Annotated in this window: 61 protein-coding genes (2 of these 61 only partly in view); 15 read left to right on the top strand and 46 right to left on the bottom strand. The window is 75.5% G+C overall.

Going from position 1 to position 56,137, the window contains the following annotated elements; translation table 11 throughout:
* From BM158_RS07550 to rpsP, 9 genes are all read right to left on the bottom strand, one after another.
* A protein-coding gene (locus BM158_RS07550) for a ribonuclease HII (RefSeq protein ID WP_091555952.1) crosses the window boundary here: on the bottom strand, positions 1-267 show its 5' end (the start). Its footprint begins 453 nt before the window's first position; 267 of the gene's 720 nt are visible here — the first part of the coding sequence; its start codon is at positions 265-267; its stop codon lies beyond the left edge, outside the window.
* Positions 268-389: 122 nt separating this feature from the next.
* On the bottom strand, positions 390-1,124 hold the full coding sequence (locus tag BM158_RS07545; RefSeq protein WP_091555950.1) for a LuxR C-terminal-related transcriptional regulator: 735 nt from the start codon (positions 1,122-1,124) through the stop codon (positions 390-392).
* Between the two features lie 128 nt (positions 1,125-1,252).
* Positions 1,253-2,155 carry a signal peptidase I gene (lepB, locus tag BM158_RS07540; protein ID WP_091555948.1) on the bottom strand — a complete coding sequence of 301 codons (903 nt, stop codon included), beginning with the start codon at positions 2,153-2,155 and terminating at the stop codon, positions 1,253-1,255.
* A gap of 95 nt (positions 2,156-2,250) precedes the next feature.
* The gene (rplS, locus tag BM158_RS07535) at positions 2,251-2,616 is read right to left on the bottom strand and encodes a 50S ribosomal protein L19 (RefSeq protein WP_091555946.1); all 366 of its coding nucleotides are present in this window, start codon (positions 2,614-2,616) and stop codon (positions 2,251-2,253) included.
* 164 nt (positions 2,617-2,780) lie between these two features.
* Positions 2,781-3,281 carry an NUDIX hydrolase gene (locus tag BM158_RS07530; protein WP_091555944.1) on the bottom strand — a complete coding sequence of 167 codons (501 nt, stop codon included), beginning with the start codon at positions 3,279-3,281 and terminating at the stop codon, positions 2,781-2,783.
* Complete coding sequence (gene trmD, locus BM158_RS07525; protein ID WP_091555942.1) at positions 3,278-4,003, bottom strand: tRNA (guanosine(37)-N1)-methyltransferase TrmD; 726 nt, start codon at positions 4,001-4,003, stop codon at positions 3,278-3,280. Before trmD ends, BM158_RS07530 begins: the two co-directional genes overlap by 4 nt.
* A complete protein-coding gene (rimM, locus tag BM158_RS07520) occupies positions 4,000-4,494 on the bottom strand; it encodes a ribosome maturation factor RimM (protein ID WP_278247563.1) in 495 nt (164 codons plus the stop codon). Before rimM ends, trmD begins: the two co-directional genes overlap by 4 nt.
* Positions 4,495-4,535: 41 nt before the next feature.
* Positions 4,536-4,772: an RNA-binding protein gene (locus BM158_RS07515; protein ID WP_091066043.1), complete on the bottom strand. Its 237-nt coding sequence runs from the start codon at positions 4,770-4,772 to the stop codon at positions 4,536-4,538.
* A 3-nt stretch (positions 4,773-4,775) separates the two neighbouring features.
* Complete coding sequence (gene rpsP / locus BM158_RS07510) at positions 4,776-5,249, bottom strand: 30S ribosomal protein S16 (RefSeq protein WP_091555939.1); 474 nt, start codon at positions 5,247-5,249, stop codon at positions 4,776-4,778.
* Positions 5,250-5,413: 164 nt separating this feature from the next.
* Here rpsP and BM158_RS07505 point away from each other — a divergent pair, with 164 nt between their 5' ends.
* On the top strand, positions 5,414-5,803 hold the full coding sequence (locus tag BM158_RS07505; protein ID WP_191328624.1) for a VOC family protein: 390 nt from the start codon (positions 5,414-5,416) through the stop codon (positions 5,801-5,803).
* Here BM158_RS07505 and BM158_RS07500 read toward each other — a convergent pair.
* From BM158_RS07500 to BM158_RS07475, 6 genes are all read right to left on the bottom strand, one after another.
* Positions 5,793-7,529, bottom strand: coding sequence for a proline--tRNA ligase (locus BM158_RS07500; RefSeq protein ID WP_229827579.1), 1,737 nt, complete (start codon positions 7,527-7,529; stop codon positions 5,793-5,795). The genes BM158_RS07505 and BM158_RS07500 overlap by 11 nt on opposite strands.
* 235 nt (positions 7,530-7,764) lie before the next feature.
* The gene (locus BM158_RS07495; RefSeq protein WP_091555936.1) at positions 7,765-8,844 is read right to left on the bottom strand and encodes an amidohydrolase family protein; all 1,080 of its coding nucleotides are present in this window, start codon (positions 8,842-8,844) and stop codon (positions 7,765-7,767) included.
* A 3-nt stretch (positions 8,845-8,847) separates the two neighbouring features.
* Complete coding sequence (gene ffh, locus BM158_RS07490) at positions 8,848-10,368, bottom strand: signal recognition particle protein (RefSeq protein WP_091555934.1); 1,521 nt, start codon at positions 10,366-10,368, stop codon at positions 8,848-8,850.
* A gap of 50 nt (positions 10,369-10,418) precedes the next feature.
* Positions 10,419-12,755, bottom strand: coding sequence for a [protein-PII] uridylyltransferase (locus BM158_RS07485; protein ID WP_229827580.1), 2,337 nt, complete (start codon positions 12,753-12,755; stop codon positions 10,419-10,421).
* 106 nt (positions 12,756-12,861) lie between these two features.
* A complete protein-coding gene (locus BM158_RS07480) occupies positions 12,862-13,200 on the bottom strand; it encodes a P-II family nitrogen regulator (RefSeq protein ID WP_091066026.1) in 339 nt (112 codons plus the stop codon).
* The gene (locus BM158_RS07475) at positions 13,200-14,537 is read right to left on the bottom strand and encodes an ammonium transporter (RefSeq protein WP_091555932.1); all 1,338 of its coding nucleotides are present in this window, start codon (positions 14,535-14,537) and stop codon (positions 13,200-13,202) included. The genes BM158_RS07480 and BM158_RS07475 overlap by 1 nt, the downstream gene beginning before the upstream one ends.
* Before the next feature lie 223 nt (positions 14,538-14,760).
* Here BM158_RS07475 and nicT point away from each other — a divergent pair, with 223 nt between their 5' ends.
* On the top strand, positions 14,761-15,867 hold the full coding sequence (gene nicT / locus BM158_RS07470) for a Nickel transporter NicT (protein WP_229827581.1): 1,107 nt from the start codon (positions 14,761-14,763) through the stop codon (positions 15,865-15,867).
* 39 nt (positions 15,868-15,906) lie between these two features.
* Here nicT and ftsY read toward each other — a convergent pair whose 3' ends face one another.
* On the bottom strand, positions 15,907-17,091 hold the full coding sequence (ftsY, locus tag BM158_RS07465; RefSeq protein WP_091555930.1) for a signal recognition particle-docking protein FtsY: 1,185 nt from the start codon (positions 17,089-17,091) through the stop codon (positions 15,907-15,909).
* A gap of 60 nt (positions 17,092-17,151) precedes the next feature.
* Between ftsY and BM158_RS07460 the strand changes: the two genes are divergently transcribed.
* Positions 17,152-18,789 carry an alkaline phosphatase D family protein gene (locus BM158_RS07460; RefSeq protein WP_091555928.1) on the top strand — a complete coding sequence of 546 codons (1,638 nt, stop codon included), beginning with the start codon at positions 17,152-17,154 and terminating at the stop codon, positions 18,787-18,789.
* 6 nt (positions 18,790-18,795) lie between these two features.
* On the opposite strand, the gene BM158_RS07455 is transcribed toward BM158_RS07460, so the two are convergent.
* Complete coding sequence (locus BM158_RS07455; protein WP_091555927.1) at positions 18,796-19,680, bottom strand: NAD-dependent epimerase/dehydratase family protein; 885 nt, start codon at positions 19,678-19,680, stop codon at positions 18,796-18,798.
* 50 nt (positions 19,681-19,730) lie between these two features.
* On the opposite strand from BM158_RS07455, the gene BM158_RS07450 reads away from it, so the two are divergent.
* Together BM158_RS07450 and BM158_RS07445 are read left to right on the top strand one after the other, a co-directional pair.
* The gene (locus BM158_RS07450) at positions 19,731-20,489 is read left to right on the top strand and encodes an endonuclease/exonuclease/phosphatase family protein (RefSeq protein ID WP_091555925.1); all 759 of its coding nucleotides are present in this window, start codon (positions 19,731-19,733) and stop codon (positions 20,487-20,489) included.
* Positions 20,490-20,520: 31 nt separating this feature from the next.
* Positions 20,521-20,766 carry a hypothetical protein gene (locus BM158_RS07445; protein ID WP_091555923.1) on the top strand — a complete coding sequence of 82 codons (246 nt, stop codon included), beginning with the start codon at positions 20,521-20,523 and terminating at the stop codon, positions 20,764-20,766.
* A gap of 3 nt (positions 20,767-20,769) precedes the next feature.
* Here the strand turns inward: BM158_RS07445 and smc are convergent, their stop codons facing one another.
* From smc to BM158_RS07385, 12 genes are all read right to left on the bottom strand, one after another.
* Positions 20,770-24,366 (bottom strand): chromosome segregation protein SMC, encoded by a 3,597-nt coding sequence (smc, locus tag BM158_RS07440; RefSeq protein ID WP_091555921.1) that lies wholly within the window; start codon positions 24,364-24,366, stop codon positions 20,770-20,772.
* 40 nt (positions 24,367-24,406) lie between these two features.
* On the bottom strand, positions 24,407-24,601 hold the full coding sequence (locus tag BM158_RS07435) for a HalX domain-containing protein (protein WP_091555919.1): 195 nt from the start codon (positions 24,599-24,601) through the stop codon (positions 24,407-24,409).
* A 147-nt stretch (positions 24,602-24,748) separates the two neighbouring features.
* Positions 24,749-25,018 carry an acylphosphatase gene (locus BM158_RS07430; protein ID WP_229827582.1) on the bottom strand — a complete coding sequence of 90 codons (270 nt, stop codon included), beginning with the start codon at positions 25,016-25,018 and terminating at the stop codon, positions 24,749-24,751.
* The gene (mutM, locus tag BM158_RS07425) at positions 25,015-25,887 is read right to left on the bottom strand and encodes a bifunctional DNA-formamidopyrimidine glycosylase/DNA-(apurinic or apyrimidinic site) lyase (RefSeq protein WP_091555917.1); all 873 of its coding nucleotides are present in this window, start codon (positions 25,885-25,887) and stop codon (positions 25,015-25,017) included. The genes BM158_RS07430 and mutM overlap by 4 nt, the downstream gene beginning before the upstream one ends.
* A 4-nt stretch (positions 25,888-25,891) precedes the next feature.
* Entirely contained in the window at positions 25,892-26,623 is a 732-nt protein-coding gene (gene rnc / locus BM158_RS07420; protein WP_091555915.1) for a ribonuclease III, read from the bottom strand.
* 25 nt (positions 26,624-26,648) lie between these two features.
* Complete coding sequence (gene rpmF / locus BM158_RS07415; RefSeq protein ID WP_457920184.1) at positions 26,649-26,807, bottom strand: 50S ribosomal protein L32; 159 nt, start codon at positions 26,805-26,807, stop codon at positions 26,649-26,651.
* A 23-nt stretch (positions 26,808-26,830) separates the two neighbouring features.
* Entirely contained in the window at positions 26,831-27,427 is a 597-nt protein-coding gene (locus BM158_RS07410) for a YceD family protein (protein WP_091555912.1), read from the bottom strand.
* Positions 27,428-27,527: 100 nt separating this feature from the next.
* The gene (locus BM158_RS07405) at positions 27,528-28,217 is read right to left on the bottom strand and encodes a flotillin family protein (RefSeq protein WP_091555910.1); all 690 of its coding nucleotides are present in this window, start codon (positions 28,215-28,217) and stop codon (positions 27,528-27,530) included.
* Positions 28,214-28,702 (bottom strand): pantetheine-phosphate adenylyltransferase, encoded by a 489-nt coding sequence (gene coaD / locus BM158_RS07400; protein ID WP_091555908.1) that lies wholly within the window; start codon positions 28,700-28,702, stop codon positions 28,214-28,216. Before coaD ends, BM158_RS07405 begins: the two co-directional genes overlap by 4 nt.
* Positions 28,703-28,709: 7 nt before the next feature.
* On the bottom strand, positions 28,710-29,264 hold the full coding sequence (gene rsmD / locus BM158_RS07395; RefSeq protein WP_091555906.1) for a 16S rRNA (guanine(966)-N(2))-methyltransferase RsmD: 555 nt from the start codon (positions 29,262-29,264) through the stop codon (positions 28,710-28,712).
* The gene (gene recG, locus BM158_RS07390) at positions 29,261-31,465 is read right to left on the bottom strand and encodes an ATP-dependent DNA helicase RecG (protein ID WP_091555904.1); all 2,205 of its coding nucleotides are present in this window, start codon (positions 31,463-31,465) and stop codon (positions 29,261-29,263) included. The genes rsmD and recG overlap by 4 nt, the downstream gene beginning before the upstream one ends.
* A 1-nt stretch (position 31,466) precedes the next feature.
* Positions 31,467-33,110, bottom strand: coding sequence for a DAK2 domain-containing protein (locus tag BM158_RS07385; RefSeq protein ID WP_091556458.1), 1,644 nt, complete (start codon positions 33,108-33,110; stop codon positions 31,467-31,469).
* 141 nt (positions 33,111-33,251) lie between these two features.
* Here BM158_RS07385 and rpmB point away from each other — a divergent pair, with 141 nt between their 5' ends.
* Positions 33,252-33,443, top strand: a complete 192-nt coding sequence (rpmB, locus tag BM158_RS07380) for a 50S ribosomal protein L28 (RefSeq protein WP_091065972.1) — start codon at positions 33,252-33,254, stop codon at positions 33,441-33,443.
* Positions 33,444-33,534: 91 nt separating this feature from the next.
* Positions 33,535-34,152: a TetR/AcrR family transcriptional regulator gene (locus BM158_RS07375; RefSeq protein ID WP_091555902.1), complete on the top strand. Its 618-nt coding sequence runs from the start codon at positions 33,535-33,537 to the stop codon at positions 34,150-34,152.
* Here the strand turns inward: BM158_RS07375 and BM158_RS07370 are convergent.
* Genes BM158_RS07370 through BM158_RS07360 form a run of 3 tightly spaced genes read right to left on the bottom strand, consistent with a single transcriptional unit; the run spans position 34,124 to position 36,268 of the window.
* Positions 34,124-34,768 carry a cytidylate kinase-like family protein gene (locus tag BM158_RS07370; protein WP_091555900.1) on the bottom strand — a complete coding sequence of 215 codons (645 nt, stop codon included), beginning with the start codon at positions 34,766-34,768 and terminating at the stop codon, positions 34,124-34,126. The two genes, BM158_RS07375 and BM158_RS07370, sit on opposite strands and share 29 nt — an antisense overlap.
* Positions 34,768-35,268, bottom strand: a complete 501-nt coding sequence (locus BM158_RS07365; protein WP_091555899.1) for a GNAT family N-acetyltransferase — start codon at positions 35,266-35,268, stop codon at positions 34,768-34,770. Before BM158_RS07365 ends, BM158_RS07370 begins: the two co-directional genes overlap by 1 nt.
* Positions 35,255-36,268, bottom strand: a complete 1,014-nt coding sequence (locus BM158_RS07360; protein WP_229827583.1) for a thiamine-phosphate kinase — start codon at positions 36,266-36,268, stop codon at positions 35,255-35,257. Before BM158_RS07360 ends, BM158_RS07365 begins: the two co-directional genes overlap by 14 nt.
* An 83-nt stretch (positions 36,269-36,351) precedes the next feature.
* Between BM158_RS07360 and BM158_RS07355 the strand changes: the two genes are divergently transcribed.
* From BM158_RS07355 to BM158_RS07345, 3 genes are all read left to right on the top strand, one after another.
* A complete protein-coding gene (locus BM158_RS07355) occupies positions 36,352-36,585 on the top strand; it encodes an Lrp/AsnC ligand binding domain-containing protein (protein WP_091555897.1) in 234 nt (77 codons plus the stop codon).
* A gap of 73 nt (positions 36,586-36,658) precedes the next feature.
* A complete protein-coding gene (locus tag BM158_RS07350; protein WP_229827584.1) occupies positions 36,659-37,222 on the top strand; it encodes a DUF3515 family protein in 564 nt (187 codons plus the stop codon).
* A 56-nt stretch (positions 37,223-37,278) separates the two neighbouring features.
* Positions 37,279-37,602 carry a YchJ family protein gene (locus BM158_RS07345; RefSeq protein WP_229827585.1) on the top strand — a complete coding sequence of 108 codons (324 nt, stop codon included), beginning with the start codon at positions 37,279-37,281 and terminating at the stop codon, positions 37,600-37,602.
* A 4-nt stretch (positions 37,603-37,606) separates the two neighbouring features.
* On the opposite strand, the gene BM158_RS07340 is transcribed toward BM158_RS07345, so the two are convergent.
* The 6 genes from BM158_RS07340 to BM158_RS07315 are packed head-to-tail and all read right to left on the bottom strand — an operon-like array spanning position 37,607 to position 42,599.
* Entirely contained in the window at positions 37,607-38,248 is a 642-nt protein-coding gene (locus tag BM158_RS07340) for a DUF7373 family lipoprotein (RefSeq protein ID WP_091555892.1), read from the bottom strand.
* Positions 38,245-39,363 (bottom strand): D-alanine--D-alanine ligase family protein, encoded by a 1,119-nt coding sequence (locus BM158_RS07335; RefSeq protein WP_091555890.1) that lies wholly within the window; start codon positions 39,361-39,363, stop codon positions 38,245-38,247. The genes BM158_RS07340 and BM158_RS07335 overlap by 4 nt, the downstream gene beginning before the upstream one ends.
* Before the next feature lie 24 nt (positions 39,364-39,387).
* Complete coding sequence (locus BM158_RS07330) at positions 39,388-40,521, bottom strand: cystathionine gamma-lyase (protein WP_091555889.1); 1,134 nt, start codon at positions 40,519-40,521, stop codon at positions 39,388-39,390.
* Complete coding sequence (locus BM158_RS07325) at positions 40,514-41,521, bottom strand: NAD(P)H-dependent glycerol-3-phosphate dehydrogenase (protein ID WP_091555887.1); 1,008 nt, start codon at positions 41,519-41,521, stop codon at positions 40,514-40,516. Before BM158_RS07325 ends, BM158_RS07330 begins: the two co-directional genes overlap by 8 nt.
* A complete protein-coding gene (locus BM158_RS07320; RefSeq protein ID WP_229827586.1) occupies positions 41,518-42,324 on the bottom strand; it encodes a lysophospholipid acyltransferase family protein in 807 nt (268 codons plus the stop codon). The genes BM158_RS07325 and BM158_RS07320 overlap by 4 nt, the downstream gene beginning before the upstream one ends.
* Positions 42,325-42,371: 47 nt before the next feature.
* Complete coding sequence (locus tag BM158_RS07315) at positions 42,372-42,599, bottom strand: hypothetical protein (protein WP_091555883.1); 228 nt, start codon at positions 42,597-42,599, stop codon at positions 42,372-42,374.
* Between the two features lie 37 nt (positions 42,600-42,636).
* Here BM158_RS07315 and cofC point away from each other — a divergent pair, with 37 nt between their 5' ends.
* From cofC to BM158_RS07300, 3 genes are read left to right on the top strand one after another with little or no spacing between them, the layout of a single operon-like run.
* Positions 42,637-43,248, top strand: a complete 612-nt coding sequence (cofC, locus tag BM158_RS07310; protein WP_091555881.1) for a 2-phospho-L-lactate guanylyltransferase — start codon at positions 42,637-42,639, stop codon at positions 43,246-43,248.
* Between the two features lie 37 nt (positions 43,249-43,285).
* On the top strand, positions 43,286-45,358 hold the full coding sequence (locus BM158_RS07305; RefSeq protein ID WP_091555879.1) for an RNA degradosome polyphosphate kinase: 2,073 nt from the start codon (positions 43,286-43,288) through the stop codon (positions 45,356-45,358).
* Positions 45,342-46,265, top strand: a complete 924-nt coding sequence (locus BM158_RS07300; RefSeq protein WP_091555877.1) for an NUDIX hydrolase — start codon at positions 45,342-45,344, stop codon at positions 46,263-46,265. Before BM158_RS07305 ends, BM158_RS07300 begins: the two co-directional genes overlap by 17 nt.
* Here the strand turns inward: BM158_RS07300 and BM158_RS07295 are convergent.
* From BM158_RS07295 to leuC, 3 genes are all read right to left on the bottom strand, one after another.
* Positions 46,262-46,825 (bottom strand): copper resistance CopC family protein, encoded by a 564-nt coding sequence (locus BM158_RS07295; RefSeq protein WP_091555875.1) that lies wholly within the window; start codon positions 46,823-46,825, stop codon positions 46,262-46,264. The genes BM158_RS07300 and BM158_RS07295 overlap by 4 nt on opposite strands.
* Positions 46,826-46,924: 99 nt before the next feature.
* A complete protein-coding gene (gene leuD / locus BM158_RS07290) occupies positions 46,925-47,521 on the bottom strand; it encodes a 3-isopropylmalate dehydratase small subunit (protein ID WP_091555873.1) in 597 nt (198 codons plus the stop codon).
* The gene (gene leuC, locus BM158_RS07285) at positions 47,521-48,933 is read right to left on the bottom strand and encodes a 3-isopropylmalate dehydratase large subunit (RefSeq protein ID WP_091555871.1); all 1,413 of its coding nucleotides are present in this window, start codon (positions 48,931-48,933) and stop codon (positions 47,521-47,523) included. The genes leuD and leuC overlap by 1 nt, the downstream gene beginning before the upstream one ends.
* 81 nt (positions 48,934-49,014) lie before the next feature.
* On the opposite strand from leuC, the gene BM158_RS07280 reads away from it, so the two are divergent.
* Positions 49,015-49,704, top strand: coding sequence for an IclR family transcriptional regulator (locus BM158_RS07280; RefSeq protein ID WP_242657455.1), 690 nt, complete (start codon positions 49,015-49,017; stop codon positions 49,702-49,704).
* 294 nt (positions 49,705-49,998) lie between these two features.
* The gene (locus tag BM158_RS07275) at positions 49,999-51,315 is read left to right on the top strand and encodes an HNH endonuclease signature motif containing protein (RefSeq protein WP_131801989.1); all 1,317 of its coding nucleotides are present in this window, start codon (positions 49,999-50,001) and stop codon (positions 51,313-51,315) included.
* A gap of 33 nt (positions 51,316-51,348) precedes the next feature.
* On the opposite strand, the gene BM158_RS07270 is transcribed toward BM158_RS07275, so the two are convergent.
* The 5 genes in view from BM158_RS07270 to galT are tightly spaced (at most 45 nt apart) and all read right to left on the bottom strand, a layout consistent with a single transcriptional unit that may run on beyond the window.
* Positions 51,349-51,981, bottom strand: a complete 633-nt coding sequence (locus BM158_RS07270; protein WP_229827587.1) for a class I SAM-dependent methyltransferase — start codon at positions 51,979-51,981, stop codon at positions 51,349-51,351.
* Positions 51,978-52,244 carry a hypothetical protein gene (locus BM158_RS07265; RefSeq protein WP_091555867.1) on the bottom strand — a complete coding sequence of 89 codons (267 nt, stop codon included), beginning with the start codon at positions 52,242-52,244 and terminating at the stop codon, positions 51,978-51,980. Before BM158_RS07265 ends, BM158_RS07270 begins: the two co-directional genes overlap by 4 nt.
* 10 nt (positions 52,245-52,254) lie before the next feature.
* Positions 52,255-53,934 carry a sodium:solute symporter family protein gene (locus BM158_RS07260; RefSeq protein ID WP_229827588.1) on the bottom strand — a complete coding sequence of 560 codons (1,680 nt, stop codon included), beginning with the start codon at positions 53,932-53,934 and terminating at the stop codon, positions 52,255-52,257.
* Between the two features lie 45 nt (positions 53,935-53,979).
* Positions 53,980-55,077: a galactokinase gene (gene galK / locus BM158_RS07255; protein ID WP_091555866.1), complete on the bottom strand. Its 1,098-nt coding sequence runs from the start codon at positions 55,075-55,077 to the stop codon at positions 53,980-53,982.
* Positions 55,074-56,137, bottom strand: the 3' portion of a protein-coding gene (galT, locus tag BM158_RS07250) for a galactose-1-phosphate uridylyltransferase (protein WP_091555865.1). The gene runs 10 nt beyond the window's last position; only the last 1,064 of its 1,074 coding nucleotides appear in the window; the start codon falls outside the window, past its right edge; it ends in the stop codon at positions 55,074-55,076. Before galT ends, galK begins: the two co-directional genes overlap by 4 nt.

Below are 56,137 nucleotides of genomic sequence, written 5' to 3'. Positions count from 1 at the left end.
GACCACCACCACCGACCAGGACACCGCGCGGGCGACCACCTCGGCGTAGACGCGCTCGCGGGCGGCGGCGGTGAGCAGCTTGGAGTCGGCCAGGCCCGGCACCCGGCCCCGCCGTCCGGCCGGGAGGATGCACGCGGCCGCGACCAGCGGACCGGCGCAGGCGCCCCGGCCGGCCTCATCGGCCCCGGCCACGGCGGTGAAGCCGCGTCGGCGCAGCGAGCCCTCCATGGACCAGAGGGCGTCGGGGGCACGGGGTGGGGCAGCCATCGCCCCCCGACCCTACGACGAGCACGACACGAGCCGGCCCCCGGACGACGGGGACCGGCTCGGGGCCGTGGGGTGTGCGGCCGGGGCGCCGAGGAGGCGGACGCCCCGACCGCACGGGTCGGTCAGACGGTGGCTGCCTCGTCGGTCTCGGCGACCGCGGCGGAGGCGGCGTGGCCGTGGCCGCAGGTGCAGCTGCCGCCGTTGCGGGCGGAGAGCACCAGGGAGACGGCGTGGGCCCGGTCGCGGGCACCCAGCTTGCGCAGGATGGCCTTGACGTGGCTCTTGACGGTGTCCTCGGAGATGAACAGGTTGCGGCCGATGGCGCGGTTGCTCTGGCCCTGGATCAGCTCGTCGAGGACGTCGGACTCGCGGCGGGTCAGCGGGACCGAGGGGGTGAGCTCCTTGGTGACCGGGACCTCGCTGGGCTCGACGCGGCGGATCTGCGGGTCGACGACGGTGCGGCCGGCGCGGGCGGCCAGGACCGACCAGCCGAGCAGGGTCGGCGAGGTGTTCATGAGCAGGTAGCCGCGGATGCCGGCGGCGAGGGCCTCGTTGACCACGGCGGGGTCCTCGGAGGTGGCGAGCGCGACGATGGCGACGCGGGGGTAGCGGCGGCGCAGGTCGCGGCAGACGTTCAGGGTGGCCGCGCGGCCGGCGCCGAGCTCGACGACGACGGCGTCGGGGCGGGCGGACTCGACCAGGGTCAGGGCCCGGCGGACCTCGCCGGGGACCCCGACGGCCTGCATGCCGGCGGTCTCGTTGACCATGCTGACCAGGCCGCGGCGCAGGACCGGGGCGTCAGCGAGGAGCAGAACGCGGGTGACGCCGCGGGTCGAGCCGGCCGTGGTGCTGGACATTGCATTTCTCCGATCGAGTGCGATGACTGACAGACCGTTCATCGACTCACCCGAGCGGGTGCTTGAACACTTCTTGGTGATTTTTTTCCTCACCACCCGGAATGGCCTCGACCATTCCGGCGAATGGTTCAGCGGCGCCGTCGCCGCCAGGCCGCGACCGGGACCGCGCCGCCGAGCCCGAGCAGCACCGGCGCGACGAGGGCGACGTCGCCCTGCAGCGCCATCCCCTCGGCCTGCTGCGGCTGGATGGCCGGGCTGTCCACGAGGGAGAACCGGCTGAAGGGCCACACGATGACCGAGGCCTTGCCGATGACGTCGTCCACCGCGATCGTGCCGGCGTACTGGTCGCCCACGTGGGAGCGGGAGTCAGCCGAGGCCGACCGGTGGTCACCCATCACCCACAACCGGCCCTCGGGCACGGTGACCGGGCCGAAGGGGCGGGTCTCCAGCGGGGTGTTCTCGTAGATGTAGGGCTCGTCGAGCGGCTGCCCGTCGACGGTGACCCGGCCCTGCTCGTCGCAGCACTGCACGGTCTGCCCGCCGGTGGCGATGACCCGCTTGACGTAGTCGTCCTCGCTGGGCGGGGCGACACCGATGGCCCGGCCGAGGAACAGCGCGGCGGAGGAGAACCAGTTGTCCGGCTCCGACACCTGCACCTCGGGCGTCCAGGTGTCGGGGCCCTGGAAGACGACGACGTCGCCGGGCTGCGGGTCGGAGAACCAGTACGGCGGCTTGGTCACCAGCACCCGGTCACCGGTGCAGCCGGTGCAGCCGTGCAGCGTCTGCTCCATCGAGCCCGACGGGATGAAGAACGCCTGCACCAGGAAGGTCTTCACCAGCAGCGCGAGGACGAAGGCGACGACCAGCAGGATCGGCAGCTCCTTGAGCAGCGAGCCCTTCTTCTGCTCCTCGCGGTCCCGGCGGCGGGCGCGGCGGGAGAACCGGCCGACACCGACCTCGCCGTCGCCCCGGCCGGCGCGGTGGCCCCCGGCCTCGTCGTCGGCGGGGTCGGGGGTCCGGTCGGTGCTCATCGTCGGTCAGCGTACGTTCCGGTGCCGCGCAACCGGCCCAGGACGCACGACGGCCCGGCTGCCGTGGGCAGCCGGGCCGTGCGGGACGTGCGGGGTCAGCGGGCGACGGCCTCGCGGACCTCGCGCTTCTCCTTGATCTTGGCGGCCTTGCCGCGCAGGTCGCGGAGGTAGTACAGCTTGGCCCGGCGGACGTCACCGCGGGTCAGCACCTCGATCTTCTCCACGACGGGGGTGTGCACCGGGAAGGTGCGCTCCACGCCGACGCCGAAGCTGACCTTGCGGACGGTGAAGGTCTCGCGGATGCCCCCGCCCTGGCGGCGCAGGATGACGCCCTGGAAGACCTGGATGCGCGAGCGGTTGCCCTCGATGACCCGCACGTGCACCTTCACGGTGTCCCCGGGGCGGAAGTCGGGGATGTCGTCGCGCAGCGACTCGGCGTCGAGGGCGTCCAGGGTGTTCATCGCAGCAGTCCTCAGTCCTAGCGGTGTCTGTTCTCGGGCTGCCCGCCGGGCGCGCAGCGGCCCTCGGCAGGTGATCCCGGGGAACCGCGCTCGATGCAGAGCGGCAGCAGCAGTGCTCCATCGTGCCACACCGGCGGGCCGGTGGACGCGGCGGCCCTGTGATCTCAGCCGTCGACGACCTGTGGTGGGCCGGTCCACGGCCCGGCGAGCAGCCCGGGCAGCAGGTCGGCGAGCCCGCGCGGGGCGAACCGCTCCCCCGACGCGGCCACCTCGGCCAGGCTCCACCAGCGGTGCGGCTCGTCGGCCAGCACCTCCAGCTCGGTGCGGCCGGCGGTGTCGACGACGTGCTCGACGTCGCGGAGCACGAAGAAGGTCTCCCGGCTGTCGACGACCCGGCCGCCGAACTCCCCGACGTGCCGCCGCAGCCAGACCGGTCCCTCCAGGGCGGCCGGGTGGACGACCAGCCCGGTCTCCTCGGCGAGCTCGCGGACGGCGGCCGCCCGCAGCGACTCGCCGTCCTCGACGCCGCCGCCGGGGGTGTACCACCACTGCACGTCGCCGGGGACGGCGTCCGGGGCGGTCAGCCGGCCGCCGAACAGCAGCACCCGGCCGGCGGGGTCGAGCACCAGGACGCGGGCCGTCGGCCGCACCCACGGCGCCGTCACGCGTCGGCGTCCAGGGCGGCGCGGTCGGCGGCGGTGAGCTCGACACCGGCCAGCAGGTCGGGACGGCGGTCGGCGGTGCGCCGGATGGACTCCGCGCGCCGCCAGCGGGCGATCGCGGCGTGGTCGCCGGACAGCAGCACCGGCGGGACGTCGTGGCCGCGCCAGGACGCCGGCCGGGTGTAGGAGGGCCCCTCGAGGAGGCCGTCGGCGTGCGAGTCGAACTCCACGGACTCGGCGTTGCCGACCACGCCCGGGATGAGCCGGGTGACCGCCTCGACCATCACCAGGACGGCGGACTCCCCGCCGGCCAGCACGTAGTCGCCGATGCTCACCTCCGACACCGGGCCGTGCGCCGCGGCGTCGTCGGCGACCCGCTGGTCGATGCCCTCGTACCGCCCGCAGGCGAAGACCAGGCCCGGCTCGGTCGCCCACTGCGCGGCCACGGCCTGGGTGAAGGGCCGCCCGGCCGGGGTGGGGACGACGAGGCGGGTGCCCGGCGGGCGCACGTCGGCCAGCGCCCGGCCCCACGGCTCGGGGCGCATGACCATGCCGGGCCCGCCGCCGTAGGGGCTGTCGTCGACCGTGCGGTGCACGTCGTCGGTCCAGGCGCGCAGGTCGTGCACGCCCACCTCGACCAGCCCCCTGGCGGCCGCCTTGCCCAGCAGCGCCTGGCCCAGCGGGGCCAGGTACTCCGGGAAGATCGTCAGGACGTCGATCCTCACAGCTCCAGCAGCCCCTCGGGCGGGGTGATGACCAGGTGCCCGGCGGCGACGTCCACGGTCGGGACGATGGCGCGCACGAACGGCACCAGCAGGTCGTGGGTGCCCGGTCGCCGCACGACCAGCAGCTCGGCGGCGTCGTGCCGGACGGCCGAGACGGTGCCGACGACGGTCCCGTCGGTGAGCCGCACCTCCAGCCCGACGAGCTGGTGGTCGTAGAAGGAGTCGTCCTCGAGCTCGGGGAGGTCGGCGACCTCGACCACGAGGACCGTGTTCCGCAGCTCGTCGGCGGCCTGGCGGTCGGCGACGCCCTCGATGCGCAGCAGCAGGGTGCCCGAGTGCCACTTCACCGACTCGACGGTCAGCGGGCCGCGGTCGGCGGGCTCGGTGGCCAGCACGGCGCCGGGGCGGAACCGGCGGTCGGGGTCGTCGGTGCGCACCTCGACGGTCACCTCACCACGAACACCGTGGGGTCGGCCGATGCGGCCGACCACCACGGTGTCGGAGGGGGTGCCCTGCGGGCGCGGGGTGGTGCTCAGCGCCCGTCGGTGTCGACGACGTCGACCCGCAGGCCGCGTCCGCCGACACCGGTCATGACCTGGCGCAGCGCCTTGGCGGTGCGCCCGCCGCGGCCGATGACCTTGCCGAGGTCGTCGGGGTGCACCCGGACCTCGAGGGTCTTGCCGCGGCGACCGTTGATCAGGTCGACGGCGACGTCGTCGGGGTTGTCGACGATGCCCTTGACCAGGTGCTCGAGCGCCTCTTCGAGCACGTCTTACTCGGCAGCGGTCTTGCCGGCGGACCCGTCGGCCGGGGCGTCCTCGGCCAGCTTGGCCTCGGCCTCGGGGGTGGCGTCGGCCTTGACCGCAGCCTTCTTCTTCGGGGTGGTGGCCCCGGCGGCCGGCTCGTCGGCGGCGGCGCGGGCGGCCTCCTCGTAGGCGGCCTTCTTGTCGGGCTTGGGGGCCGCGACCTTCATCGGCTCGGGGGCCGGCTCGCCCTTGAACTTCTGCCAGTCACCGGTGACCCGCAGGATGGCGGCGACGGCCTCGGTCGGCTGCGCGCCGACGCCCAGCCAGTAGGCGGCACGCTCGGCGTCGACCTCGATGAAGGAGGGGTCCTCCTTGGGGTGGTACTTGCCGATCGTCTCGATCGAGCGGCCGTCCCGCTTGGTGCGGGAGTCGGCGACGACGATGCGGTAGTACGGCGCGCGCATCTTGCCCAGACGCATGAGCTTGATCTTGGTGGCCACGGTGGGTGGTGTACTCCTCGTACGGGTTCTCGGGTGCTCGCGCCTGCGGGCGCGTGGGGGTACGCCGGGGGCGGAGCGGGTGGACACGCGGCCGCGACGGTGAGAGGGCCGCCGGCAGCACGTGCTCGACCGCCCATCATGCCAGACGACGGGAGGACGCCGGGATGCTGCTCCACCACGTCGAGCTGTGGGTGCCCGACCTCACCCGCGCCGTCCGCTCCTGGGGGTGGCTGCTGACCGAGCTGGGCGCCGAGCCGTTCCAGGCCTGGTCCGGTGGCCGGTCGTGGCGTTCCGGGGACGTCTACCTCGTCCTGGAGCAGTCGCCGGACCTGGTGGGGACGGCGCACGACCGGCGCCGTCCGGGGCTGAACCACCTGGCCTTCCACGTCCCCGCCGGCCGGCTCGACGGCCTGGTGGACGAGGCCGCGGCGCACGGGTGGCGGCTGCTGTTCGGCGACCGCCACCCGTTCGCCGGTGGCCCCGGGCACCGGGCGGCGTACCTGGAGGACGCCGACGGCTTCGAGGTGGAGCTGGTCGAGCGGGTCAGCCCCTGACGGCGGCCAGCACCGCGGCGGCGGCGCCGTCCACGGGGATGTCCTGCCGCTCGCCGGTGGCCCGGTCGCGCAGCTCCAGGACGCCCTCGGCCAGCCCGCGGCCGACGGTGACGATGGTCGGCATCCCGAGCAGCTCGGCGTCCTTGAACTTCACGCCGGGGCTGACCTTGGGCCGGTCGTCGTAGAGCACGGTGAGCCCGGCGGCGACCAGCTCGCCGGCCAGGGCCTCCGCGGCGGTGAACACCGCGGCGTCCTTGCCGGTGGCGACCAGGTGCACGTCGGCCGGGGCGACCTCGCGCGGCCAGACCAGGCCGAGCTCGTCGTGCGTGGACTCGGCGATGGCGGCCACGGCGCGGGAGACCCCGATGCCGTAGGACCCCATGGTGACGGTGACGAGCTTGCCGTTCTCGTCGAGCACCTTGAGGTCCAGGGCGTCGGCGTACTTGCGGCCGAGGGCGAACACGTGGCCCATCTCCACGCCCCGGGCGAGCTCCAGCGGGCCGGAGCCGTCGGGGGCGGGGTCGCCGGCGCGCACCTCGGCGGCCTCGATGGTGCCGTCCCAGGTGAAGTCCCGGCCGGCCACGAGGTCGAAGACGTGCTTGCCGGCCTCGTTGGCCCCGGTGATCCAGCGGCTGCCGGTGACCACGCGGGGGTCGATGAGGTAGCGGATGCCCGAGTCGCTGTCGGCGCCGAGCACCTGCGGGCCGATGTAGCCCTTGACCAGCACCGGGTGCGCGGCGAAGTCGGTGAACGGCTCGACCTCGGCCGGGGAGACCTGGGCCTCCAGCCGCTTGGTGTCGACCTCGCGGTCGCCGGGGAGGCCGATGACCAGGGGCTCGGCGGTGCCGTCGGGGTGGCGCAGCTGCACGACGACGTTCTTCAGCGTCGAGGCCGCGGTGTAGCCGGCGTCAGGGAAGAGCTCGGTGGCGACGGCGACCAGGGTCTCGATGGTGGGGGTGTCGGGGGTGTCCTCGACGTGCGCGGCCGGCAGGCCGTCGACGGGGATCGCCGCGGGCGCGACGGTGGTGACGGCCTCGACGTTGGCCGCGTACCCCCCCGGCGAGCGCACGAAGGTGTCCTCGCCGATCGGGGTGGGGGTGAGGAACTCCTCCGACCGGGACCCGCCCATGGCGCCGGAGGTGGCCGAGACGATCACGTACTCCAGGCCCAGCCGGTCGAAGATGCGCATGTAGGCGTCGCGGTGCCGGGCGTAGGAGGCGTCCTGGCCGGCGTCGTCGACGTCGAAGGAGTAGCTGTCCTTCATCACGAACTCGCGCCCGCGGAACAGCCCGGCCCGGGGCCGGGCCTCGTCCCGGTACTTGGTCTGGATCTGGTAGATCGACAGCGGCAGGTCCTTGTAGGAACCGTAGAGGTCCTTCACCAGGAGGGTGAACATCTCCTCGTGGGTGGGGCCCAGCAGGAAGTCGGCGCCCTTGCGGTCCTTCAGGCGGAAGACGTTGTCGCCGTACTCGGTCCAGCGGCCGGTGGCCTCGTAGGGCTCGCGGGGCAGCAGCGCCGGGAAGTGCACCTCCTGCGCACCCATCGCGTCCATCTCCTCGCGGACGACGCGCTCGACGTTGCGGTACACCCGCCAGCCCAGCGGCAGCCAGGTGAACCCGCCGGGCGCGGCCCGGCGGATGTAGCCGCCCCGCACGAGCAGGCGGTGGCTGGGGACCTCGGCGTCGGCCGGGTCGTCGCGCAGGGTGCGCAGGAACAGGGTGGACATCCGCAACAGCACGCAGGGAGTCTCCCAGCCCCCGCCCAACGGTTTCCCTACAGGTGGCCCGCCAGCACGGCGGCCGCCGTGCGCAGCTGGTCCGCGGCGGCACCGGCCCCGGCGGCGTCCAGCTGGTCGGCCGCGGCCAGCCGCTCGTCCCGCTCGGCCCGCACGACGGCGCGGACGTCGTCCTCGGCGAGCTCCCGCCGGCATCCGCGCCACGAGGTCCGTCAGCGGCAGGGCCTCAGCGGGAGGGGGTGACCACGCGGCCGCGGAGCAGGGTGAGCTGCGGGCGGGCCAGGGCGTCGAGGTCGGCGCGGGGGTCGGCGTCGTAGACGACCAGGTCGGCCGGGGCGCCCTCGACCAGGCCGGGCAGGCCCAGCCACTCCCGCGCGGCCCACGACGCCGCGGCCAGTGCCGCCTCGCGCGGCAGCCCGGCGGCGTGCAGCGCCCGGACCTCCTCGCCGATGGTCCCGTGGTCGATGCCGCCGCCGGCGTCGGTGCCGGCGAACACCGGCACCCCGGCCTCGTACGCCGCCCGCACCACCGCACCCGACGAGGCGTACAGCCGGCGCATCGTCGAGGCGTAGGCGGGGAACTTCGCCTCGCCCGCCGCGGCGAACCCGGGGAAGTTCTCCACGTTCACCAGCGTGGGGACGACGGCGGTGCCGCGCGCGGCCATCTCGGAGATGAGGTCCTCGGTCAGGCCGGTGCCGTGCTCCACGCAGTCGATTCCTGCCCGGATGAGCCCGGGCAGCGCGTCGCTGCCGAAGGTGTGCGCGGTGACCCGGGCGCCCTCGGCGTGCGCGGCGGCGATCGCGTCGGCCAGCGCGTCGTCGGGCCACAGCGGGCCCAGGTCGCCGGCCCCGCGGTCGATCCAGTCACCGACCAGCTTCACCCAGCCGTCCCCGCGGCGGGCCTGCACCCGCACCTCGTCGGCCAGCGACGCGGGCTCCACCTCCACGGCCAGACCCGGGATGTAGCGCCGCTCGCGGGCCACGTGCCGGCCGGCGCGCAGGATCCGCGGCAGCTCGGGGTCGTCGTCCAGCGCCCGGGTGTCGACCGGCGACCCGCAGTCGCGCAGCAGCAGCACCCCGGCGTCCCGCTCCACGAGGGCCTGTTCGCGGGCCGCGGCCAGGTCCTCGACGTGGCCGCCGCCCCGGGCGATGCCGACGTGGCAGTGCGCGTCGACCAGCCCCGGCAGCACGAACCCGCCCCGGGAGACCGTCGGCGCGCCCGGCACCGGCTCGAAGGTGAGCCGCCCGTCGCGCACCCACAGGTCGCGGGTCTCGTCCCCGGGCAGCAGCACCCCCGACAGGTGCACGGCTCAGCGGTCCTTGAACTGGCTGAAGTCGAGCTTGGAGAGGTCCGGCATGGCCTGGCCCGGCGGCAGCCCCGGGATCCCGCCCGGCGGCATCGTGGGGCCGGCGCCGATCTGGCGCCGCGCCGGCTTCTTGCCCTTGCCCTTGCCGCCCTTGCGGGCCGGGGCCTGCTGCTGGCGGCCGCGGGCCTTCTTCGACATCGGGCCCATCCCCGGCATGCCCATCGAGCCGGCCATCTGGCCCATCATCTTCTGGGCCTGCGCGAAGCGCTCCAGCAGCGAGTTGACCTCGGTGACGGTGACGCCGGAGCCGTTGGCGATCCGGACCCGGCGCGAGGCGTTGATGATCTTGGGGGTGTTCCGCTCCCCCGGCGTCATCGACCGGATGATCGCCGCGGTGCGGTCGAGGTCCCGGTCGTCGATGTTCTTCAGCTGCTCCTTCATCTGCCCGGCACCGGGCAGCATGCCGAGCAGGTTGGCGATCGGCCCCATCTTCCGGATCGCCATCATCTGCTCGAGGAAGTCCTCGAGGGTGAAGCCGTCGCGGCTGGCCAGCTTGCCGGCCATCTTCTCGGCCTGCTCGGCGTCGAAGGCCTGCTCGGCCTGCTCGATGAGGGTGAGCACGTCGCCCATGCCGAGGATGCGCGAGGCCATCCGCTCGGGGTGGAAGACGTCGAAGTCGGCCAGCTTCTCGCCGGTCGAGGCGAACATGATCGGCTGGCCGGTGACCCCGCGGACCGACAGCGCGGCACCACCGCGGGCGTCGCCGTCGAGCTTGGTGAGCACGACGCCGGAGAACCCGACGCCCTCCTGGAACGCGATCGCGGTGGTGACGGCGTCCTGGCCGATCATCGCGTCGACGACGAACAGCGTCTCGTCGGGCTGCACGGCGTCGCGGATGCCGGCGGCCTGGGCCATCAGCTCGGCGTCGATGCCCAGCCGGCCGGCGGTGTCGACCACGACGACGTCGTGCATGGTGCGGCGGGCGTGCTCGATCGACTCGCGGGCGACCTCGATCGGGTCGCCGACGCCGTTGCCCGGCTGCGGGGCGTAGACGTCGACCCCGGCCTGGCCGGCGACGACGGAGAGCTGGTTGACCGCGTTGGGGCGCTGCAGGTCGCAGGCCACCAGCAGCGGGGTGTGCCCCTGCGCCTTGAGCCAGCGGCCCAGCTTGCCGGCCAGGGTCGTCTTCCCGGCGCCCTGCAGACCGGCCAGCATGATGACCGTCGGCGAGGTCTTGGCGTACCGGATCCGCCGGGTCTCCCCGCCGAGGATGCCGACGAGCTCCTCGTTGACGATCTTGATGATCTGCTGGGCGGGGTTCAGCGCCTGGCTGACCGCGGCACCGCGGGCCCGCTCCTTGACCGACCCGATGAACTCGCGCACGACCGGCAGCGCGACGTCGGCCTCGAGCAGCGCGATCCGGATCTCCCGGGCGGTGGCGTCGATGTCGGCGTCGGAGAGCCGGCCCTTGCCGCGCAGCCCGGTGAAGACCTTGTCGAGCCGGTCGGAGAGGGTCTCGAACACAACACGTCCTCAGCAGCGGTGGAACCAGGGGCTCCCCAGGGTATCCAGCCTCAGTGCACGGCCGGGTCGGGTGCGGTGCCGGCGGCCGCGGCCAGCAGCGAGGCGGCGACCCGCTCGCGCTGGCCCTCGTCGACCGGCGTGCCCGAGGGGTCGGCCAGGTAGAAGGCGTCGACGGCGTCGGCGCCCAGGGTCTCCACCGTCGCGCCGCGCACGTCCAGGCCCTCGGCGGCCAGGGCGGCGGTGAGCCGGTAGAGCAGGCCGGCCCGGTCGGTGGCCCGCACCTCGACCAGGGTGTTGGCCGCCCCGGTCGCCTCGGCGTCGAACCAGGCCACCCGCGGCGGCGCGCCGCGGCCGGCGTCCTGGCGGTAGTCGCGCTCCCGCTGGGCCAGCCGCTCCCCCAGCGGCAGGGTGCCCTCCATCGCCGCGCGCACGCCGTCGGCGAGGATCCCGGGCACCGGCACCCGCCCGAACCGCGGCCGGACGGCGAACACCGAGGTGGCGTACCCGGCCTCGACGGTCACCCGCGCGGCCCGGACGTCGAGCTGGTTGAGCGCCAGCACGCCGGCGCACAGCGCGAACAGGCCCGGGCGGTCGGGCGCACCGATGGTGACCTGCTGGCCGTCGGCGACGTCCTCCACCCCGACGGTCACCGGCCGGGTCGGGCCCGGGATCTCCGGCGCCGGGGTGCTGACCTGCGGGTCGCTGGGCTCCAGCACCGGCTCGGGGACGGCTGCCGACCCCAGCCGCGCAGCCACCCGGCCGACCAGCGCCGCGACCAGGTGCGCCTTCCAGGGCGACCAGGCCGAGGTGGAGGTCGCCGCGCCGTCGGCCTGGGCGAGGGCGTGCAGCAGCTGCAGCAGCGCCGGGTCGCCGCCGATGGCCTCCACGACGCGGTCGATGGTGGCCGGGTCGTCGAGGTCGCGGTGGGTGGCCACGTCCGGCAGCAGCAGGTGCCAGCGCACCATCGCCACGAGCATGTCCACGTCGGCCGGGGCGAACCCCATCCGGGTGGCCACCTCCCGCACGACGACCGCGCCGACCTCGGAGTGGTCGCCGGGGTGGCCCTTGCCGATGTCGTGCAGCAGCGCGCCGACCAGCAGCAGGTCGGGCCGGTCGACGTCGCGGGTCAGCTCCGCGCCCGCCGCCGCGGCCTCCACCAGGTGCCGGTCCACGGTGAACCGGTGCCACGGGTGCCGCTGGGGCAGCGACCGGACGTGGTCCCACTCGGGGAGCATCCGGACCAGCAGGCCCTCCTGGTCCAGCTGCTCCACCACCGGGACGGCGCTGCGCCCGCTGGCCAGCAGCCGCAGGAACGACCAGCGCACCTCGGCCGGCCACGGCTCGGGCAGCGGTGGGGAGTGCGCGCCGAGCACCTTGAGCGTGTAGGGCGACAGCAGCAGGTCCGCGTGCGCGGCCGCGGCGGCCCCGCGCAGCACCAGGCCGGGGTCGGCGGCGGGCTTGGCGTCGCGGGCGAGCACCACCTCGTCGCCCTGCCGGACCAGGCCCTCGGCCAGCGGCTCGCGGCGCACCCGCCGGTACCGGCCGCGGGGACGGCGGACCATCGCCGCGTCCACCCGCCGCCACGCCTCGTCGACCACGAAGGCCAGCCGCCGTCCGGCCAGGCTCACCCGGCGCAGCAGCACGTCGTCGTCGGGCAGGCCCAGGGCGGCGGCGACCCCGGCCTGCTCCTGGCGCACCAGCACGTCGCCGGCCCGGCGGGTGCGGCGGCGCAGCTCGTCGCGGACGTCGACCAGGAACGCGTAGGCCTCGCCGGCGTCGGCCGGGGGCTCGTCGACCAGCTGGGCGAGGGAGAGCGCGCGCAGCACCTGCCCGTCGCGCAACCCGCCGTAGGCCTCCTTCAGGTCGGGCTCGAGCAGGAAGCCCAGCTCGCCGACCGTGCGCGCCCGGGCGCGGCGCAGCTCCTTCAGCTCGGGCAGCAGCCGGGCCGCGCGCTGCCGCCACGAGGCGAGGGTGGCCGAGCGCAGCGCGGCGACCAGCTCGGCGTCCCCGGCGACCAGCCGCACGTCGAGCAGGCCCAGGCCGGCCTTGACGTCGTCCCCGGCCACCGCGGCCGCCTCGGCGACGGTGCGCACCGAGTGGTCGAGCTTGTGCCCGGCGTCCCAGACCGGGTACCAGACCGCGTCGGCGACCTGGCCGATGCCGCGGCGCCCGTCGTGCACCAGCACCAGGTCCAGGTCGCCGCGCGGTGCGGGCTCCCGGCGGCCGAGGCTGCCGACCGCGGCCAGTGCGACCCCGGTGCGGTCGCCGGCGGGCACGGCGTCGCCCAGCAGGCCGGTCAGCCAGCCGTCCAGCGCCGCGACCCGCTCCGCGCGGGGCAGGGCGGCGAGCTCGTCGGGGGTCGGTGCCGGGTGTGCCAGGGGGATCACCTCGTCGTGAGCGGGACCGTGGGCGGGGCCGTGGGCGGGGCGGGAACGGCGTCGGCCGGGGCGGTGGGGGTCCCCACCACCCCGGCCGACGGGACGGGTGCTGCGACTAGAGCGCGTCGGCCCCGCGCTCCCCGGTGCGGACCCGCACGATCTCGTCGATCGTGGTGACCCAGACCTTGCCGTCGCCGATCTGGCCGGTGGAGGCGGACTCCACGACGGCGTCGACCACGCGGGCGGCGTCGTGCTCGCTGACCACGACCTCGATCCGCACCTTGGGGACGAAGTCCACCTGGTACTCCGCACCGCGGTAGACCTCGGTGTGGCCGCGCTGGCGGCCGAAGCCCTGGACCTCGGAGACGGTGAGCCCGGCGATGCCGATCAGCTCGAGGGCGTTCTTGACGTCGTCCAGCTTGAACGGCTTGACGATCGCGGTGACCAGCTTCATCAGTGCGAACCCTCCACGGTCTTGGCGGTGGTGGCCTGGTGGAGGGCGGACCCGCTCCCACCGCTCAGGCTGGTGAAGTCGTAGCCGGACTCGGCGTGCACGACCTGGTCGATGCCGGCGACCTCGTCCTCCTCGGTGATCCGGAAGCCCATCGTCTTCTCGATGACCAGCCCGATGACGTAGGTGACCACGAAGGAGACGACCAGGACGGCGACGGCGCCGACGACCTGGCGCCACAGCTGGTCCACGCTACCGCCGTAGAAGAGGCTCTCCACACCGGCGGGGGCGTCGGGGTCGGCCAGGAAGCCGATGGCGATGGTGCCCCAGAGGCCACCGACGAGGTGGACGCCGACGACGTCGAGGGAGTCGTCGTAGCCGAACCGGTACTTCAGGCCGACCGCCAGGGCGCAGAGCACACCGGCGATCGCGCCCAGGATGATCGCGCCGATCGGCGAGACCGCGGAGCAGGCCGGGGTGATGGCGACCAGGCCGGCGACGACGCCGGAGGCACCGCCCAGCGAGGTGGAGTGCCCGTCGCGGATCTTCTCCGTCAGCAGCCAGCCCAGCGCGGCGGCACCGGTGGCGACCAGGGTGTTCACCCAGACCACCGCGGCGGTGTTGTTGGCGGCCAGGGCGGAGCCGGCGTTGAAGCCGAACCAGCCGAACCAGAGCAGGCCGGCGCCGATCATCACCAGCGGCAGGTTGTGCGGGCGCATGGCCTCCCGGCCGAAGCCGCGGCGCTTGCCGAGGACCAGGGCGAGGGCCAGGCCCGCGGCACCGGCGTTGATGTGCACCGCGGTGCCGCCGGCGAAGTCGATGGCGGCCAGGTTGTTGGCGATCCAGCCGCCGACGTGGCTGACCGTGCCGTCGTCCTCGGTGATGGTGAAGTCGAAGACCCAGTGGGCGATCGGGAAGTAGACGATGGTCACCCAGACGCCGGTGAAGACCATCCAGGCGCCGAACTTGGCGCGGTCGGCGATGGCGCCGGAGATGAGCGCGACGGTGATGATGGCGAAGACGGCCTGGAAGCCGACGAAGGCCATGACCGGGTAGCCGCCGACGTCGGTGGTGACGTCCTCCATCAGGCCCTTGAGGCCCAGGTACTCGGTCGGGTCGCCGAGCAGGCCCCCGCCGACGTCGTTGCCGAAGGCGAACGAGTAGCCGTAGAGCACCCAGAGCACGCTGACCAGCGCCAGGGCTCCGAAGCTCATCATCATCATGTTGAGGACGCTCTTGGCGCGGACCATGCCGCCGTAGAAGAGCGCGAGGCCCGGGGTCATCAGCAGCACGAGGGCCGCGCTGGTGAGGATCCAGGCGGTGTCGCCGGTGTTGACCACGGCAACCTCCTGATCAGGGGTCGTCGGCCATCGGCCGGGGCGGTGGGGGGTGTGCGGAACACCGTGCCGACACCGTGTTTCCGACGGCGGTGCGGGCGTGTTTCGCGGTCGTGAACTCCGCCGCGCGTGTCGCGCCCCCGTGCTACGGCCGTGTTGCGCCGGCCCCGGACCGGCTTGTTGCGACCCCTGTGCAGGTGCGAGGTCCTCGCACTAGTGTCCGGCCGTGACCACCACCGCGCCCGCCCCCGTCGCCGTCCCGGCGCGGGGCTTCAGCCGCCGTGACAAGCGCAGCATCGCCACCATGGCCGCCGTCGTCGTCGGGCTGCACGTGCTCGGCTGGGGCGTGCTGCTGCTCGCGGTCGCCCCGCAGCGGCTGGACCTCGGCAGCGCCGGCGTGCTCGGCGTGGGCGTCGGGCTGACCGCCTACCTGCTCGGCGTGCGGCACGCCTTCGACGCCGACCACATCGCCGTCATCGACAACACCACCCGCAAGCTGGTCGGCGACGGCACGCCCGCGGTGGGCACCGGGTTCTGGTTCTCCCTCGGCCACTCGTCGGTCGTGCTGGTCGCCAGCGTGCTGCTCGCGCTGGGCGTGCAGTCCGTCGCCGGGGTCATCCAGGACGGCGACTCCTCCGCGGCCTCGGTGCTCGGCCTGGTCGGCACCCTGGTCGCCGGCGCCTTCCTGCTGGTCATCGGCGCGATGAACCTCGTCGCCGTCGTGGGCATCGCCAAGGTGCTGCGCGGCATGCGCTCGGGCCAGCTGGACGAGGCCCAGCTCGAGCACCACCTGCACAACCGCGGCTTCATGGCCCGGGTGCTGGGCCGGTTCACCCGCCGGGTGTCCAAGCCCTGGCACCTCTACCCGGTCGGCCTGCTCATGGGCCTGGGCTTCGACACCGCCACCCAGGTCGGTCTCCTGGTGCTCATCGCCGGGTCGGCGGCGTTCGTGCTGCCCTGGTACGCCATCGTCGTGCTGCCGGTGCTGTTCATGGCCGGCATGAGCCTGTTCGACACCGCCGACGGCGTGCTCATGACCCGGGCCTACGGCTGGGCCCTGGTGAAGCCGGTGCGCAAGGTCTTCTACAACCTGACCGTCACCACGCTGTCGGTCACCGTCGCCCTCGGCGTCGGCTCGCTGGTGCTCGTCGGCCTGCTCGTCGAGCGCTTCGGCATCACCGACGGCCCGCTGGCCTGGCTGGCGTCGTGGGACCTGGACTACGTCGGCTTCGGCATCGTCGCGCTGTTCGTGCTCACCTGGGGCGCGGCGCTGTCCGTCTGGCGCTGGGGCCGGGTCGAGGAGCGCTACTCCGCGGTGCCCGACGCCACCTGACGCCCGGCCCCCGATTGGGCCCCCGGCTCAGCCCCCGACTCAACCCCCGACCAGGGCCTCGGCGAACGCGCGGGGCTCGAAGGGGGCCAGGTCGTCGGCGCCCTCCCCCAGCCCGACCAGCTTCACCGGGATGCCCAGCTCGCGCTGCACCGAGACCACGATGCCGCCCTTGGCGGTGCCGTCGAGCTTGGTCAGCACCACACCGGTGACCGCGACGGCCTCGGTGAAGACCCGGGCCTGCACCACGCCGTTCTGGCCGGTGGTGGCGTCGAGCACCAGCAGCACCTCGTCGACCGGGCTCAGCTTCTCCACCACCCGCTTGACCTTTCCCAGCTCGTCCATCAGGCCGAGCTTGGTGTGCAGCCGGCCGGCGGTGTCCACCAGCACCGCGTCGACGTCGGCCTCCCGGCCGGTCTTCACCGCGTCGTAGGCCACCGAGGCCGGGTCGCCGCCCTCGGGGCCCCGGACGGTGGGGACGCCGACCCGCTCGCCCCAGGTCTCCAGCTGGTCGGCCGCGGCGGCGCGGAAGGTGTCGGCGGCACCGAGCAGCACGCTGCGGCCGTCGCCGACCAGGACCCGGGCGACCTTGCCGCAGGTGGTCGTCTTGCCCGCGCCGTTCACCCCGACGACGAGCACGACGGCCGGGCGGTCGAGCTCGCGGTCGGTGGCCAGCGAGCGGTCCAGGTCCGGGCCGAGGACGGAGGTCAGCTCGGTGACCAGCAGCTCCCGCAGCGCCGTCCCGTCGCCGGTGGCCAGCACCAGCGACTGGGTGCGCAGCCGCTGCACGATCTGGGTGGTGGCGGCGACGCCGACGTCGGCGGCCAGGAGGGTCTCCTCGACCTCCTCCCAGTCCTCCTCGGTCAGCTTCTCGCGGGCGAGCACGGTGAGCAGGCCGCGGCCCAGCGAGGACTGCGAGCGGGCCAGCCGGCTGCGCAGCCGGACCAGCCGGCCGGCCGAGGGCGGCGGCACCTCGAAGGTCAGCCCCGGCTCGGGCTGCGCCGGGGGCAGCTGGACCGGCGGGACGGCGACGTCCTCGGTGCCCACCGGGGGCACCGTGGTGGGCGGGGTCGTGGCCTGCTCGTCGCCCGGGCGCGGCCGGGTCAGCGTCGGGGCAGCGGTGCCGTCCTCCAGCCGGGTCGTCCGGCGGCCGCGGCCGACCAGCAGGCCCACCCCGAGCAGCAGCGCGACGACGACGACCGCGACGGCGATGATCACGAACTCCATGCACACCAGTCTCCCAGCCCGGACTGGGCGGCACCGGGCGCGGTGGGCCAAGCTGGCCGCGTGCCGACGACGCCGCGCCTGGTCCTGGGTCCGCTGCTGCGCCACGTCGACCCCGTGTCGGCGACGGTGTGGGTGGAGACCGACCGGCCGTGCACGGTGCGGGTGCTGGACACCACCGCGCGCACCTTCCGCGTGCAGGGCCACCACTACGCCCTCGTCGTCGTCGAGGGGCTGGTGCCGGGCAGCACCACGCCGTACGAGGTGCACCTGGACGACGTCCCCGTCTGGCCGCCGGCCCGCTCACCGTTCCCGCCCAGCCGCATCCGCACCCCCGGTGGCCCGGGGCCCTTCCGCATCGCGTTCGGCTCCTGCCGGTACGCCACGCCCGCCTCCGCCGACGCCCGCGACGGCATCCCGCCCGACGCGCTGGACTGCTACGCCGCGCAGCTGGCGGGCATGCCGCAGGACCGGTGGCCCGACGCGCTGGTGCTGCTCGGCGACCAGGTCTACGCCGACGAGACCACCCCGCCCACCCAGGCCTGGATGGCCGGCCGCCGCGACCTGTCGCAGCCGCCGGGCCCGCAGGCGGCGGACTTCGAGGAGTACACCCGGCTCTACCGGGAGTCCTGGGGCGACCCGGAGGTGCGCTGGCTGCTGTCGACGATCCCGTCGTCGATGATCTTCGACGACCACGAGATGATCGACGACTGGAACACCTCGGCGGCCTGGCGGACGCAGATCGAGCGTGAGCCGTGGTGGCGCACCCGGATCACCGGCGGGCTGACCAGCTATTGGGTCTACCAGCACCTGGGCAACCTCTCCCCCGCCGAGCTCGCCGACAACGCCACCTGGCAGGCGATGCAGGGCCAGGACGACGCCGGGCCGATGCTCACCGCGATGGCCGAGGGCGCCGACGGCGACCCGGGCGCGTTCCGCTGGAGCTACGTGCGGCACTGGGACCACGTGCGGCTGGTGATGGTGGACAGCCGCGCCGGCCGGGTGCTCGCCGAGACCGACCGGAAGATCCTCGACGACGCCGAGTTCGACTGGGTCGAGCAGGCGCTGCGCGAGGCCGCCGCCGACGGCGTGGACCACGTGCTGGTCGGCACCTCCCTGCCCTGGCTGCTGCCGCACGCCATCCACGACGTCGAGCGGTGGGACGAGACCCTCGCCGTCCGGCACTCCGGCCGGCTGCTCGGCCGGCTGGCCGAGCAGCTCCGCCAGGCCGCCGACCTCGAGCACTGGGCGGCCTTCGGCCAGTCCTTCGAGCGGCTGGGCCGGGCGCTGGTGTCGGTGGCCCGCGGCGAGGCCGGCCGGGCGCCGTCCACCGTGCTGGTGCTCTCCGGCGACGTGCACCACGCCTACGCCGCCGAGCTGGTCTCCCCCGGCGGCCTGCGCAGCCGGGTGCACCAGCTGACCGTCTCCCCGCTGCACAACCAGGCACCGCACGCCATCGAGGTCGGGTTCCGGATCGGGTGGAGCCGGTGGGCCCGCGCGCTCACCGGCGCCATCACCAAGGCCGCCCGGGTGCGGCGCACCGGCCTGGAGTGGTCCAAGCAGGCCGGCCCGTTCTTCGGCAACGAGCTCGGCGAGCTGGTGCTCACCGGCCCGGACGCCCGGTTCCGGCTCTGGGCCACCAGCCGGGCCGACGACGGCAGCCCGGTGTTCACCCGGGTGCTGGACACCGAGCTGGCCTGACGGGGCCTACCCCAGCACGTCGCGCCAGGAGTGCTGCGGCTCGTAGCCCAGCAGCCGGCGGGCCTTGTCGATGGAGTAGAACGTCTCGTCCGGGCCCATGGGACGGCGCTGCTCCACCCCGGCGTAGAACCGCTCGCGCACCTCGTCGGAGCTCACCGCCACCGACATGTCGGCGTTGGCCACGTTGAACACCTCGTAGCCCAGGCCGTCGGTGGTCAGGCACCGCTGCACCATCTGCCCCAGGTCACGGGTGTCGATGTAGGCGAACAGGTTGCGCCGGCGCAGCGCCGGGTCCTCGAGGAAGGCCGGGAACAGCTGCTCGTACTCGTGCGGCTCGATGACGTTGTTGATCCGCAGGCCGTAGACGTCGGCGCCCGACCGGGCCTGGAACGACCGCGCCGTGACCTCGTTCGCGACCTTGCTCATCGCGTAGGAGTCCTCGGGCACGGTGGGGTGCTCCTCGTCGACGGGCACGTACAGCGGCCTCCGCTCGCCCTGGGCGAAGCAGATGCCGTACGTGGTCTCCGAGGAGGCGAACACCACCTTGCCGATGCCGAGCCGGGTCGCGGCCTCGAGCACGTTGTAGGTGCTGAGCACGTTCGTGGCGTAGGTCGTGGCGTCGGCGGCCAGCAGGATGGCCGGGACCGCGGCGAAGTGCACGACCGCGTCGTACGCGGGCACCGACGGGCCCTCGAGCTCGGACTGCCGGGCCGCACCGGCCAGCGCGGAGTAGACCTGGCCGAGGTCGGTGAGGTCGACGCGCAGGTCGGCGATGCCGTCGTGGCCCAGCGGGGCGAGGTCGGCGTTGGTGACCTGGTGGCCCTGCTCGGCCAGGAACGGGGCGACGTGGTGGCCGGCCTTGCCGCTGCCGCCGGTGAAGAAGATGCGCATGCCCCCCATGCAACAGCGCCGCCGGGCACGGCGCCTGGGAAGGTGGGGGCGTGACGTCCGTCCGCCTGGTCACCTTCAACATCCACCACGGGGTCGGCGACGACGGCCGGCACGACCTGGCCCGCATCGCCGCCGTGCTGGCCGACGCCGACCCCGACGTGGTCTGCCTGCAGGAGGTCGACCGGCACTACGGGGCCCGCAGCGAGGACGTCGACCAGGCGGAGCTGCTCGCCCGCGCGCTGGACCGGGAGCTGGTGTGGGCCTCGGCGATCGAGAAGCCGCGCCCCGGCGACCGGCCCGCCGTCCGCTACGGCAACGCGCTGCTCTCCCGGCTGCCGGTCGCCGACGACGCCGCGGTGCGGCTGCCCGGGCCGGGTGAGCCGAGGGCCGCGCTGCGGGCGGACCTGGTCACCGGGGACGGCGCGCTGCGCGTGGTGGCCACCCACCTGTCCAGCGACTCGGCCCGCTCGCGCGCCGCCCAGGCCCAGGCCCTGGTCGAGCTGCTGCCCGGGCCGGGCCGCCCGGCGGTGGTGGTCGGTGACCTCAACTGCGGGCCGGGGGCGGCGGAGCTGGTGCCGCTGCGCGCGCGGCTGGCCGATGCGTGGTCCCGCGCGGGCGCGCGGGCCGACCAGGGCCGCCGCTGGCAGCTGTGGCGCCGCGAGCAGGGGCTCACCCACCCGGCTCGCCGGCCCCGCGTGCGGATCGACCAGGTGTGGGTCTCCCCCGAGGTGCGGGTGCGCGCCGCCGCGGTGCTGGACGGCTCCGCGTGCTCGGACCACCATCCCCTGCAGGTCGACCTGGACCTGTGAGACGCTGCCGCACCCGACGGGAGGTGCCGCGATGACCTGGCTGGTGTGGACGGTGCTCGGCGTGCTGGTGCTCGGCCTGCTGGCGGTGAGCTGGTGGTTCGACCGCGACGCCCGCCGCCGCGGCGCGACCCCGACCTCGGGCGCCGCGATGGGCTCGGCCGCGCGCGGCCGCAAGCTGGAGACCCTGCGGCGCAGCAGCCAGCAGGTGATGGGCGGGGCCACCCCGCGCAGCCAGGACGCGCACGCCGAGACCTGGCGCAGGCCGCCGCGGCGCTGAGGCTCAGCTGGCCGGGCGCAGCCGCTGGGAGATGACCCCGGTGATGCCGTCGCCGCGCATCGAGACCCCGTAGAGGGCGTCGGCGATCTCCATCGTGCGCTTCTGGTGGGTGATGACGATCAGCTGCGAGGTGCTGCGCAGCTGCTCCACCAGGGTCAGCAGCCGGCCCAGGTTGACGTCGTCCAGGGCGGCCTCGACCTCGTCGAGCACGTAGAACGGCGAGGGCCGGGCCCGGAAGATGGCGACCAGCAGCGCGACCGCGGTCAACGACCGCTCCCCACCGGACAGCAGGGACAACCGCTTGACCTTCTTGCCCGGCGGCCGGGCCTCCACCTCGACGCCGGTGGTGAGCATGTCGTCGGGGTCGGTGAGGGTGAGCCGGCCCTCGCCGCCCGGGAAGAGGGTCTGGAAGACCTCGACGAACTCCCGCTGCACGTCGGCGAAGGCCGCGGCGAACACCTCGTGGATGCGGTCGTCGACCTCCCGGACCACGGTCAGCAGGTCCCGCCGGGTGGCGCGCAGGTCCTCCAGCTGCGTGGTGAGGAAGGCGCTGCGCTCCTCGAGCGCGGCGAACTCCTCCAGCGCGAGGGGGTTGACGCGGCCCAGGGCCACCAGGCCGGCCTCCGCGCGCGCGGCCCGCCTCTCCTGCGCGGCCCGCACGTAGGGCACCGGCTCCGGTGCCGGGTCACCGGCCTGCTCGGCGGCGGCCAGCTGGGGCGCGGTGGGCGGCACGGGCGCGGCCGGGCCGTACTCGGCGACCAGCTGGTCGAGCTCGATGCCGTGCTCCTCGACCGCCCGGGTCTCCAGCGCGTCGATGCGCAGCCGCTGCTCGGCCCGGGCCACCTCGTCGCGGTGCACCTCCGACGTCAGCCGGTCCAGGTCCGCGGTCAGCTCGCGCACCTGGGTGCGGACGGCGAGCAGCTCGGCCTCCCGCCCGGTGCGCGCGGCGGCCAGGGCGTCCCGCTCGGCCACGGCGAGGGCCAGCGAGCCCCCCAGCAGCTCCAGCGCGCGCTCGGCCCCGGCCCGCACCTGCGCCACGACCTCGGCGCCGCGCGCCCGGGTGCGGCGGGCCTGCTCGGCGCGCTCGCGGGCGGCCCGCTCGGACCGCGCCTGCCGGCGCAGCGACTCGGCCCGGCCGTGCAGCGAGCGGGCCCGCTCCTCCGCCGTCCGCACGCCCAGCCGGGCCTCGGTCTCGGTGGTGCGCACGACGGCGACCTCGGCCCGCAGGCGGTCGCGCTCGGCGGGCGAGGGCTCGTCGGGCACCGGCTCGGCCTCGGCGTCCGCCAGCCGCCCGGCCAGCTCGGCGACGGCGACCTCGGCCTGCTCCAGGCCCTGCTCGGCGCGGACCCGGGCGGCGTCGGCCCGCTGCGCCTCGGCGGTCGCCGAGCGCAGGTCGGCGCGCAGCTCGGCCAGCGCCCGGTCGCGGGCGGCGCGCTCCCGCTCGGCGGCGCGCCGGGCGGTCGCCGCCTCCTCGACCCGGACGCCGGCCAGCCGGTGCGCCTCGCGGGCGGCGGCGAGCTGCTCGGCCAGGTCGCGGGCGTGCGCGGTGGCCCGGCCCAGCTCGCCGTCGGCGGCGTCGACCCGGGCCCGGACCTCCAGGCCGGAGGGGGCGTCGGGCTGCCCGCCGGTGGCGCGGTCGGCACCGAGCACGTCACCGGCCGCGGTGACCGCCCGCAGCCCGGGGTGCGCGGTGACCACGGCGACCGCCGCGGCGAGGTCGGCGACCACCACGGTGCGCCCGAGCGCGCTGGCCAGCGCCGGGCGGAGGTCCTCGGGTGCGTCCACCAGGTCGGCCACCCACCGGGCGCCGGCGGGCAGCTCCGGCCGGTCGTCGTCGCTGCTGCGCGGGGCGCCGCTCACCAGCAGCCCGACGCGGCCGCCGGCGGTGTCGGCCAGGTGCTCCAGGGCGTCCGCGGCGGCGCGCGGGCCGGTGACGACGACCGCCTCGGCCAGCCCGCCCAGGGCGGCCGCGACCGCGACCTCGTCGCCGGGGTGCACGGCCAGCCGCTCGGACAGCGGGCCGGCGACCCCGCCCAGCGCGCCGTCGGCTGCCCCGGCCAGCACGGCGGCGGCGCCGTCGGCCGGCGCCAGACCGAGGGCGAGGGCGTCCCGGCGGGCCTGTGCGGCGCCGCGCTCGCGCTCGGCCGCCCGCTCGGCCTCGGCCAGCTCGGCGACCACCCGGGCGGCCTCGACCTGGGCGGCCCGGGCCTGCTCGTGCTCGTGCACCTGGGGGCCCGCGTCGTCGCCGGAGGCGTCGTCGGGGTCGTCGTCGGCGTCGTCCTCGGCGGCGCCGGGTGCGGCCGCGGCGAGCCGCGCGGCGGCCTCCTCGGCACGGACGCCCGCCCCGGCGGCCGCCTCGGTCGCCCGGGCGAGCTCGGCCTCCCCCGCCGCCTGCCGGGACCGGGCCGCGGCGACCTGCCCGGACAGCCGGGCCAGCGCCTCGCGCCGGTCGGCCAGCGCGCGGGCGGCGGCGACGAGCTCGCGCTCGGCGGTGGCCAGCGCGGAGTCCAGGTCGGTGCGCGCAGTGGTGGCCGCGGCCAGCCGGGCGCGCTCGGCGGCCAGCTGGCCGGCCAGCTCGGCCTCGGTGGCCTCGACCCGGGCCGCCTCCTCGTCGAGGCCGTCGGGGTCGCGACCGGCCGGCGCGGCGACCGGGGCGGTGAGGTGCCGGTGGCGCTCGGCGGCCAGCTGGGCGGTGCTGCGGAACCGCTCGCCCAGCGTGGACAGCCGGAACCAGGTGTCCTGCGCCGCGGTGAGCGCCGGGGCGTCGGCGGCCAGCGCCGCCTCCAGCGCGGCCTGCTGCCCGGTGGCGGTGGCCAGTGCGGCCTCGACCCGGGCGCGCTGCTCGCGGGCGGCGGACTCGTCGGCGACGTCGGCGGCCAGCGCGGTGCGCAGCGCGACCAGGTCGTCGGCGAGCAGCCGCAGGCGGGCGTCGCGCAGATCGGCCTGGATGCCGGCGGCGCGGCGGGCGACCTCGGCCTGCCGGCCCAGCGGCTTGAGCTGGCGGCGCAGCTCGACGGTGAGGTCGGCCAGCCGGTCGAGGTTGGCCTGCATGGAGGTGAGCTTGCGGAGCGCCTTCTCCTTGCGCTTGCGGTGCTTGAGGACGCCGGCGGCCTCCTCGATGAACCCGCGCCGGTCCTCCGGCCGGCCCGAGAGCACGGCGTCGAGCTGGCCCTGGCCGACGATGACGTGCATCTCGCGGCCGATGCCGGAGTCGCTGAGCAGTTCCTGGACGTCGAGCAGCCGCACCTTGTCGCCGTTGATCTCGTACTCGCTCTCCCCGGAGCGGTACATGCGGCGGGTGATCGCCACCTCGGTGTAGTCGATGGGCAGCGCGCCGTCGGCGTTGTCGATGGTGAGCGTCACCTCGGCCCGGCCCAGGGCCTGGCGGCCGGCCGTGCCGGCGAAGATGACGTCCTCCATCTTGCCGCCGCGCAGGCTCTTGGCGCCCTGCTCGCCGAGCACCCAGGCGATGGCGTCGACGACGTTGGACTTGCCCGAGCCGTTCGGGCCGACGACGGCGGTGATCCCCGGCTCCAGGCGCAGCGTCGTGGCCGACGCGAAGGACTTGAAGCCCTTGAGCGTCAGGGACGACAGATGCACAGGTCGCAGGCTAGCGAGGGCCTCCGACAGCGCGGGCGGTTCAGTGGGAGAGCGCGGGCTCCGTCGCGGGGGCGGCCATGGTCAGCAGCTCGCGGGCGATCCGGTCGTCGCGCTCGGCGCGCAGCTGGGCGACCTCGGCCTCCAGCCGGGCGACCCGGGCCCGCAGGGCGGCGATCTCCTCCGCCGCCCGCAGCTCACGGGGGGCGACGACGGAACCGAACAGGGCCTTGGCCATGACGACAGCGGCCTTCCACGTGCGAGGGGGTGGTGCGTCCGGGCGTGCTGGCCGGGCGCGGGATCGTGCTGCCAGGGTGACAGCCCCCGGGGCGCAGGTCAACGCAGCCCGCGGCGGTCGGCCCACGTCAGGGGTGTGTCATCTCCGTCACGCCGTGGTGAACCCCGACGCGCCGAGCGGGTCCTCGTCGGTCAGCGCCACGTCGCGCGGGGCCCCGGGCGCAGCCGGCCCGGTGAGCGCGTCGAGCACCGCGTGCACGTCGTCGTCCGGGCCCTCCAGGACCACCTCGACCCGGCCGTCGGGCAGGTTGGTGGCCGACCCGGCCAGCCCCCGGTCGCCGGCCTGGCCGCGGACGAACCAGCGGTAGCCCACGCCCTGCACGTCGCCTGCGACCAGGGCGACCACCCGGCGGGTCACGAGCGCCGGGCGCGCGGTCGGGGTTGGCAGCTGGGGCAGCTGTAGCTGGAGCGGTTCATGAACGACTCCCGGCGGATCGGGGTGCCGCACCGCGGGCACGGGCGGTCGAGCTGGCCGTAGACGGCCAGGGAGCGGGAGAAGTACCCGCTCTGGCCGTTGACGTCGACGTAGAGGGAGTCGAAGGAGGTGCCGCCCTGGGCCAGCGACTCGGCCAGCACGTCGCGGATCCCCTCGAGCAGGTCGTCGACCTGCCGCCGGGTGAGCTTGTCGGTGGGCCGGGCGCCGTGCAGCCGGGCCCGCCACAGCGACTCGTCGGCGTAGATGTTGCCGACGCCGCCGATCAGGGTCTGGTCCAGCAGCGCCCGCTTGACCTCGGTGCGGCGCCGGCGCAGGGCGGCGGCGAAGGCGTCGGCGTCGAAGTCGTCGGCGAGCGGGTCCACCGCGATGTGCGCCACCCGGACCGGCAGGCCGCCCTCACCGGCGTCCTCGGTGGCCAGGCCGCCGAAGGTGCGCTGGTCGACGAAGCGCAGCTCGCGGCCGCCGTCGGTGAAGGTGAAGCGCGCGCGCAGGTGCTTCTCGCGCGGCTCGTCGGGCTTCTCGACCAGCAGCTGACCGCTCATGCCCAGGTGGCCGACGAGCACCCGGCCGGTGGCGACGCCGTCACGGGCCAGCGGCAGCCACAAGTACTTGCCACGCCGGTGCGCGGCGGTGATGGTGGCGCCGGTCAGGTCGGCGACGAAGTGGTCGGCGCCCTCGAGGTGCCGGCGGACGGCGCGCGGGTGGAGCACCTCGACGGCGGCGACGGTGCGGCCGGCGACCCAGCGCTCCAGGCCGCGCCGGACCACCTCGACCTCGGGCAGCTCGGGCACGCCGTCAGCCCCGTCCGGACAGCTCGCGCCAGGCGTTCTGCGCGGCCATCTGCTCGGCGGCCTTCTTGGTCCGCCCGTGCCCCCCGCCGCGCGGCTGGTCGGCCAGCAGCACGGTCGCGGTGAAGCTCTTGGCGTGGTCGGGGCCCTCGGACTCGATCCGGTAGATCGGGGCGCCCAGGCCCCGGGCGGCGCCGAGCTCCTGCAGGCTGGTCTTCCAGTCCAGGCCCGCGCCCAGGCTGGCCGACTCCACCAGCAACGGGTCGAACAGCCGGTGCACGATCGCCGCGGCCACCTCCAGCCCGTTGCCCAGGTGGATCGCCCCCAGCAGGGCCTCCAGGGCGTCGGCGAGGATCGACTCCTTGTCCCGCCCGCCGGTGGCGGTCTCACCCCGGCCCAGCAGCAGGTGCGGGCCGATGCCGCCCTCGCCCAGGGACCGGGCGACGCCGGCGAGGGAGGTCATGTTGACCACCGACGCGCGCAGCTTGGCCAGCTGGCCCTCGGGCAGGTCGGGCTGGCTGCGGTAGAGCTCGTCGGTGACCACCAGGCCGAGCACGGAGTCCCCGAGGAACTCCAGGCGCTCGTTGGTGGGCAGCCCGCCGTGCTCGTAGGCCCAGGACCGGTGGGTCAGGGCCAACGCGAGCAGGCCGCCGGGCAGCTCGACGCCCAGGGCGTCGCGCAGCCAGTCGGCGGCCTGTGCGGCGTGCTCGGCACCACCCGGGGTGGGGTCGCCGGTCACGTCGGGGTCGTGCTGGACGGGCAGGTCAGACCGCGATGGTCTGGCGGCCGTCGTACTGACCGCAGGTCGGGCAGGCCTGGTGCGGCGGCTTGAGCTCCCCGCACGCGCGGTTCGGGCACGGCGCCAGAGTCGGCGCGGAGGCCTTCCACTGCGAGCGGCGCGAGCGGGTGTTCGAGCGCGACATGCGCCTCTTCGGGACAGCCACGGTCAGTTCTCCTTCGATGGGGTGAAACGGTCGGCGAGCCCGGCCCAGCGCGGGTCGAGCTGCTCGTGCGAGTGGTCCGCCGGGAGGTCGTCGATCCGCTGGCCGCAGTCGACGCACAGACCCGAGCAGTCCGGGGTGCAGGTGGGCGAGAGCGGCAGGGTGAGGACGACGGTGTCGCGCACCAGCGGGGCGAGGTCGAGGTGCTCGCCGTCGATGCGGCGGACCTCGTCCTCCTCGCTGGTGGCCTCGGTGGTGCTGCCCTCGTAGGCGTAGAGCTCCTGGACGTCCAGGTGCAGGGTGTCCTCGACCGGGTCGAGGCAGCGGGCGCACTGGCCGGTGACCGGCACCTCGACCTCGCCGGAGACCAGGACGCCCTCCATGACCGACTCCAGGCGCAGGTGCAGCTCGACCGGCGCGCCCTCGGGGACGCCGATCATCTCCACGCCCCAGCCCTCGGGCGCCGGCACGGTCTTCTCCCAGTCACGCATCGACCCGGCCCGGCGACCCAGCTCGCGCAGGTCGACCTTCCAGGGGTCGCCACCGGGGCGCCGGGCGTCGGTGGACGCGGCGCCGCGACGGGGCGTGGGGGCAGCAGGCATGACGGGTTCTCTGTGCTCGGGGTCGGTTCTCACCGCGGGGCGTGCAGGGCAGCGCATGCGGGAGCAGCCCAGGTTACCCCAGCCCCGCGGTGCGGTGCGGTCAGGGCTGGCGCAGCTGGGCGCGGGCGGCCTCGACCGACCGCACCATGTGGCCCAGCGTGGTGCCGAAGTCGGCCAGCCGGCTGTCGACGTACTCGTCGACCTCGGCCCGCATCCGCGCGACCTCGGCCGCGGTCTGCTCCCCCAGCTCGTCGGCGCGGGCCACCGCGCCGCGGTAGACCTCGGTCTCGGTGACCAGCCGGTCGTGCTCGGCCTGGCCGGCGGCGACCAGCGCGGCCTGCTGGGCGCGCCCCTCGGCGAGGAGCTCGGCCTGCTGCCGGTCGGCCTCGGCCAGGATGCGGTCGGCCTCGGCCTCGGCGCGGGAGAGCAGGTCCTCGACCTCGGCCTGGGCCTGGGCGATGAGCTCGTCGCGCTGGCGGCGGGCGGTGCCGATCAGCTCGTCGCGCTGGCGGCGGGCGGTGCCCACGACCTGCTCGGCCTCCGACCGGGTGCGGCCGGTGAGCCGCTCGGCCTCGGCCTGGGCCTGCTCGAGGATCTCGGTGCGCTGCTCGACGATGGCGCCGGCCTGCTGCACCTCCTCGGGGAGCCCCTCGCGCAGGTCGTCGAGCAGGTCGAGCAGGTGGTCGCGGGGCACCATGCACGAGGAGGACATGGGCACGCTGCGGGCGTTCTCGATCAGCGACGCCAGCTCGTCGACGACCTCGTAGAGCCGGTACACGACCTCGGTCACGCTTCCCCCTCCCGTTCGCGCCGGGCGACCAGCCGGGTGTTGACCTCGGCGGGCACCAGGTGCGAGACGTCGCCGCCGAACGCGGCGATCTGCTTGACCAGGCTGGAGGACAGGTGCCCCACCTGCGGTGCGGTGGGCACGAAGAGGGTCTCGACGCCGGCCAGCTCGCGGTTCATCTGGGCCATCTGCAGCTCGTACTCGAAGTCCCCGACCGCGCGCAGGCCCTTCACGACCACCGGGACGTCGTGCTCGCGGCACCAGTTGACCAGCAGGCCGGAGAAGGAGTCGACGACGACGTTGGGCAGGTCGGCGACGGCCGCGCGCAGCAGCTCCATCCGCTCCTCGACGTCGAACAGCCCGGCCTTGCCGGGGTTCACCAGCACCGCCACGACCAGCTCGTCGTAGAGCGCCGCGGCACGGGTGATGACGTCGACGTGCCCGTTGGTGACCGGGTCGAAGGAGCCCGGGCAGACCGCTCTCCTCATGCTGACCTCACGCTGCGCGACCGTACCGGAGCAGGGCCTCCCCGTAGCGGCGGTCGCGCAGTCCCCGCAGGGGTGTCGGCCACTCCCACGGGTCCTCCCGCGCCGGCCGCTCGACCACCAGCACCGCCCCGGGGGCCAGCCAGCCGTGCTCGACCAGCCCGCCGAGGACACCGAGCACGGCGTCGGGGGTCACGGCGTAGGGCGGGTCGGCCAGCACCAGGTCGAAGGGCGCGGTGGCCGGCCGGCCGACGACGGCGGGCACCGAGCCGCCGAGCACGGTCGCGCCGGGCAGGCCGACGGCCGCGACGTTGGCCCGCAGCACCGGCAGCACCCGCGGGCCCTGCTCCACCAGCACCACCTCGGCCGCCCCGCGGGACAGCGCCTCCAGCCCCAGCGCGCCGGACCCGGCGTACAGGTCGAGCACCCGGGCGCCCTCGAGGTCGAGCAGGGAGCCCAGCGAGTTGAACAGGCCCTCCCGGGCGCGGTCGCCGGTGGGCCGCACGCCGGCGGTGGGCACCTTCAGCCGCCGTCCGCCCGCGGCCCCGGCGATGATCCGCGTCATGCCCGTTCCAGCCAGTCGGCGGCGTCGCCGGCGTCGAGCGCGGCCACGGCGGCGGCGAGCTCGGGGTGCGCGGCCAGCCCCTGGTCGGTGCCCAGCAGCGCGGCGGCCTCGGTGCGCGCGGCGGCGATCAGCTCCTCGTCGTGCAGCAGGGACAGCAGCTTGACCCCCGAGCGCCGGCCGGACTGCGCCGCGCCCAGCACGTCGCCCTCGCGGCGGGTCTCCAGGTCCAGCCGGGCCAGCTCGAACCCGTCGGTGGTCGAGGCGACCTGGGCCAGCCGGGTGCCGGTCGACGAGGACGTGGGCGCCTCGCTGACCAGCAGGCACAGGCCCGGGTGCCTGCCCCGCGCGACGCGGCCGCGCAGCTGGTGGAGCTGGCTGACGCCGAACCGGTCGGCGTCCATCACCACCATCACGGTCGCGTTGGGCACGTCGACGCCGACCTCGATGACGGTGGTGGCGACCAGGACGTCGACCTCGCGGGTGGCGAAGGCCCGCATCCGGGCGTCCTTCTCCTCCGGGGTGAGCCGGCCGTGCAGCACCTCGACCCGGAGCCCGGACAGCGGGCCGGACGCCAGCGCCTCGGCGACGTCGAGCACGGCCAGCGGCGGTCGCCGGTCGGAGGTCTGCGCGGTCTCCGGCGGGGCGCCGTCGCCGGGGTCGGGGCCGTCGGGGCCCCCGGTCGCGTCCTTGTCGTCGTCGCCGATGCGCGGGCAGACCACGTAGGCCTGCCGGCCGGCGGCGACCTCCTCGCGCACCCGGGCCCAGGCCCGGTCCAGCCAGGCCGGCTTCTCGGCCACCGGCACCACCGAGCTGGACACCCCGCCGCGGCCGGCGGGCAGCTGGCGCAGGGTGAGGGTCTCCAGGTCGCCGTAGACGGTCATCGCGACGGTGCGCGGGATGGGGGTCGCGGTCATCACCAGCACGTGCGGGGGCCTGGCGCCCTTGGCGCGCAGCCGGTCGCGCTGCTCGACGCCGAAGCGGTGCTGCTCGTCGACCACCACCAGGCCCAGGTCGGCGAACTCCACGCCCTCGGACAGCAGCGCGTGCGTGCCCACCACGATGCCGGCGCTGCCGTCGGCCACCTCGGCCAGCGCGGCGCGGCGGGCGGCGGCGCGCAGCGAGCCGGTGAGCAGGGTGACCCGGGTGCCGTCGGGGTCGCCGTCGATCTCCCCGGCCCGGCCCAGCGGGCCCAGCAGCGCCCCGATGCCGCGGGCGTGCTGGGCGGCCAGCACCTCGGTGGGCGCCAGCAGCGCGGCCTGGCCGCCGGCGTCGACCACCTGGGCCATCGCGCGCAGCGCGACCACGGTCTTGCCGGAGCCGACCTCGCCCTGCAGCAGCCGGTGCATGGGCTGCTCGCGGCCGATCTCGGCGGCCAGGGCCTCCCCCACCTCGCGCTGGCCGTCGGTCAGCGCGAAGGGCAGCGCCGCGTCGACGGCGTCGGCCAGCCCACCGGCGCGGCGGGGGCGGGCGATGCCGGGCTCCAGGGCCGCGGCGCGGCGGCGGGCGGCGAGGGTGACCTGCAGGACCAGCGCCTCGTCCCACTTGAGCCGTTCGTCGGCCTGCTCGACGTCCTCGGGGGTCTCGGGGTGGTGCTTGAGCCAGATCGCCCGGGCCAGCGACATCAGCCCGTGCCGGGCCCGCACCTCGGCCGGGACCGGGTCGGCGGCCAGCAGCTGCTCGGCGCCCGCGGGGTCGCCGAGCACGAGCTTGAGCGACTTCTGCACCACCCAGCTGGAGACGCTCTTGCTGGCCGGGTAGATCGGCAGCATCGCCGTGGCCCACTCCTCGGCGTCGGTCGCCTCGTCGAGCACCTGGCAGTCGGGGTGGCTGAACTGCAGCTGGCCGTGCCAGCTGCTGACGGTGCCGGCGAACAGGCCCCAGGCCCCGACGGCCAGGCGGGCGTGCCGGTGGTTGAAGAAGACCAGCCGCATCGAGCCGTCGCCGTCGCCCACGGTGACCTCGGTGAGCGAGCCGCGCCGATTGCGCATCGGCCGGGTGTCGACCTTGCGCACCTGGCCGAGCACGGTGACCCGGTCGCCGACCTCGAGGTCGGTGAACCGGGTCATCTCCCCGCGCCGGGCGTACCGGCTCGGGTAGTGCCGGACCAGGTCGCGCACGGTGTGCAGCGACAGCTCCTCGGCCATGGCCTTCGCGGTGCGGGTGCCGACCACCTTGGCCAGCGGCGTGCCCAGGTCCAGCACGTCACTCCACCCCGACGAGCAGCGCCCGCGCGCCCGGGCCCAGCGGGTGCACCGCGACCTCGACGGTGGGGTGCCGGGCCGCCAGGTGGTGCGCGGCGGCCTCGGCCAGCCGGCCGCCGACCAGGGTGACCAGTTCGCCGCCGCCGGCGAGCATCCGGTCCAGCAGCTCGCAGGTGACCGCGACCTGGGCGGTGCCGATGACCACGACGTCGTCCTCGACCAGGCCCAGCGCGTCGCCGGGGTGGCAGCGCCCGGCCGAGGTGAGCGCCTCGTGGCGGGCCAGCACGACCTCGGCCCACCGGGTGGCCGAGGCCGCCTCGGTCATGGAGATGACGTCGTCGGAGAACCGCTGGCCGGCGTCGGCGACGGCGACCGCGGCCAGGCCCTGCACCGGGGACCGGGTGGGCACCACCGCGACGTCGCGGCCCTCGCCGCGCGCCTGCACCGCGGCGCGGCCGGCCGGCCCGACCAGGGCGGGGTGGTCGGGCAGCAGGACGACCTCGTCCGCCCCGGCCTCGAGCACCGCGGACCGGACGGCGGCCTGCACCTCGGCGGCCACCCCGGCGTCGTCGGGCTCGGGCGGCACCGGGACGCCGAGCACCTGCACGCCCTCGGCGGCGAACAGCTCGGCGACCCCGGCCGCCGCCGGGCCCTCGGGCACCAGCGCGACCACGGCCCGCGCACCGGCCACCGGCGGCGCGACCCGCACGGGGGCCAGCGCGGTGACCGCGATCGAGTGCGGCCGGCCGGCCCGGATGCCGGCCTCGACCGCCGCGCCCACGTCGTGCACGTGGACGTGCACGTTCCACTCCCGGCCGGTGGGGGTGTCGACGCCGACCACGACCAGGCAGTCGCCGAGCCAGCCCAGCTCGGTGCGCAGCCGCTCGACGGCCTGCTCGCTGGAGTCGGCGAGCAGGAACTGCACCTCGCTGCCGGCGTCGGCGGCCGGCTGGTGCAGGTGGGCGGCCGCGGGCCGGGGACGGCGGCCCGGGCGGCGCGCCAGCGGCGGCCGGTCGGGTTCGCTGCCGGTGACCGTGGCGACCAGGGCGTCGAGCACCACGCACCAGCCCGCGCCGCCGGCGTCGACCACCCCGGCGTCGCGCAGCGCGGCCAGCTGGTCGGTGGTGCCGTGCAGCGCGCGGCGGGCGCCGTCGGCGGCGGCCCGGACCACCTCGGCCAGCCCGGCCCGGCCCTCCTGCACGGCCGCGGCGGCGGCCTCGGCGCTGCGGCGGGCCACGGTGAGGAAGGTGCCCTCGGCCGGCTCGGCGACCGCGGCGTAGGCCTCGCGGGCGGCGTGCAGCAGGGCCCGGGAGACCGCGGCGCCGTCGGCGGGGCCGCGGCCGGCCAGGTCGTCGGCCAGGCCGCGCAGCAGCTGGGCGAGGATGGCCCCGGAGTTGCCGCGCGCCCCGAGCACGGCGCCGCGGGCCCAGCGGGCCCACACCGAGCCGGTGGCGGACCCGTCGGCGGCGCCCTCGCCGACCGCGTCGGCGGCGGCGCGGGCGGTGAGCAGCAGGTTGGTGCCGGTGTCGCCGTCGGGGACGGGGAAGACGTTGAGGTCGTCGAGCTCCCCGCGCGAGGCGCGCAGCGCGTCGGCGGCGGCGCGGCTCCAGCGGCCGACCGCGGCGTCGTCCAGCGCCGTGAGCACGTGCCGGAGGCTACCGGTGGCCACCGACACCCCGGGGTCGGCGGACAGCGCCCGGGGCGACCGGCTACAGTGGACGAGTTGTCCGCGCGGGTGGCTCGTTCCCTGCGCCCACGAAATCTTGTCTCCCAGGAGTGATCGACCATGGCTGCCGTCTGCGACGTGTGTGGCAAGGGCCCCGGGTTCGGCATGTCGGTGTCCCACTCGCACCGCCGCACGCCGCGCCGTTGGAACCCGAACATCCAGTCCGTGCGGGCCGTCCTCGGCAACGGCACGCGCAAGCGCGTGAACGCCTGCACGAGCTGCATCCGGGCCGGGAAGCTCACCCGCGCCTGACCTGCACCTCCGCACCTCCCACGACCCCGGTCACCCCACGGTGACCGGGGTCGTCGGCGTCCGGGGTGCCTTGAGGACCTAAGGTCTTGCGGTGCAGTTCCGCCGTGATCCCGAGCCCGCACCCGACGCCCCGCTCCGCCCGGGCCGCCGCCGTGACCCCGCCGTCGACGACGCGGTGCGCACCGCGGTGCTGGAGCTGCTGGCCGAGCGCGGCTGGGACGGGCTGTCGATGGACGCCGTCGCCGGCCGGGCCGGGGTGGGCAAGGCGAGCATGTACCGCCGCTGGTCCTCCCGGGTCCAGATGGTCGCCGAGACCATCGCCGAGGCCGACCGCGGCCAGGTGACCGTGCCGTCGACCGGGACGCTGCGCGGGGACCTGCTGGAGGTCGTCGGCGCCATGGTCGCCTCGCTGAACGGCCCGGTCGGCGCCGCCGCCCGCGCCGTCGTCGGCGTGCTGCCGCACGAGCCCGACCTGGCCGCGGCGTTCCGCGAGGGGTCGGCCGGGATCTGGGAGGACGCCTTCGTGCAGGTCTTCACCGCCGCGGTGGGCCGGGGCGAGGTCGACCCCGCCCGGCTGGGCACCGTCGCCGGCGAGGCCGGCCCGGCGGTGGTCATGCAGCGTTGGCTGGTGCTGGGCCGGCCGCTGGACGACGAGCTGGTGCGCGACGTCGTCGACCGGGTCATGCTCCCGCTGCTGGCCCCCCGCTGATCCCGCGCGCCCGCGCGGCGGCCACGACCAGGTCGACCACCAGGTCGTGGTCGAAGGCGGTGGAGTCCACCACCAGGTGGTAGTGCCGGGCCTCGGCGGGGTCGCAGCGGTGGTAGTGCCGCACGTAGGCCGCGCGGGCGCGATCGGCGGCCTGCAGCTCTCGACGCACCTCGTCGGCCGGGCGCCCCAGGTGCGCCACCGCGGCGGCCAGCCGGCGCTCCGGCGGCCCGTCCAGGCGGACGTGCAGGGCGTCGGGCCGGTCGCGCAGCACCATGGCCGCGGCCCGGCCCAGGACGACGCCGCCCGCGCCGTCGGCGATGTCGGTGACCACCCGCTCGGTCTGCAGCCGGAAGGCGCGCTCGTCGGGGACGCCGGCGTCGGGCAGCACCCCGCCCACCGGGTCGGGCATGGAGCCCAGGGACGCCACCACCCGCCACAGGCCGCGCACCACGCTCTCGTCGGCGGCCTCGGCCTCCTCGACCGGGACGCCGAGCCGCAGGGCCACCTGCGCCGGGATGACCCGGTCGTGGAAGGGCAGGCCGAGCCGCTCGGCGACGGCCGGGGCGATCTCCGCGCCCCCGCAGCCGAACGTGGCCGACACCGTGACGACACCCATCAGGACCCCTCCTCCGGACCACCGCCGAGCTGCTTGCCGAGGAACACCGCGCCGGGTGCGTCGGCGTAGACGCCGTACCCGGCGACCGGTGTGTACCCGGCACGGGCGTAGAGCGCCAGCGCCTCGGGCTGCCGGTCGCCGGTGTTGAGCACCGCGCGGCGGTGCCCGGCGGCCGCCGCCGTGGCCTCGAGGCGGGCCAGCACGGTCTCGGCGACCCCGCGCCGGCGGGCGCGCGGTGCGACGTACATCCGCTTGACCTCGACCACCCCGGGGGCGTGCACCCGCCAGGCGCCGCAGCCCACGGCCACGCCGTCGACCTCGGCCACCAGCAGCAGGCCGCGCGGCGGCAGCACCTCGGCCGGGTCGACCTCCATGGCGTCCCGGCCGCCGTAGCGGACCACGTACTCCTGCTGCACCGCCTCGACCAGCTCGGTGACCTGAGGGTCGTCGTAGCCGGCCGGCCGCAGGACCAGCCGCTGGGAGACCTCAGAAGTGGACATGCCCGGTCCCCTCCCCCAGCCCCTCGGCGACGTCGGCGGCCGCGACGCCGTCGACCAGCACGCCGGGGGCGCCGTCCTCGACCACGCCGATGCGGACGAACCCGGCGGGCAGGTCGGCCGCGGCCGGGAAGGTGGCCAGCAGCGCGTGGTCCTCCCCGCCGGTGAGCACCCAACCCAGCGGGTTGCCGCCCAGCGCCGCGGCGACCTGGGCCAGCGGGCCGGCCGGGTCGACGAAGGAGGCCAGCGTGCCGCGGTCCAGGTGCAGCACCACGCCCGAGGCGTCGGCCAGGTGCCCGGCGTCGGCGAGCAGGCCGTCGCTGACGTCGCACATGGCGGTCGCCCCGGCGTCGGCCGCGGCGGGCCCGGCGGCGTAGGGCGGCTCGGGTCGGCGGTGCGCGGCGACCGCGGCGTGCGGGGAGGTGAACCCGCGGCGCAGCACCGCCCAGCCGCACGCCGACCAGCCCAGACGGCCGGCCACCGCGACGACGTCCCCCGGCCGGGCCCCGCCCCGGGTCACCGGCGCACGGCCCTGCAGGTCGCCCAGCGCGGTCACCGACAGCACGACGGCGTCGCTGCCGGGGGCGCTGGCCACGGTGTCCCCGCCGACGACGGCCGCACCGTGCGGACGGCACTCCGCGGCCATCCCGGTGGCCACGCCCTCCAGCCAGGCCGTGGGGGTGCCGGCCGGGCAGGCGAGCCCGACCAGCAGGGCGGTGGGCACCGCGCCCATCGCGGCGACGTCGGCGAGGTTGGCGGCGGCCGCCTTGTGCCCGACATCCTCGGCCGAGGACCAGTCGCGGCGGAAGTGCCGGCCCTCCACCAGCACGTCGCAGGCGGCGACCACCCGGGAGTCCGGGGCCCGCAGCACGGCGGCGTCGTCACCGGGCCCCACCACGGCCGCCGCGGCGGTGCCGGCCCGCGCGACCACCCGGTCGATGACGCCGAACTCGCCGACCGAGGCCACGGTGTCGCCGGCGGCCTGCGGCCGGGGGCGCGTCACCGGTCACCCCGGTGCGCTGGGGTACGTTGCCGTCCGGCCCGCCCGGAGGCGGCGCCCACGTCCTGCCCGAGGAGGGAACTGCTGTGGTCCACGCCTACATCCTGATCCAGACCGAGGTCGGCAAGGCCGCCGCGGTCGCCCAGACCATCGCGGGCATCGCCGGCGTCACCAAGGCCGAGGACGTCACCGGCCCCTACGACGTCATCGTCCGCGCCGAGGCCGGCTCGGTCGACGAGCTCGGCCGCCTGGTGGTGGCCCGGGTGCAGTCGGTCGACGGCATCACCCGCACGCTGACCTGCCCGGTCGTCAACCTCTGAGGTCCCTCCCCTGACCAGCGACCCCGGCACCACCCCCGACGGGCCGGACCCCGACGCCGACGAGGCGCCGGAGGTGCCGGCCCGCCGGTCGTCGGACCCCACCCGCCGCGCCGCCCTGGTGGCCACGGCGGTCGCCGTCCCCGTGGTCGTCGTGCTGCTGGTGCTGATCCGCCTCCTCGGGCCCGGCAGCGGGGACGACGGCCCCGGCGACGGGCCGGTGGCCGACGTCTCCGGCGCGACCCCCAGCCAGCGCGACGACAGCCCGGTCCAGGTCGACACGCCGGAGATCACCCCGGAGGCCGACGCCGCCTGCCCGGCGCTGATGAGCCAGCTGCCGCTGGAGGTCGCCGGGGAGACGAGTCGACGTGTCGACTCCGACTCGCCCTACGTCTACGCCTGGGGCGACCCGGCATCGGTCCTGGTCTGCGGGGTCCCGGCGATCGACCTGGCCCCGGACGCGCTGGTCGTGACCATCACCGGCCTGCCGTGGTTCGTCGACACCTCGGTCCCCGACGTCATCACCTGGACCACGCTGGACCGGTCGGTGGCCGTGCAGATCACGCTGCCGGCCAGCAGCGACAGCGCCCTGGTGACCGCGCTGGGACCGACCATCGCCGGCGCCGTCCCGGCCCGGTGAGGCCGCGGCGCTGCCCCTGCGGGACGGGGCTGACCCTCGACGAGTGCTGCGGACCGGTGCACGCCGGTGCCGCGGCGCCCACCGCCGAGGCGCTCATGCGCTCCCGGTACAGCGCCTTCGCCCTCGGCGACGCCCCGTACCTGCTGGCCAGCTGGCACCCGCGCACCCGCCCCGCCGACCTGGAGCTGGACGACGACACCCGCTGGACCGGCCTGGAGGTCCTGGCGGTCGAGGGCGGCGGGCTGCTGGCCGTCGAGGGCACGGTGGAGTTCCGCGCCTCCTACCGACGCGACGGCGAGCCGGGCGCGCAGCAGGAGCGCAGCCGGTTCACCAAGGTCGAGGGCCGCTGGGTCTACCTGGACGGCGTCACCACCGGCTGAGCGGTCAGCCGCGGGGCAACCGGTCCAGCTGGAGCTCGACCAGGTCGTCGACCTGGGCCAGCGCGTCCTCGGTGTCGGTGGAGACCACCGCGACCGAGACGGTGAAGGGGCCGTGGGCGCACCAGGCGAAGGCGGCCGGCCCGGTCAGCCGGGTGTCCTCGGCGGGGTCCTCGACGGTCAGCGTGGCGCAGCCGTCGGGCAGGTGGTCGGGGTCGCGGTCGGGGTTGCCGCCGTAGAACTCGGTGTCGTTGCGGGCCAGGTCGTCGGCGTAGGACGCCGCACCGGCGGTGCCGTCGAACTGGTCGACGAAGACCGACGTCAGGTCGTCGTCGGTGCCCCAGAACCGCTCCCAGCCCCAGCGGTAGCCGTAGTCGGTGAGCACCTCCTCCTCGCGCTCGGCGTCCTCGGCGTAGCCGGCGACGTCGGCCAGCGTCTTGGGGCCGGCGGGCGGGTCGAGCTCGTCGTCGGGGACCTGCGGGCGGCCGGAGGGCACCGCGGTGAGCACCAGCCCGCCCAGGCCGTCGACGTCGCCGGGCAGCGTGCCCACCTCGCCCGTCGCGGCCGGGGTCGCCGTGCCGGTCACCCCGGCGGAGCAGCCCGCGAGCGGGGCCAGTGCGAGCACCAGCAGGCCGGCGAGCGGCCTCACCCCTGGGCCAGGGCGCCGGCCACCAGCCGGTCCACCAGCGTCGGGTAGTCGACGCCGGAGGCGGCCCACATGCGGGGGAACATCGAGATGGGGGTGAACCCGGGCATGGTGTTGACCTCGTTGACCACGAGCCGGTCGGCGCCGGTGGCCGGGTCGGTGCCGAGGAAGAAGTCGACGCGGGCCAGCCCGCGGCAGTCCAGCGCGAGGTAGGCCCGGCGGGACACCTCCTGCACCGCGGCGGTCTGCTCGGGGGTCAGGTCGGCGGGGACGTCGAAGTCCACGGCGTCGTCGAGGTACTTGGCGTCGAAGTCGTACCAGTCGACGCCGGCGTGCAGCCGGATCTCCGCCGGCAGGCTGGTCTCGGGCAGCCCGCCGCCGACCGCGGCGAGCACGCCGCACTCGACCTCCCGGCCGGCGACGGCGGCCTCGACGACGACCTTGGTGTCGACGGCGGCGGCGGTGGCCACGGCGGCGTCGAAGTCGGCCCAGTCGGTGACCCGGGTGATGCCGATGCTGGAGCCGGCGCGGGAGGGCTTCACGAACACCGGCAGGCCCAGCCGGTCGCGGTGCTCCTGGGTGAGCGCGGCCGGGTCGGTGGTCAGCGCACCGGCGGCGTCGCGCAGCACGACGTGGTCGCCCTGCTCGATGCCGGCCGCGGTGAGCAGCTTCTTGGTGAACTCCTTGTCCATGCTCGCCGCCGAGGCGAACACCCCGGAGCCGACGTAGGGCAGGCCGCTCATCTCGAGCAGGCCCTGCACGGTGCCGTCCTCGCCGTAGGCGCCGTGCAGCACCGGGAAGACGACGTCGACGTCGGTGAGCCGGCCGAAGGCCTCGCCGGGCTCGAGCACCGACAGGCCGCGGCCGGCCGGGTCGCCGACGAGGGAGACCGCCGTCCCGCCGGTGACCTCGGGCAGCCGGCCGCCCTCGATGGCCAGCCGGTCGCCGTCGTGCAGCACCCAGCCGCCCTCGCGGGTGATGCCGACCGGCACCACCTCGTACCGGTCGGGGTCGAGCGCGGCCATCACGCTGCCGGCGGAGACGCACGAGATGGCGTGCTCCGCGCTCCGCCCCCCGAAGACGACGGCGACCCTGGTCCTGCGTGCTCCCGCGCTCATCGCAGGCGACCCTATCGGGCCGGGTCAGACCAGCGTGTCCAGCGCGCGGGTCAGGTCGGCGACCAGGTCGGCGGTGTCCTCGATGCCGCAGGAGAACCGCACGAACCCCTCGGCGACGGCGTCCCCGCCCCACTGCGCCCGCCGGTCCACCGTGGAGTGCACGCCCCCGAAGCTGGTCGCGGCCAGCCAGAGGTCGCTGGCCCGCACCAGGGCGTGCACGGCGGCCTCGTCGGCCAGGGTCGCCGAGACGACGCCGTTCATCCGCAGCATCTGCCGCGACGCCAGCTCGTAGGACGGGTCGCCGGGCCGGCCGGGCCAGCGCACGCCGGTGGCGGCCGGGTGGTCGGCCAGCAGGTCGGCGACGGCGGCCGCGGTGGTGGCCTGCCGGGCCAGCCGCAGGTCCAGGGTGGACAGCGACCGGTGCGCGAGCCACGCGTCGAAGGCACCCGGGCCGTTGCCGGTGCGGTCCCGCCAGGCCTTGAGCCGGGTGTGCAGCTGCTGCCCCCGCTCGCTGCGGGAGGCGGTGACGTGGCCCATGAGCAGGTCGCTGTGCCCGGTGAGCGCCTTGGTGTCGGCGGCCAGCACCAGGTCGGCGCCCAGGTCCAGCGGGCGCTGGCCCAGCGGCGTGGCGGTGGTGTTGTCCACGGCCAGCACGGCGCCGGCGGCCTGGGTGGCCCGGGCGACGGCGGCGATGTCGCAGACGTCGAGCTCGGGGTTGGACGGCGTCTCCAGCAGCACGAACGCCGCGCCGTCGAGGTCCCCGCGGGCGGCGACCTCGGCGATCCGCAGCGTGGGCACCTGCTGCACCTCGATGCCGAACCTGGTCAGCTCACCCTCGCCGAACGCGCGGGTCTGGTAGTAGCCGTCGCTGGGCACCACGACCCGGTCCCCCGCGCCGGCGACGGCGAGCACGGCGGCGCTGATGGCGGCCATGCCGGTGGCGAAGACCAGGCACTCGCCGCCGTCCAGGTCGCCGACGGCCCGCTCGAGCACCCGCAGCGTGGGGTGCCCGGGGCGGGCGTAGAAGTCGGTGGCGTAGGGGTCCTCGCCCAGGTGGTAGGGCGCGGCGAACACCGGCGAGGGCCGCAGCGGGGCGCCCGGGGCCACCGGCTCGTCGCCGCCGCGCACCACGCGGGTGCCGTCGCCGAGGTCACTCACTCTTGGCCTCCCGGCTCATGATCTCCCGCACCATCTGCGCCGGGGACTCGCCCTCGTGGCACACCCGGACGACGGCCTCGGTGATGGGGACGTCGACGCCGTGCGCCTGCGCCAGGTCGAGCACCGACCGGCAGGACTTCACGCCCTCGGCGGTCTGCCTGGTCACCGCGACCGTCTCCTCCAGGCTCATCCCGCGGCCCAGGTGCTCGCCGAACGTGCGGTTGCGCGACAGCGGCGAGGAGCAGGTGGCCACCAGGTCGCCCAGGCCGGCCAGCCCGGCGAAGGTCAGCGGGTCCGCGCCCAGGGCCTGGCCCAGGCGGGCGGTCTCGGCCAGCCCCCGGGTGATCAGCGAGGCCCGGGTGTTGTCGCCGAAGCCCAGCCCCTCGGCGACGCCGGCGGCCAGCGCGATGACGTTCTTGACCGCCCCGCCGAGCTCGCAGCCGACCACGTCGGGGTTGGTGTAGGGCCGGAAGTACCGGGTGTGGCAGGCGGCCTGCAGGGCCTCGGCGCGGTCGGTGTCGGCGCACGCGATGACCGTGGCCGAGGGCTGCTCCTCGGCGATCTCGCGGGCCAGGTTGGGCCCGCTGAGCACCGCGACCCGGTCGGGCGACGCGCCGGTGACCTCGCGGACGACCTCGCTCATCCGCCGGGTGCTGCCCAGCTCGATGCCCTTCATCAGCGACAGCAGCGTGGCGTCGGCGGGCACCAGGTGCGCCCACTCGGCCAGGTTCTGGCGCAGCGTCTGCGAGGGGATGCTGAGCACGACGAGGTCGGCGCCCTCGAGCGCACGGGCGGCGTCGTCGGTGGCGGTGATGCCGTCGGGCAGCCGGACGCCGGGCAGGTAGTCGGCGTTCTCCCGGTCGGCGGTGATGGCGGCGGCGAGCTCGGGCCGGCGGGCGAACAGGGTCACCTCGGAGCCGGCGTCGGCGAGCACCTTGGCGAACGTCGTGCCCCAGCTGCCCGCGCTGAGGACCGCCGCCCTGGTCACGGCGCGGGTCACGCGGCCCCCGCCGAGCCGGGCAGGTCGCCGGGCGTGCGGCCCGGCCGCGGGTGCACGGCGACCGGCGGGGTGGTGCCGCGGATCTCCCCGAGCTGGGCGCGCACCGGGCCCATCAGCCGGTCGGTGGTCTCGCGGAGCAGCTCGGCGGTGACCGGGCGGCCGGCCCGGACCTCGGCGCGCAGGTCGGACAGGTCGACCGGCTCGCCGACCAGGTACTCCGCCCGCGTCCGCAGCCGCAGGTGCAGCTCCTTGGTGTGGTAGTCGTGCACCCGCTGCGGGCCCCACTGGGCCAGCGGGACGACGACGGCGTCGCTGGTGAGCGCCAGCCGCGCGGCGCCGGTGCGGGGCTGCATGGGCCACCAGTCGGGGTCGCGGGTGACCGACCCCTCCGGGTAGATGATCACGACCTCGCCGGCGGCGAGGGCCTGCTCGGCGGCCCGCATCGAGCTCTGCGCGGCCGAGGTGCCGCGGAAGACCGGGATCTGCCCCGCCGAGCGCAGGATCGTCCCGGCCAGGCCCTTGAACACCGCGTCCTTGGCCAGGAACCGCGGGACGCGGCCGGCGTCGTAGACCAGCATCGCGCAGGCCAGCGGGTCCAGCACCGAGACGTGGTTGGCCACCAGCAGCACCCCGCCGGTGGCCGGGATGCGCTCGGCGTGCCGCAGCCGGAGGTCGTACAGGAGGCTCGCGACCGGCCAGACAACCACGAGGCACATCCGCAGCGCCCACGTCAGCGGCGGGCGGGGCCGCCAGCGTCGTCGGGGCCACCTGCTCCCCGGGGCGGGGACGACGTCGGAGCTCACCGGGTCAGTCTGCCCGGTCCTCCCCCGTCCGCCGGTGACCGCCCGGCTCAGCCGCCCCCTCCGCCTCCCCCGCCCCCCAGCATCCAGGCGTTGCGGTTGACCGCCCCCCGGGCGTCGGCGGCCGGGCGATCCGCGGCGGTCGCGTACCAGCCCGCGCGGCGGCGGCGCAGCCCCCGCAACACCAAGGCGGCGAGCAGGGCCACCACCAGGACGACGAGCGCGGTCACCATGGCCGCACCGTAGGCCCCGGCCGGGCCGCCGGCGAGGCCGTTCACCGACCGTTCACCCGGCGGCGTGTGGGAGCGTGGGGACGTGCAGCGCTGGTCGGTCGTGGTCCCCGCCAAGCGGCTGGCCGTGGCGAAGACCCGGCTGGGCCCCACCGGCACCCGGGCGGCCCACGAGGAGCTGGTGCTGGCCATGCTCGGCGACACCCTGGACGCGGTGCTGGCCTGCCCCGCCGTCGCCTCGGCCTGGGTGGTGACCGACGACCCCCGCGCCGCCGCCGTCGCCGCCGCGCTCGGGGCCAGGGTGGTGCCCGACGCACCGGCCGGGCTGGACGCCGCCGTCGACCACGGGGCCCGGGCGTCCGGGAACCCGCTGGTGGCGGCGCTGCACTCGGACCTGCCGGCGCTGCGCACGGACGAGCTGGCGGCGGCGCTGTCGGCCGCGGCCGCCGTCCGGCGGGCCTTCGTCGCCGACGCCGACGGCACCGGCACGACGCTGCTGGCGGTCACCGACGGCGTCCTGGACCCCGCCTTCGGGCCCGGGTCGGCGGCGGCGCACGCGGCGTCCGGGGCGGTGCCGCTGGACGGCGGCTGGCCGGGTCTGCGGCGCGACGTCGACACCCCCGCGCACCTGGCCGAGGCAGCCAGGCTGGGCACCGGGCCGCGCACCCGGGCGGCGCTGCGCGCGGCCTGTGCGTGATCACCGTCCGTTCACCGGCGTAGGCGAAGATGAGCGGGTGCCCGACACGCAGACCGACACGGCCCTCCCCGCCGCCCAGCACCCCGACCGCTTCCTCAACCGCGAGCTGTCCTGGCTGGACTTCAACGCCCGCGTCCTGGAGCTGGCCGAGGACGAGGGCGCCCCGCTGCTGGAGCGCGTGAAGTTCCTGTCGATCTTCGCCAGCAACCTCGACGAGTTCTACATGGTGCGCATCGCCGGGCTCAAGCGCCGGCAGAGCACCGGCCTGACCGTCCGCTCCCCCGACGGGCTGACCATCCGCGAGCAGCTGGCCCGCATCTCCGACCGCACCCAGGACCTCGTCGCCCGGCACGCCGGCGTGTTCGTCGAGGACGTGCTGCCGCAGCTGGAGGAGAACGGCATCCGGATCGTGCACTGGGACGCGGTCGGCGACGGCGAGGCCATGCGGTTGCGCGAGTACTTCCGCGACCAGGTCTTCCCCGTGCTGACCCCGTTGGCCGTGGACCCCGCGCACCCCTTCCCCTACATCTCGGGCCTGTCGCTGAACCTGGCCGTGTCGGTGCGCGACCCGGAGACCGGGGCGCCGCGCTTCGCGCGGGTCAAGGTGCCCGACAACGTGCCGCGCTTCGTCCCCGTGCACACCGAGGACGAGCAGTCGGTGTTCCTGCCGCTGGAGGACCTCATCTCGGCGCACCTGGGGCAGCTGTTCCCCGGGCTGGACGTCATCGACCAGCACGTCTTCCGGGTCACCCGCAACGCCGACGTCGAGGTCGAGGAGGACCGCGACGAGGACCTGCTGCAGGCCCTCGAGCGGGAGCTGCAGCGCCGCCGCTTCGGCCCCGCCGTCCGGCTCGAGGTCACCGACTCGATGGACCCGCAGATCCTCGACGTCCTCATGCACGAGCTCGAGGTCGCCCCGACCGACGTGCTGCACGTCCCCGGTCTGCTCGACCTGGCGGCGCTGATGGCGCTCTACGGGCTGGACCGGCCCGAGCTCAAGGACGAGCCGTTCGTGCCGGGCACGCACCCGCGGTTGTCCGACGGCGAGAGCCCCAAGAGCGTGTTCGCCACCCTGCGCGAGGGCGACGTGCTGCTGCACCACCCCTACGACTCCTTCGCGACCAGCGTGCAGCGCTTCATCGAGCAGGCCGCCGCCGACCCGCACGTGCTGGCGATCAAGCAGACCCTCTACCGCACCTCGGGTGACTCCCCGATCGTGCAGGCGCTCATCGAGGCCGCCGAGGCCGGCAAGCAGGTCGTCGTCCTGGTCGAGATCAAGGCCCGCTTCGACGAGGAGGCCAACATCAGCTGGGCCAAGACGCTGGAGCGCGCCGGCTGCCACGTCGTCTACGGCCTGGTCGGGCTCAAGACGCACTGCAAGACCGCGCTGGTGGTGCGGCGGGAGAACGGCGTCCTGCGGCGGTACTGCCACATCGGCACCGGCAACTACAACCCCAAGACCGCGCGCATCTACGAGGACCTCGGCATCCTCACGGCCGACCCCCGGGTGGGCGCGGACCTCACCGACCTGTTCAACACCCTCACCGGCTACTCCCGGCAGACCACCTACCGGTCGCTGCTGGTCGCCCCGCACGGCATCCGGGCCGGGTTGCTGGAGAAGATCCGCCGCGAGGCGCGGCACGCCGCCGAGGGTCGGCCGGCCGGTATCCGGATCAAGGTGAACTCCCTGGTCGACGAGGAGCTCATCGACGCCCTCTACGAGGCCTCGGCCGCCGGGGTGCCGGTGGAGCTGTGGATCCGCGGCATCTGCGCGCTGCGGCCCGGGGTGCCCGGCCTGTCGGAGAACATCCGGGTCCGGTCGATCGTGGGCCGCTTCCTGGAGCACTCGCGGGTCATCCACGTGGCCAACGACGGGACGCCGGAGTGGTGGCTGGGCAGCTCGGACCTCATGCACCGCAACCTGGACCGCCGGGTCGAGGTCCTGCTCCGGGTCGGCGACGAGCACGCCGCCGCCCAGCTGCAGCGGATGTTCGACGGCGCCATGGCCGACGACGTCCGCAGCTTCCAGCTCGGTGCCGACGGCGCCTGGACCCGGACCGGCGAGCACGACTTCCAGGCGCGGGTGATGGCCGGTGAGCTCGCTGGCTGAGCGGGTGCAGCCCGCCGCCGGGGGCGCGGTGTGGCGGCTGGGCGCCGGCGGGGTGCTGGAGACCGCCGTGGTGCACCGGCCCAAGTACGACGACTGGTCGCTGCCCAAGGGCAAGCTGGACGGCGGGGAGCACCCGCTGCAGGCCGCCGTTCGGGAGGTCGGCGAGGAGACCGGGCTGGGCGTGGCGGTCGGCCGGCGCAGCGTGCAGACCCGCTACACCCACAGGCACGGCCCCAAGCGGGTCGACTACTGGACGATGCAGCACGTCGCAGGCGAGTTCGCCGCCAACGACGAGGTCGACGAGCTGCGCTGGCTGCCGGTCCCGCAGGCCTCGGAGCTGGTCACCCACCCGCACGACGCGGCCGTGCTGGCCGACCTCGCCCGCACCGACGTGCCCCGGACGCCGACCCTGCTGCTGGTGCGGCACGCCAGCGCCGGCGAGCGCGGCGACTTCGCCGGCCCGGACGACGAGCGCCCGCTGGACGCCCGGGGCCGCGCGCAGGCCGCCCGGCTGGCGCAGCTGCTGACCGCCTTCGGCCCCACCGAGGTGCTCGCCGCGCCGCCGGTGCGCTGCGTGCAGACGGTGACGCCGCTGGCGAGGGCGCTGGGACTGCCGCTGGGCACCGTCCCGGAGCTGGGTGAGGACGGCTTCGGCGACGACCCGCAGGCCGGCATCGACAAGGTGGAGGCGTGGCTGGAGCCCCGGCCGACCCCCGGGGTGACCGTGGTGTGCAGCCAGGGCGGGGCGATCCCGTCGGTGCTCATGGCGCTGGGGGTGCGCTTCCCGGGGACGGCGGGGTCGCTGTGGCCGCCGTCGGCCAAGGGCAGCGTGTGGGTGCTGGGCGGGCGGCCGGGCCGGCTGCTGGCCGACTACTACCGGGACTTCCCGGCCGACCCCGACGCCTAGGCCCGGCGGCGCAGCCCGGCGGTGACCAGCCCGAGGACGACGACCGCCACCAGCACCACGACGACGACCGTGCCGGTGGTGCCGGCGGTGGACCCGGTCGGCTCCGTGCTGCTCGGCTGCCCGGCCGCGGCCTCGGAGGTGCCCGGCGCGGGCGCGCTCGCCGCCGGGGCGCTGCTGGTCGGTCCGGCCGTCGGCACGGGGCCGGCATAGGTGAAGCCGAGCGTGCCGGTGAGGTCGTGCCCGTCGGCGGAGGTGACCGCCCAGGTCACCGTGTGCACCCCGGCCGCGGTGGCGGCCACCGGGACGGTGACCGTGCTGCCGGCGGCGACCGCCGCGGTGGACACGGTGCCGCCGTCCGGGCCGGTCACGGTCACCTCCGGGCCGCGCACGGTGCCGCTGAAGGTGAGCACCACCGCGGGCAGGGCGCCGGTGACGGTGCTGCCGTCCTCCGGCGAGGAGGCGGTCAGGCCGGCGTGGGCCTGCGCCGTCCCCGGTGCGGCGAGCAGGGCGCCCAGGGCCAGGAGCAGGGACAGCAGCAGGCGGGTGGCGGGGGTGGGCACGGCGGGCCTCTCGGTCGGGAGCGTCCCCGGAGGAGTCGTCCGCCGTCGTCCGGTGGTTCCCGCGGTGGCCGGGCCGGTCGCCCGGCCACCGCGGTGCGGTCAGACCGGGGTGGTGGTCGGCTTCCAGGACGGGCGCTGCGCCTCGTAGGCGTCGATGTCCTCGAGGTGCCGCTCGGTCAGGCCGATGTCGTCCAGGCCCTCCATGAGGCGCCAGCGGGTGTAGTCGTCGATCTCGAAGGCGACGGTCCGGTCGGCCCAGCGGACCTCGCGGGCGCCGAGGTCGACGGTCACCTGCAGGGTCGGGTCGGCCTCGGACGCGTCCTGCAGCGCCTCGACGTCGGCGGCCGGCAGCACCACGGTGAGCAGGCCGGACTTGGTCGAGTTGTTGCGGAAGATGTCGGCGAACCGCGGGCTGATGACGACCTTGAACCCGCCGTCCAGCAGCGCCCAGTTGGCGTGCTCGCGGGAGGAGCCGGTGCCGAAGTCCGGGCCGGCGACCAGGATCGAGGCGCCGGCGTACTCGGGCTTGTTCAGCACGAAGTCGGGCTCGTTGGTGCGCCAGGCGACGAACAGGCCGTCCTCGAAGCCGGTGCGGGTGATCCGCTTGAGGTACTCGGCCGGGATGATCTGGTCGGTGTCGACCGCGCTGCGCCGCAGCGGGGCGGCGGTGCCGGTGTGGGTGGTGAAGGCGTCCATCAGGCACTGACCTCCTGCAGGTCGGCGGGGGCGGTGAGCTTGCCGGTGAGGGCGGTGGCGGCGGCGACGGCGGGCGAGACCAGGTGCGTGCGGCCGCCCTTGCCCTGCCGGCCCTGGAAGTTGCGGTTGGACGTCGACGCCGACCGCTCGCCGGGCTGCAGCTGGTCGGGGTTCATGCCCAGGCACATCGAGCAGCCCGCGCCGCGCCACTCGGCACCCGCCTCGGTGAACACGGCGTCCAGGCCCTCCTGCTCGGCCTGCTGCTTGACCGCGACCGACCCGGGGACGACGAGCATCCGGGTGTCGGCGGCGACCTTGCGGCCGCGCAGCAGCTCGGCGGCCACCCGCAGGTCCTCGATCCGGCCGTTGGTGCACGAGCCGAGGAAGACGGTGTCGACGGTGATGTCGCGCATCGGGGTGCCGGCGGTCAGGCCCATGTAGGCCAGCGCGGACTCGGCGGCCCGGCGGTCGGTCTCGTCGGCGAAGTCGGCCGGGTCGGGCACCGAGGCGCTGATCGGCAGGCCCTGGCCGGGGTTGGTGCCCCAGGTGACGTAGGGCGTCAGCGACGCGGCGTCGATGACCACCTCGCGGTCGAACTCGGCGTCCTCGTCGGTGCGCAGCTCGCGCCAGGCGGCGACGGCGGCGTCCCAGTCGGCGCCCCGCGGGGAGTGCTCACGGCCTCGCAGGTAGGCGAACGTGGTCTCGTCGGGGGCGATGAGACCCGCACGGGCGCCGGCCTCGATCGACATGTTGCAGATCGTCATCCGCGACTCCATGGACAGCCCCTCGATGGCGGTGCCCCGGTACTCGATGACGTGCCCCTGGCCGCCGTTGGTGCCGATCTCGGCGATGACGGCCAGGATGATGTCCTTCGCGCTGACGCCGACCGGCAGCTCGCCGTCGACCCGCACCGACATCTGCTTGGCGGGGCGCTGCGGCAGCGTCTGGGTGGCCAGCACGTGCTCCACCTCGCTGGTGCCGATGCCGAAGGCCAGCGCACCGAAGGCCCCGTGGGTGGAGGTGTGGCTGTCGCCGCAGACGATCGTCATGCCCGGCTGGGTGAGGCCCAGCTGCGGGCCGATGACGTGCACGATGCCCTGGTCCCGGGTGCCCATGGGGGCCTGCCGGATGCCGAACTCCGCGGTGTTCTTCCGCAGCGCCTCGACCTGCGCGCGGCTGACCGGGTCGGCGATGGGGGCCAGCAGGTCGGTCGTCGGGACGTTGTGGTCCTCGGTCGACATGGTCAGGTCGGGACGGCGGACGGTGCGCCCGGCCGCGCGGAGCCCGTCGAAGGCCTGCGGGCTGGTGACCTCGTGCACCAGGTGCAGGTCGATGTAGAGCAGGTCCGGCTCGCCCTCGGTGCGTCGCACCACGTGCTGCTCGTAGACCTTCTGCGCCAGGGTCCGTCCCACGGCTGCGCCTCCTCCGGCTCGTTTGCATCCCATTCAGTGAGATGCAAGTATCAGCTCGTGGGACAGCCTAACCCCGTCGGCGTGCTGGACAAAGCAGTGTCGATCCTGCACGCCGTCGCCGAGGACCCGGCGACGCTGGCCGAGCTCGTGGAGCGCACCGGCCTGCCGCGCGCCACCGCGCACCGGCTCGCCGTGGCACTGGAGGGCCACCGGCTCGTCCGCCGCCGTCCCGACGGCTCGTGGGCGCCGGGGCCGGCACTGGCCGAGCTCGGCCGGGGCAGCCGCGACCGCGCCGACCAGCTCGCCGAGGCGGCCACCCGGCACCTGGTCACCCTGCGCGACGCCAGCGGGGAGAGCGCACAGTTCTACGTGCGCGACGGGTCCACCCGGGTGTGCGTGGCCGCGGCCGAGCGGCTCTCCGGGCTCCGGGACACCGTGCCGGTCGGCGCCCGGCTGCCGATGACCGCCGGCTCGGCCGCGCACGCACTGCTCGCCTTCGCCCCCGCCGAGGAGGTCACGCCGCTGCTGCAGGCCGCCTCCTTCACCGCCCGCACGCTGCTCGACGTCCGCCGCCGCGGCTGGGCGCACAGCGTCGCCGAGCGCGAGCCCGGGGTGGCGTCGCTGTCGGCCCCGGTGCGGGACGGCGCCGGCGGGGTGCTGGGCGCGGTCTCGGTGTCGGGCCCGGTGGAGCGCCTGGGCCGCCGTCCCAGCCCCGAGGTGGTGGGCGCCGTGCTCGACGCCGCCCACGCGATCGCCCGCGCGTCCCGCTGACCCGGGCCGGTCGCGGAGCCGGCGAGCCATGCGGCCGGCAGCTCGTCGCCGCACCCCGCGCGAGCGTCGATCGACGCTCACCGACCACTTCTCCGCCGGAATGGTGCATGAGCGTCAAATGACGCCTGACCTGCGGATTCGCCTCGCCGACACTGCCGGCGTGCGGTACTGTTCGAACACTTGATCGAACAGACGGGGAGGTGTGCCTTGGGGCTCGACGACACCCGACCCTGGGCACCCGAGCCCCTCGCCCCCGGGGCGCTGGGTGCCGAGCGGCCGGCGGTGCCGTCCCCGATGGCTGCGGCCTCGCGGCGACCCGACCCGCCGCCGGCCGACGTGTGCGCCGCAATCGAGGCGGTGATGGGCGTCGCGCAGACCTCGCTGGACGGCGGGACCACGACGGCGGCGCAGCTGCTGGACCGGGCGCGGGGTCTGACTCGGTTGCAGAACCTGGTCGCCGCCGAGCTGGCCCGCACCGTCGCCCGTGCCGAGTCCGTCGATGCCGCCTACGCCGACGGGCTGACCGGGATGAAGCCGTGGCTGCGCGGTCACGCCCACCTGTCCGGGCCCGAGGCCGCAGCGGTGCTGGCCGCCGGTCGGCTGGCCGTGCGGATGCCGGCCGTGGGCGCCGGGGCTGCGGCCGGCGGCATCACGCCCGGGCAGCTGGCGGTGATCGGGCGGATCCTCACCGCCGACGTCTGGGCCACCGGGGACGCCGCCGGGGCGGACCTGCCCGCGCTGGACCGGCTCGTGGCCGAGACCGCGCTGCACGCGCCGCGGACCCTCTTCGCGGTGTGCCAGCAGATCGTCGACGCCCTCGACCCCGACGGCGCACCACCCGTGGACCCCACCGAGGGTCGGGGGCTGCGGATCTCGCGCCGTGCCGATGGGTCCCGCGCCATCCGCGGGCAGCTCGACGCCGCCGGTGGCGAACAGGTGGAGGCCGCGCTGGAGGCCATCGCCGCGGCCGGGCGCTGCGAGGGTGACCTGCGGTCCCGGGACCAGCGCGCCGCCGACGCGCTGGTGCAGTTGGCGGCGCTGCACCTGGCCGCCGGGGACCTGCCGATGCTGCGCAAGGTCAAGCCGCAGGTGACCGCGCTGATCCAGCTGGAGGACCTGGCCGACCCCGACACCCGCCCCGCCGCCACCCGCCTGGGCTCCGGCGCGACGACGTCGAACACGGTGGCCCGGCAGGTCGCGTGCGACGGCGACGTGGCCCGCATCCTGCTCGGCCCCGATGGCCTGCCGCTGGACGTCGGCCGGGCCCACCGGCTGGTGCCCGCCCACATCCGGCGGGCTGCCGAGGTGCGGGACGGTGGGTGCGTGTTCGCCGGTTGCCACGCACCGGCCTGGTGGTGCGCCGCCCACCACCTCGTCCACTGGATCGACGGCGGCCAGACGTCGCTGGCCAACACGGCGTTGCTGTGCGAACGGCACCACACCCAGGTCCACCACGGCTACCGCCTGCAGTGGGACCCCGACGACGGGTGCCGGCGCACCTACCGCCCCGACGGGCGCGAGGTCATCACCGGCGTCCTCACCGACACCACCGGCGAGCCGATCGACCACCGGCGAGAACCCGGCCCACACCTTGTCGACCGCTCCGGATGATCGACCGGGTGGCGGCCGCGCGCCCAGCGGCGGTCAGCCGGGGCGGCGGGCGACGAGGAGCGCCTGAGGGCGGGCGGTCCACAGCGGCGGGAAGCGCAGCTCCGCGACGGGCTCCAGCCCCGCCCCGGTGAGGACGGCGGCCATCTCCTCCGGCTGCCACAGGTACGTCGTCCAGGACACCCCGCCGACCCCGTAGGCGTCCGACCGCTGCACCTCGCCGTCCCCGACGTGGGTGCCCCACGCCAGCTGACCTCCGGGCACGAGCGCGTCGGCCAGCGCGGCCAGCACGGAGCGCACCGATGCCCGCGGCAGGTGGAACAGCGACCACCAGGCCAGCACCCCGCCCAGCGACCCCGGCTCCGGCCGCAGCTCCGTGGCGGAGACGACCCCGAAGCGCAGCTGCGGGTACGCCGAGCGGGCGTGCTCGACCATCCGCGGCGACAGGTCCACCCCGGAGACGTCGACGCCCAGCCCTGCCAGGTGCGCCGACACCTGCCCCGGCCCGCAGCCGACGTCCAGCACCGGACCCAGCCCCTGGACGTCCTCGGCGAACGCGGCCAACGCCGCCCGCAGCCACGGGTGCGGGCCGAGGTCGCCGGCCTGCATGCCGACGTAGGCGTCGGCCACCCGGTCGTAGGACGCCCGCAGCCCCTCGAGGTCGGTCACGCGCCGTCGTCGGTGTCCCGGGGCGGGTCGACCACGACCGGCCGCAGCCGGGCCCACAGCGCGAAGGCCGCGGCGAAGACCAGCATCCCGATGCCGGCCCAGAGGTTCGCGTCCAGCCCCCCGGTGCGGTCGGCCTCCTCGGCGGCGTCGCCGGCGAAGGCCATCACGACCAGCACGAGCCCGTAGGCGCCGATCAGCGCGGCGATGACGTTGCGGACGTCGAACGCGCCCGCCGTGTGCTTCTCCTGCTGCTGCTCGCTCATGCCGGGCCTCTCAGTCGAAGATCACGTTGAGCGCGACGACCATGACCAGCGCGATGCCGGCCAGCTTCGTCGGGGACTGGTACCAGGGCAGCCGGTGCGCGTCCGGGTCGGTGCGCACCTCCTTCGGGGTCTCCGAGTAGACCAGTCCGGCCAGCTCGGACACCGGCTTCGGCTGGGTCACCATCGTCACCGCGACGCTGACCACGATGTCGACCACGAACGCCGTCCCCGCGGCCAGGAACGCCGCGCCCTGGCCGGGCAGGGTGAACACGCCCACCTCGTTGGCGACGAACACCGCGACGGCCGACACCGTGCCGGCGACCAGGCCCACCCAGCCGGCGGTCGGGGTCATCCGCTTCCAGAACATGCCGAGGATGAACGTGGCGAACAGCGGGGCGTTGAAGAACCCGAACAGGGTCTGCAGGTAGTCCATCAGGTTGGAGAACCCGCTGGCGATGATCGCCGTCCCGATCGCGATGACCGTGGCGCCGACCGTGGCCCACCGGCCCACGGCCAGGTAGTAGCCGTCGGGCCGGTCCTTCTTGACGTAGGTCTGCCACAGGTCGTAGCTGAAGACGGTGTTGAACGCGGAGATGTTCGCCGCCATGCCGGCCATGAAGGAGGCCAGCAGACCGGCGATCGCCACCCCCAGCAGACCGTTGGGCAGCACGTCGCGGATGAGCAGCAGGATCGCGTCGTTGTACTCGACGCCGGCGTCCTCCCCCGCCTTGAGCGCGACCACCTCCGACACTGCGACGCCGGCGATCATCCCGGGGATGACCACGACGAAGGGGATGAACATCTTCGGGAACGACGCGATGATCGGCGTGCTGCGCGCCGCCGACATCGACTTGGTCGCCATCGCCCGCTGCACCTCGACGAAGTTCGTCGTCCAGTAGCCGAAGGACTGCACGAAGCCCAGGCCGAACACGATCCCGACGATCGACCAGATCGGCGAGGAGAACCCGGACAGCTCCTGCCCCGGCCAGCTGTTGAGCTGCTCGGCCCCGCCCGAGGACGTGATCCGGTCGACCAGGCCGTCCCAGCCGCCGACCTTGGACAGCCCGATCCAGGTGAGCGGCACGAGGGCGGCGACGATGACGAGGAACTGCAGCACCTCGTTGTAGATCGCCGCCGACAGCCCGCCGAGGGTGATGTAGCTGAGCACGACCACGGCGGCCGCGATCAGCGAGACCCACAGCGGCCAGCCCAGCAGCACGTTCACGACGGTGGCCAGCAGGAACAGGTTGATCCCGGCGATGAGCACCTGGGCGACCGCGAAGCTGATCGCGTTCACCAGGTGCGCCCCGGTGCCGAAGCGGCGGCGCATGAACTCCGGGACGCTGCGCACCTTCGACCCGTAGTAGAAGGGCATCATCACCACGCCGAGGAACAGCATGGCCGGGACGGCGCCCACCCAGAAGTAGTGCATCGACGGCAGCCCGTACTGGGCGCCGTTGGCCGACATGCCGATGATCTCGACCGCGCCGAGGTTGGCCGACACGAACGCCAGGCCGGTCACCCAGGCCGGCAGCGACCGCCCGGACAGGAAGAAGTCGATCGAGTCGCTCACCCGCCGGCGGGCGGCGAACCCGATGCCGATGACGACCGCGAAGTACATCGCGACGAGCAGGTAGTCGACGAACCCGGCGTCGAGCCGGAACGTGTCGTCCGCAGCGGTGAGGAGCACGCCGTGATCATGGGGCGGACGGTTGCGTTCCGCACGCCGGACGGGTCACGCCACCCGGTGCGCCCCCGGCGACGGGACGACGACGAACGTCCGGTAGCTGCCACCGGCCGGCTGGACGGCGGCCGTGACCGCCTCCAGGTCACCGGTCTCCACCAGCACGATCGCCGACCCGCCGAACCCGCCGCCGACCATCCGCGCCCCGTGCGCACCGGCGGTCAGCGCGGTGGCCACGACGGCGTCCAGCTCGGGGGTGGAGATCTCGAAGTCGTCGCGCAGCGACACGTGGCCGGCGGTCAGCACCGGCCCGATCGCCCGCGGGTCGCCGCCGTCGGTCAGCATCCGCACGACCTCCAGCACCCGGGCGTTGTCGGTGACGATGTGCCGGGCCCGGCGGCGCAGCAGGTCGTCGGCCATGCCCTCGACGTCGTCGACGGCCGCGTCGCGCAGGGCGGGGACGCCGAGGGCCGCGGCGGCCGCCTCGCACTCCCGCCGCCGGTCGCCGTAGCCGCCGTCGGCGTGCGAGTGCGTGTGGCCGGTGTCGACCACCAGCAGCGCCAGACCGGCCGCCGCCAGGTCGAGGGGCACCTGCTGCCGGCTGCGGTCGCGGGTGTCCAGGAACAGCGCGTGCCCGGCCTCGCAGAGCAAGGACGCCGACTGGTCGAGGATGCCGGTCGGCGCGCCGACGAAGTCGTTCTCCGCCCGGCGGGCGACGTCGACGAGGTCCTCGACGGCCAGGTCCGGGCGCAGCAGGTCGCGCAGGGCCAGGGCCACCGAGCAGGTCACCGCCGCCGAGGAGGACAGCCCGGCGCCGGCGGGGACGTCGCCGTCCACCAGCACCGACAGGCCACCGGGCAGGTCGAACTGCTCGGCGACGCCGGCCACGTAGCCGGCCCAGCCGGCCGGGTTGCCGGCGCGGACCTCCGTCATCGGCAGCTCGACGACGGCGCCGGGCTGCTGCACCGAGGCGGTGCGCAGCAGGCCGTCGGTGCGCCGGGCGACCGAGGCGAGCACCCGGTGCGGCAGGGCCACCGGCAGCACGTAGCCGTCGTTGTAGTCGGTGTGCTCACCGATCACGTTGGCCCGGCCCGGCGCCAGCCACACGCCCTCCGGCTCGGTGCCGAAGACGTCGGCGAAGGCGGTCACGGGAGGACCACCGCGCGCAGCGCCTCCGCCGCGCCCTCGGGCGAGGTGTCGCTCACGAACGCGCCCATCCCCGACTCCGAGCCCGCCAGGTACTTCAGCTTCCCCGGCGCCCGGCGGAAGCTGAACAGCTGCAGGTGCAGCCACCACTCCTCCCGGCCGGCGTGCACCGGGGCCTGGTTCCACGAGGAGATGTAGTTCATCGGCTCGTCGAAGCGGTGCGCGAAGCGGCCCAGCACGTCCAGGTAGACCTCCACGAAGGCGTCGCGCTCCTCGTCGGTCAGGGCGGCGACGTCGGGCACCCGGCGGTGCGGGAACAGCTGCAGCTCGTAGGGCCAGCGGGCCGCGGCCGGCACGAACGCCGTCCAGTGGTCGTTGGCCGCGACCACCCGCGGGCCGGAGCGCTCCGCCGCGAGCACGTCGGCGAACAGGTCGCCCTCGTACGCGCCCACCTGGCCGAGGATCTTCTGCACCCGGGGGGCGAGGAACGGGTAGGCGTAGACCTGCCCGTGCGGGTGGGACAGCGTCACCCCGATCTCCTCGCCGTGGTTCTCGAACAGGTAGACCTGCTCCACCCCCGGCAGCGCCGACAGCGCCTCGGTGCGGTGCGCCCAGGCGTCCACGACCAGCCGGGCGCGGTCGGGACCGAGGTCGGCGAAGGACCGGTCGTGGTCGCTGGTGAAGACGATGACCTCGCAGCGCCCCTCCCCCGGCCGCAGCGTGACCAGCGGGTTGCCCTCGGCGTGCGGGGGCACCGCCCGGTCGACCTCGGTGGACAGCGACGGGAAGCGGTTCTCGAACACCGCCACCTCGTAGTCGGCCTCGGGCAGCTCGGTGGCCCGCTCCGGGGTGGAGGGGCACAGCGGGCACTGGTCGGCCGGCGGCAGGAAGGTGCGGGTCTGCCGGTGCGCGGCGATGACCACCCACTCGCCCAGCAGCGGGTCCCAGCGGACCTGGGAGGCGGTCGCGACCGGCGGGAGCTCCCGCGGGTCGACCGCCTCGCGCGGGGTCGGGACGCTGTCGAAGTAGACGACCTCGCGGCCGTCGGCGAGGTGCCGGGTGG

This window comes from Klenkia taihuensis, assembly GCF_900112525.1.
Taxonomy (GTDB): Bacteria; Actinomycetota; Actinomycetes; order Mycobacteriales; family Geodermatophilaceae; genus Klenkia; species Klenkia taihuensis.
The sequence above is the reverse complement of the archived record's forward strand: the minus strand, read 5'-3'. Positions and strand labels throughout refer to the sequence as shown.

Coding starts and splice junctions, on each gene's coding strand:
- lepB (WP_091555948.1), bottom strand. CDS start 2,155: ATGAGCACCGACCGGACCCCCGACCCCGCCGACGACGAGGCCGGGGGC.
- BM158_RS07370 (WP_091555900.1), bottom strand. CDS start 34,768: ATGGGTGTCGTCACGGTGTCGGCCACGTTCGGCTGCGGGGGCGCGGAG.
- BM158_RS07275 (WP_131801989.1), top strand. CDS start 49,999: ATGGCTGCGGCCTCGCGGCGACCCGACCCGCCGCCGGCCGACGTGTGC.
- ftsY (WP_091555930.1), bottom strand. CDS start 17,091: ATGGAGTTCGTGATCATCGCCGTCGCGGTCGTCGTCGTCGCGCTGCTG.
- BM158_RS07365 (WP_091555899.1), bottom strand. CDS start 35,268: ATGTCCACTTCTGAGGTCTCCCAGCGGCTGGTCCTGCGGCCGGCCGGC.
- rpmF (WP_457920184.1), bottom strand. CDS start 26,807: ATGTCGCGCTCGAACACCCGCTCGCGCCGCTCGCAGTGGAAGGCCTCC.
- BM158_RS07410 (WP_091555912.1), bottom strand. CDS start 27,427: ATGCCTGCTGCCCCCACGCCCCGTCGCGGCGCCGCGTCCACCGACGCC.
- BM158_RS07445 (WP_091555923.1), top strand. CDS start 20,521: ATGACCTGGCTGGTGTGGACGGTGCTCGGCGTGCTGGTGCTCGGCCTG.
- rplS (WP_091555946.1), bottom strand. CDS start 2,616: ATGAACACCCTGGACGCCCTCGACGCCGAGTCGCTGCGCGACGACATC.
- BM158_RS07455 (WP_091555927.1), bottom strand. CDS start 19,680: ATGCGCATCTTCTTCACCGGCGGCAGCGGCAAGGCCGGCCACCACGTC.
- BM158_RS07335 (WP_091555890.1), bottom strand. CDS start 39,363: ATGAGCGCGGGAGCACGCAGGACCAGGGTCGCCGTCGTCTTCGGGGGG.
- BM158_RS07265 (WP_091555867.1), bottom strand. CDS start 52,244: ATGAGCGAGCAGCAGCAGGAGAAGCACACGGCGGGCGCGTTCGACGTC.
- BM158_RS07500 (WP_229827579.1), bottom strand. CDS start 7,529: ATGTCCACCCTGTTCCTGCGCACCCTGCGCGACGACCCGGCCGACGCC.
- BM158_RS07480 (WP_091066026.1), bottom strand. CDS start 13,200: ATGAAGCTGGTCACCGCGATCGTCAAGCCGTTCAAGCTGGACGACGTC.
- rsmD (WP_091555906.1), bottom strand. CDS start 29,264: ATGACGCGGATCATCGCCGGGGCCGCGGGCGGACGGCGGCTGAAGGTG.
- leuD (WP_091555873.1), bottom strand. CDS start 47,521: ATGGACGCCTTCACCACCCACACCGGCACCGCCGCCCCGCTGCGGCGC.
- coaD (WP_091555908.1), bottom strand. CDS start 28,702: ATGAGGAGAGCGGTCTGCCCGGGCTCCTTCGACCCGGTCACCAACGGG.
- BM158_RS07545 (WP_091555950.1), bottom strand. CDS start 1,124: ATGTCCAGCACCACGGCCGGCTCGACCCGCGGCGTCACCCGCGTTCTG.
- BM158_RS07505 (WP_191328624.1), top strand. CDS start 5,414: ATGCTGCTCCACCACGTCGAGCTGTGGGTGCCCGACCTCACCCGCGCC.
- rpmB (WP_091065972.1), top strand. CDS start 33,252: ATGGCTGCCGTCTGCGACGTGTGTGGCAAGGGCCCCGGGTTCGGCATG.
- BM158_RS07435 (WP_091555919.1), bottom strand. CDS start 24,601: ATGGCCAAGGCCCTGTTCGGTTCCGTCGTCGCCCCCCGTGAGCTGCGG.